Genomic DNA, 56,920 nt, shown 5'->3' with positions numbered 1-56,920 from the left:
CGGTATGTGATCCATGGCTCCCAGGAGGTGGATTTCTCCGATGCCGGCTGTCCGGTGGGAACCACCATCGTGGTGCGGGACGTGTTCTTCAATACCCCGGCCCGGATGAAGTTCCTCAAGAAGGACAGCACCGAGGCGGGCACCATTGCCAATATCGTGGACAAGATCGCCCTGGCAAATCCCCAGATCTCCTTCCGGTTTATCCGGGACGGGCAGGTCAAGCTGAACACTCCCGGCAACGGGGATCTGCTGTCGGTGATCTATGCGGTGTACGGCAAGGAGTTTGCCGCTGATATGATCCCGGTGAACTACACCCATGAGTTTGTGACAGTGAGCGGCTTTATCTGCCGACCCACTGCCAGCCGTTCCACCCGGAGCATGCAGAATTTCTTCATCAACTCCCGGTATGTGCGTTCCCGCACCTGTATGGCAGCGCTGGAGGAGGCCTACAAGTCCTCCATTATGACCGGCAAGTTCCCCGCCTGTGTGCTGAACGTGCAGATCCCTTTCAATACGGTGGATGTGAATGTCCACCCTGCCAAGATCGAGGTGCGCTTCTCCAACGAGCGCCCGGTCTTTGACGCAGTCTACCGGGGCTGCAAGGAGGCGCTGGGTACCGCCGGCGAAGCGGATTTTCTCCCCAAGGAGGAGCCGCCCAAGGCTGCACCCAGTCCCTTTGCGCTCAAGGACTTTGACCACACCGGCATGCAGCAGCGTATGACAGCGGCAGAGTACCGCAGCATGACCTCCGGCTCCCGGGAAAACCGCCCGGCGGCAAAGCCTGCCCCGGAGGCTCAGCGGAATGGCAGCCTTACCCTGCGGTCGCCCGGACTGGGGGAGGCGATGGAGGTCCTGCGGGAGCACCGTGCCGCATCGCCTGCGGGCAGCAGCTTCACTCCCCGGGAGAGTCGTCCGGCCTACACGCCCCAGGTCAAAACCTTCCTGGAGCCGGAAAAGCCGGCGCAGCCCGCCCGGAGTTCCGAGCCGGAGCCTGTCCGCATGCCTTCAAAGCCGGATAAGCCGGCTGAACCGGTGCGCCCGGCGATGGCTCAGGAGAAGGCAGAACCACCGGCACCGGCTGCGGCCCCGACCGTTCTCCTGACCGACGATACCGAGGAACAGGTGACCGACTACCGCATTCTGGGGGAGCTGTTCGGCACCTATATTATGGTGGAGTACAAGGACACTTTTGTGCTGATTGACAAGCATGCGGCACACGAGCGCATTCTCTATAACCGCCTGTGCCGGGAAACCAGCCTGGGCCAGCGGCAGATCCTGCTGGCGCCGGTGCCGGTGACTCTTTCCCGCCAGGAGTACGACGCGGCGCTCCGGGGGCTTCCGGCCTTTGAGCAGATCGGCTTCTTGCTGGAGGACTTCGGCAACGGCACAGTGCTGGTGCGGGAGATTCCCACCATGCTGCCGCTGGACGATGTCACCGGGGCAGTCCAGGAGGCCGCAGCCAAGCTGGCAGACGGACAGCAGCAGATGCTCCCCGAAACGGTGGACGAGCTGCTCCATTCGGTGGCCTGCAAGGCGGCAATCAAGGCCCATGACACCACCACTCTGCCGGAGATGGCACAGCTGGTGGAAGTGATCCGTCAGGATCGGGATGTGCGGTTCTGTCCGCACGGACGCCCGGTGTCGGTGACCATAACCCGGTCGGAACTGGAACGAAAATTCGGAAGGTTGGTTTGATGCAGTTGCAGACAGTACCCAATGAACAGGAAAAAATCCCGCTTCTGGTGATTGCCGGACCCACGGCGTCAGGCAAGACGAAGCTCTCCATTGACCTGGCAAAGCGGTTTGACGGGGAGATTGTTTCGGCGGATTCCATGCAGATCTACAAGAAGATGACCATCGGAACCGCTAAGCCTACTCCGGAGGAGATGGACGGGATTCCCCATCATCTCATCGACTTTGTGGAGCCGGGGGAGAGCTTCTCGGTGGCGGAGTATGTGGAACTGGCCCGGAAGGTGATCGCTGAGATCCATGCCCGGGGCAAGCTTCCCATTGTGGTGGGCGGAACCGGCCTCTATATCTCCTCGCTCATCGACAATGTGGAGTTTGCGGAGACTGGCTCCAGCCTGGAGATCCGGGAGAAATACAAGAAAATGGCGGAAGAAGAGGGCAAGGCTGCTGTTCTGGAAAAGCTGCGTGAGGTGGACCCGGAAACAGCCGCATCCCTCCATGAGAACAACATCGGACGGGTGATCCGGGCACTGGAGCTCTATGAGCTGACCGGAATGCCCATGTCCCGGCACAAGGAGCTCTCCAAGCGCCATCCGTCGCCCTATCGGCTCTGCTGTCTGGCGCTGGATTACCGCAGCCGCCAGACCCTCTACGACCGCATCAACCTGCGGGTGACCAAGATGGTGGAGGAAGGGCTTCTGGAGGAGGCCAGGGAGCTGATGGCGTCCGGGTATTCGGCAACGGCAGCCCAGGCCATCGGCTACAAGGAGCTGATCCCCTGGCTGGATGGCGAAGCCCCTCTGGAGGACTGTCTGGAGCGCATCCGGATGCAGTCCCGGCGCTATGCTAAGCGGCAGCTTACCTGGTTCCGGCGGGACGAGCGCATCCATTGGTTCTTCCCGGACGATTACAGTGATTATGATAATCTCTACAAAAATGTTGTGGATTATATAGAAAAAACTGCTCTGTTATGCTATACTAAAAGTTAATTGCACAGCCTGTTGATCCGGATTTTCCGCTTCTGACAGGAGTCCGGCCCATTCGGCAAAAATCGACCGGACCAGCGCTGTGCGGTATCTTTTCAGTCACGGAGAGTTTCGATGAAAAGTGATCGCTTTATCATTCAGACCATCTCAGTTGTCATCTGTCTGTTCCTGATTGTCTATGTATCATTCCATTCGGTCAATCTGGATTCCCAGCCCTATCAGACCGAGGTGGCACTGACCTATACCATCTCAGACAGCGTGGAGGCCTCGGGCGTGATCATCCGGGAGGAACAGCTCATCAGCGGACAAGCCTCCGGCGGCGTCGTGAGCTATCAGCAGAGCGATGGCACTGTGGTCCGGGAGGGTTCGGTCATTGCAGAGGTTTACAGTTCCTCCAGTGATATTTCGATCCGCCGTCAGATCCGGGCGCTGGAGGAGCAGATCACCGCTCTGCAGAAGGTATCGGATGCCCGCAGCGCGGAATACAGCAGTACCGAAACGGTCAACCGGCAGATCAACTCGGAGATCGATGACTATATCGCCCTGGTACACCAGGGACAGATCAGCAGCATTTCCGAGAACAAGAACGAACTGCTCTACCTGCTCAGCCAGAAGGATGTCATCATGGGGGAGACCGAGAGCTATGAATCCCGGATCACCCAGCTCCAGTCCGAGGTGGACTCGCTCACTTCCCAGCTGTCGGGCAGCCTGGTGCAGTACACCAGCCCGGAGATCGGCTATTTTGCCCGTATGACCGATGGTTATGAAAGCGTCCTCACACCGGACAGCATCGAAACCATGACGGTGGAACAGATCCGGAACTTCTCCCAGGAGAAGGTGGTGTTTGATAACTCCACTCTCGGCAAGATCGTCACCGACCACCACTGGTATTATGCGGCGGTTCTTCCCAAATCCGATTCTGAGAAATTCATCGTTGGGGATACCGTGTACCTCAACTTCAATATGTACAATATCACCCAGATCCCGTTCACGGTGGAGGAAGTCCGCACCGATGACAGCGATCCGGATAACTGTATGGTTCTGATGAGCACCAGCCACATGGTGCCGGAACTGCTGATGGTGCGCAACCCTTCGGTTCAGATCGACTTCACCTCCTATACCGGCCTGCGCATTCCGGCCAAGGCCAAGCGGTACGAAGGACAGCAGGTGGGCGTTTATGTGCTGGACGGCGATGTGGTACGCTTCAAGACCATCAATATCATCTATGAAAACAGTGAGTTCATTCTCTGCGGAGCCAACTCCGATCTGGAGCGGCCCCTGGAGATTTATGATCAAGTGATAGTAGAAGGGACTGACTTAAGCGATGGAAAACCTGTTGGATAGTAAAAAGGAGATCTTTGCGCATCTTGATACGATCTACGCAAACATCGAAAAGGCAGCGGCGGTGTCCGGTCGGAAGAAGGAGGACATTCAGCTGATGGCTGTCACAAAGACTGTGGAGCCGGAACGGGTGAACATGGCGATTGAATATGGTGTCCGGCTGCTGGGCGAGAACCGTGCCCAGGAACTGGTATCCAAGTATGACAGCTACAACAAGGACGGCGTGGACATCCACTTCATCGGTACCCTGCAGACCAATAAGGTCCGTCAGATCATTGACAAGGTATCGCTGATCCAGTCGGTAAACAGTCTGCATCTTGCCAAGGAGATCGACCGTCTGGCTGGCAGCCGTCTGGGTCACCCCATGGATATTCTCATTGAGATCAATATCGGTGATGAGGAATCCAAGTCGGGTATTTCCTATAAGGAAGCGGAGCCGCTCATTCTGGAAGCAGCTGCCATGCCCAATCTGCATGTACGCGGACTGATGTGCATCCCGCCGATCTGTGAGGACCCGGCAGAACTGGAGCGCTATTTTGAAAAAATGCACCGGTTATTTGTTGACATGAAAGAAAAAAACATAGATAATGTCAATATGGACTTTTTGTCTATGGGCATGTCGGGCGATTACGAAGCGGCGATCCGTCAGGGAGCCAACATTGTGCGGATCGGTTCGGCGCTGTTCGGCAAGCGAATCTATAAGGAGAAATAAAGAGTATGGGTGTAATGGATAAGTTCAAGAGTTTCATCGGCGTTCCGGACGATGAATTCTACGATGAGGAAGATGATTTCGATTTCATCGGCAATCGTTCCAACGACCGTGATGATGACTATGATGACCCGAAATCGAGAGGTGCTGGTATGCCGGATCTGGGCGATATTCCTACCAAGAAGAACAAAGTAGTCAATATTGCAGCTACAACACAGCTGCAGGTGGTACTGGTAAAGCCGGAGCGTTTTGAAGATGCCAGCTATATTGCCGACCATCTCAACGACAAGCGTACCGTGGTACTGAATCTGGAGAGTGCCTCCAAGGAAGTATCCCGTCGTCTGATCGACTTCCTCAGCGGTGTAGCTTATGCCAACGAGGGTCAGATCAAGCGTGTGGCTGCCTCCACTTATATCATTACTCCCCGCAATGTGGACTTTATGGGAGATCTGCTGGACGAGCTGGAAAACAATGGCGTATACTTCTGATCTGCCGCTTTCTGCTCTGTCCGGGGAAGAAAAACTGTTTCTGGAACGCATCCGGGATCTGGTGACGCTCTGCGATCAGCGGGGCATCCCCAGATTTTCGGCGTTTCTTGATGAACGCCAGCAGCGGATCGCACTTTCCGCCGGCTCCCTTCCCGGGGTGACCTGTGGATTCTGGGGCGGCTTCCCTGACGCAGAACGGAAGATGTTTTATGCGCTTCCGGACTACTGTTCACCGGAAGATGAATCACTCTATCCCATCCGGATCATCACAGCGGAGTTCCCGCGGCAGTATGCCCTGACGCACCGGGATTTTCTCGGCGCGCTGATGAATCTGGGGCTGCGCCGGGAGGCCATCGGGGATATCCTGGTGGGCGAGGGGAGAGCCGTGCTGTTTCTCTGGGAAACAGTGGCGGATCTGGTCCTTTCCGAGCTTTCCAAAGCCGGTCGGGTGGGCCTCAGGCTCACTGAAGGCCGTCCGGAGGAACTGCCGGCAGCCCATTCCTTCCAGGAGATCGCCGGAACCGTGAGCTCCATGCGGCTGGACTGTGTAGCGGCACTGCTGATCCGGGAGAGCCGGGAAACCACCGCCCGTCTGATCCGCAGCGGCCTGGTAACCGTCAATTCCGCCGTGGAGGAATCGGTGTCATTCCAGATCCATGCCGGGGATAAGATTGCGGTGCGGGGGCATGGCAAGTTCCGGATCAGTGAGATCGGTGCTCCCACCAAAAAGGACAGATTGCACATTACCTGTCAGAAATATATATAACAGGAGGCAAGCAGGACAATGACTTCGAAGGACATTGCATCGAAAAAATTTGAAAAGGCCAAGGGATTTGGCGGCTATAAGATCGATGATGTGGAAGATTTCATGGATCGGGTCGCTGAATATGTCGAGCAGCTGGAAAATGAAAAGCGGGATATGGAAAAGAAGCTCGCCGTGCTTGCCGATAAGCTGGAAGAATACCGTGCAGATGAGGACAGCCTCCGCACTGCACTTCTGGGGGCTCAGAAGCTGGGTGACAGCGTAATCAAGGAGTCCAAGACCAAGGCAGAGATCATTCTCCGGGATGCCAATATCAAGGCGGAGAAGATCATCGGGGACGCTCATCTCAAGGCAGATGAGGAACAGCGCCGGCTGGAGAGCATCAAGCGCTCGGTTTCCGAGTTCAAGAAGGACATCATTGCCCTGTACCGCGGACATCTGGAGACCATCATCAGCACCATTCCGGAAATGGATGTAAAGCCGGAAGCTCCGGAAGCAGAGGCTGCTGATGAGCCCGAGGAGCCCACTGTACAGCTGGACCGTGCGGAAGCCGCACCGGCTCCGGCAGAAGCTGCTGCTCCTTCGGATACCCTGGAATTCACTGTAACCTCGGATGAGGACGAAGAGGAACCGGAAACTGTGCCGGTATCCAGAGAACCCAGCCTCCAGACTGCCGGAACCATCCGGGTTCTGAGCACCGAAGAGGAAGAAGTACGGGAATCCAAGTTCGGCCCGCTGCGTTTCGGCGATAAATTCAGCCTGACACGCACGGATGAACACCCGGCCAAACGCAGACGGTAACGCCTGTTTTTATCATATTATTTCAATAAATCAAAGGGAGAGTTACACAACCATGGCGCAGGATTACAACAAGACCTTGAATCTGCCGCAGACCGACTTTGCAATGCGTGCTTCGCTGCCGCAGCGTGAGCCGGGTATGCTGGCTGAATGGAACGAGGAGAATCTATACCAGAAGATGGTAGACCGCAATGAGGGCAAGCCCACTTATATTCTGCATGACGGCCCTCCGTACGCCAACGGTGATATCCATCTGGGTACCGCTCTGAACAAGGTGCTCAAGGATATGATCGTCCGCTCCAAGAATATGACCGGCTATCAGTCCCCCTATATCCCTGGCTGGGATACCCACGGACTGCCCATTGAGCTCAAGGCTCTGAAGAAGGTCGGCGTTACAGCGGATATTTCTCCTCTGGAACTGCGTCAGCACTGCAAGGATTTTGCTCTTTACTATATGGACAACCAGCGCACCCAGTTCAAGCGTCTGGGTGTTCTGGGCGATTTTGACAACCCGTATCTGACCCTCCGTCCGGAGTTTGAAGCCCGTCAGGTGGAGATCTTCGGCGAGATGGCAAAGAAGGGTTACATCTACAAGGGCCTGAAGCCGGTACATTGGTGCTCGCACTGCGGCACTGCCCTGGCTGAGGCTGAAATTGAGTATGCCGATGATCCCTGCTATTCGGTTTATGTCAAGTTTGAAGTAACCGACGACAAGGGTAAGCTGTTCTCCATGGGCGCTGTGCCTGGCAAGACCTATGTGGTGATCTGGACTACAACCACCTGGACCCTGCCGGCAAACGTTGCCATCTGCCTGGGACCCAACTTTGACTATGCACTGCTCAAGGCAAACCGGGAAGGCGAGACTGAGTACTATGTAGTTGCCAAGGAGCTGGCTGCCAATGTAATGCAGGAAGCCGGCATCGAGGAATATGAGATCATCGGTACTGTCAAGGGCAGCGAGCTGGAGTATGTGGAGTGTGCCCATCCGTTCCTGGACCGCAAGTCCATCCTGATCCTCGGCGATCATGTTACTCTGGACAGCGGTACCGGCTGCGTTCACACCGCTCCCGGACATGGTATGGACGACTTTATGGTCGTAACCCAGCACTATCCTGAGATCCCCTTCACTGTTCCGGTGGATTCCGAAGGCCGTATGACCGAGGAAGCCGGATTCTCTGCCGGCCTGACCACTGACGAGGCCAGCAAGGTGATTGCCAAGCACATCCATGAGAGCGGACATCTGCTGGCTACCAAGAAGCTGCGTCACCAGTATCCGCACTGCTGGCGCTGCAAGGAGCCGATCCTGTTCCGTGCCACAGAACAGTGGTTCTGCTCGGTGGATCACTTCAAGGATGAGGCTGTACAGGCTGTCAAGAATGTCAAGTGGATTCCCGGCTGGGGCGAAGAGCGCATGACCCAGATGGTACAGGAGCGTGCCGACTGGTGTATTTCCCGTCAGCGCAACTGGGGTGTTCCGATCCCGGTATTCTACTGCAAGAAGTGCGGCAAGTACCACATTGACGATGCCAGCATCAAGGCCGTAGCGGATCTGTTCCGCAGAGAGGGCTCGGATGCCTGGTACAAGTATTCCGCTGAGGAGATTCTGCCCAAGGGTACAACCTGTAAGTACTGCGGCGGCACTGAGTTCACCAAGGAAACCGACATCATGGATGTATGGTTTGACTCGGGTGTAACCCATGCGTCGGTACTGATGGACCGTCTGGGCAAGTGGCCCTGCGACCTCTACCTGGAGGGTGCTGACCAGTTCCGCGGCTGGTTCCAGTCTTCGCTGCTGACCGCTGTGGCCTGGAAGGGTCAGGCTCCTTATAAGGCAGTCTGCTCCTGCGGCTGGGTTGTAGATGGTCAGGGCCGCAAGATGAGTAAGTCCCTGGGCAATGGTATTCTGGCTCAGGAAGTTGTGGATGAGTACGGTGCAGATATTCTGCGTCTGTGGGTTGCATCCTCGGATTACCATGCAGATATCCGTATCTCCAAGGAGATCCTCAAGCAGCTCTCGGAAGTATACCGCAAGATCCGCAACACTGCCCGGTATATCCTCGGCAACCTCTTCGACTTCAATCCCGATACCGACAGCGTAGCCTATGAGGACCTGATGGAAGTAGACCGCTGGGCTCTGGCTAAGATGAATGATCTGGTCAAGGTAGCACGGGAAGCCTATGACAGCTTCGAGTTCCATGACATCTATCATGGCGTATACAACTTCTGTATCGTAGATATGTCCAACTTCTATCTGGACATCATCAAGGATCGTCTGTATACTGAGGCTGCACATTCTCTGTCCCGTCGGGCGGCACAGACCACCATTTACCGAATTCTGCGGGATCTGACCCTGGTTCTGGCTCCTGTCCTGGCCTACACTGCGGATGAGATCTGGAAGTCGATGCCGAAGAGCAGCACACTCAACTGCGAGCATCCGGTTCTCAACGATATTCCTGAGTATGATCCCAGCCTGTCTGGTCAGGAATTCATGGCAAAGTGGGATCGCATCCATGCTGTGCGTGACGATGTCAACAAGGCTCTGGAGCTGGCTCGAAATGAGAAGATGATCGGTAAGAGCCTGGAAGCCAAGGTTGTACTGCACTGCTCGGATGAGGTTCTGGCTCTGCTGGAGCCTGTGGCAGAGGATCTGCCGATGGTATTCATCACTTCGCAGGTAGAGCTGCAGAAGGGCGGAGAAGCTGCCTTCACCGGCGAAGTTGCCGGCCTGGGCGTTACTGTAATGCCTGCTGAAGGCGAAAAGTGCGAACGCTGCTGGGCTTACCGCGGTGATATTGGTGCCGATCCGGCCCATCCGACTCTGTGTGCCCGCTGCGCCAAGGCAATCAGCGAATAATCAAGCAATACTGATATTTCAAAACGACAAATACGGCAAGTGATAACAGCTTGCCGTATCTTGTTATTGGAGGACTTATGGCAGGACTTAAATTTGTTGTCTTTATTCTGGTACTGATGGACCAGCTTTTCAAACTCTGGGCTTATAATGTCACCGCAATGACCGATTTCAACATTATCCCTGGCGTGTTCCGGATCAGCTATGTGGAGAACTACGGTGCGGCATTCAATCTGTTCACCGGTTCCCGCTGGCTGCTCATCGGCGTGACTGGCGTGCTGCTGCTGATTATCGGTTATCTGATCTTTGGCAAGAAGATCACCGACGAGACTCTTCTCTCCGGCCTGAGCATGATTCTGGCTGGCGGTCTCAGCAACCTGATCGACCGTATTCTGCGGGGTTATGTGGTTGACTGTCTGGACTTCACCCAGCTGATCAATTTCCCGGTATTCAACTTTGCGGATGTCTGTGTTGTAATGGGCGCAGCCATGCTGATCTATTATGTACTCATTGAGGAGCCGAAGAAGAAAAAGAAGGCTGCCGCCGCAGTTGAGGAGCAGGGAAACTAAGTGGAACAGCTGAGTTTTCCCATTGGAGCAGAGCTGGATCAGAGCCGTGTGGATGCAGCCGCAGCTGAACTGACCGGGCGTACCCGATCCCAGGTTCAGGCGCTGATTGCCGATGGTCTGGTGACCGTGGACGGCAAGCCGGTGCAGAAAAATACCCGGCTGAAAGCAGGGCAGGAGCTGGCAATTTCCATTCCTGACCCGGTGGAGCTGGCAGCAGTTCCGCAGGATATTCCGGTGGACATCGTCTATGAGGACGAGAGCGTCATTGTGGTAAACAAGCCAAAGGGTATGGTGGTGCATCCGGCGCCGGGTAATCCCGATGGCACCTTGGTGAATGCCCTGCTGTGGCATTGCCGGGGAAAGCTCTCCTCCATCAATGGTGTGATCCGCCCTGGAATCGTGCACCGTATTGATCGGGATACCAGCGGTTTGCTGCTGGTGGCAAAGACCGATCAGGCGCATCTCTCCCTGTCGGAGCAGATCAAGGCCCACAGCTGTGACCGGGTGTATCAGGCGGTGGTCTATGGGCGCATGAAGGAGCCGGAGGGCCGGGTGGATGCTCCCATCGGGCGCAATCCACTGGAGCGCAAGGAGATGTGTGTCACAGCCAAGAATTCCAAGGAAGCAGTCACCAATTATCGGGTGCTGCAGGAGTATGAGGGATTTTCCCATCTGGAGCTCCGGCTGGAAACGGGTCGTACCCATCAGATTCGGGTTCACATGGCTTATCTGGGGCATCCGGTAGCCGGAGATCCGGTCTATGGCCCGAAAAAGGTGATCAAGAGCCTGGAAGGGCAGTGCCTCCATGCCAAGAGCATTGCGTTTGATCATCCGGTCACAGGGGAGCGGATGCGCTTCGACAGTGAACTCCCCGCTTATTTTACCGATTTTCTGCGGACCCTGCGTCCGCTGTAAGACAGCATCAACCAGAACCGGAAAGGAGTCGTTATGGGTTACAAACTCTCGGATATTTATCTGTTCAGCGATTTTGATGGAACGCTCCACAGTGCGACAGAGGGGATTCCCCAGCGCAATCTGGACGCATTGCAGCGCTTTGTGCAGAAGGGCGGACATTTTGGTCTGGCAACTGGTCGGGCACCTTTCTCCGCAAAGGAGTTCCTGCATCTGCTGCCGATCAATTCGCCTTGTCTGTGTGTCAATGGCGGTGCTGTGTATGATATGCAGAAGGACGAGTACATCTATACCGACTTCCTGCCGGAACAGGCAAGAGATTACATCGAAAAGATCCTGAGCAGCTATCCCGAGCTGGACACCGCTGTTCTGACCGATCAGGCCTATTATTATGTGGCTGATCCGGAACTGGCAGCTGGTCGGATGAAGCTGCAGAACTATACAGTGAATCCCTATATGCGTCAGCCGATGGAAGGGAACTGGTTCAAGGCAACTTTCAATTGCCGGGGCGATGACGCACGCCGGTATACCGACCTGCTCAATAGCCGGGGCTGGGAGGGAGTACGTTTCACCTGTTCGGACAGCTACTTTATTGAGATGCTCCCGGTGGATACCTCCAAGGGCAACGCCATCCGGAAGATGTGCGAACGCCTGGGCATCAATATCGATCAGACCGTAGCAGTCGGGGACTATTACAACGACATCGAGATGTTTGAGGCCGCCGGCTTCTCTGCCTGTGTGGCTGGAGCGCCGGAGGAGATCAAACAGCTGGTGGATAAAGTTCTGGTGAGCTGTGAGGAAGGTGCTGTGGCCCAGCTGATCGAACTGCTGGAAGCCAAATACGAGGGCTGATAAATCCCTATGAAAAAAGAAGCCGGTAACGGCTTCTTTTTTGTTTTGCATTGGACACAGAGTGTTGCCGAAGCAGGGCAAGGAAATCCTGAGTCCAATAGACACAAGGCGGTCCCATCGGAGAGAGACCCATCACATGCCGCAGGACTATGGACGCAAGATCAGCTCCGGGCGGTCTGCGATTCCGAAATAGACAATCCGATCTTCTGGATTGATCTGCCCGGGGCGTGTCCGACAGAAGGCATAGTGACCTGTCCGCTTTGCATAGAATGCAGGGAGGAGGGGACAGGATGCGTCGGTACTGGCAATACAAACAGAGGTGGCGGCAGATCTCCGGCTTCCGGCGGTGGCTGCTGCCAGGGATTCTGATCGGAGCGCTTCTCTTCCGTGGTGTGGCAATGGCAGAGGAGAGCCGGAAACCGGACTTCAGCTCTCTGCCTGTCCCGGATTATGCGACCATGGCACCGATCACCATCAACTATCCGCTTACCCCTCCGCTCAGCGGGAAAATCACATCGGGGTTCGGGTACCGGCTCCATCCGGTGACTGGTGAACGGGATTTCCATACGGGAATTGACATTGCCGCTGCCGAGGGTACACCGGTTGTGGCGGCATTGCCCGGCACAGTCACAGAAGTCGGCTATGATGGCATCTATGGAAACTATGTGCGGATGAGTCACGGTACCAATATTGAAACCCGGTATTGTCATTGCAGTGAAATTCTGGTGGAGGAGGGGAGCCAGCTCCGGGAAGGGGAGCGTATTGCGCTGTCCGGAAGCACCGGCATGACAACAGGAGCACACCTGCACTTCGAGGTGCTGGCGGATGGGCTGTTGGCTGACCCAGCATCTGTCCTGGAGGTGCATCACGATGCTTGAACTGCACATCGGACGGCTGCGCTTCTGCTTTGGGTTTTCCTTTTTCCTCCTGCTGGCAGTGGTATGCCGTTGGCAGGCTGGTTCCATGCTGCTGCTCTCCTTTTTGGCAATTCTGCTGCATGAGATAGGCCATTTATTGGCTATGCTGCTGACAAAAACAGCTGTAAAGTTTATAAACTTTACAGCTTTTGGCGTCCATATTGTCCGCTCTGCCGTGCAGTTTGTGCCTCCGTTGCGGCTGGTAGTGGTCTATCTGGCTGGGCCGACGGTCAATCTGCTGCTTGCGCTGCTGTTTCTCGGCAGCTCCCGGGAGGGCATGGCAGTGTATTTCGGTGCGGTGAACCTGCTGCTGGGTTTGCTGCACCTGCTGCCCGCCGGCAGTCTGGACGGCGCCTGTGCCCTGCGGGAGGCACTGAGCTTTCTTCTGCCCGGGCGCTGGGTCAAGCCGGTGGCTGGGCTCACTTCCCTGGCTGTACTGCTGGGCCTGGTTCCGGTGATGGGCGGGCTGGCAGGGAAGATCAGCCCCACAGCCATGCTGCTATGGGTCTATCTGCTCGTTGCCACCTTCCGGGAATACTGAATCTGTATTTTGACAAAGAAAAAACGCGGCGGAGATATTCCGTCGCGTTTTTTGGGTTATTCCACAGTGACCGATTTGGCAAGATTCCGGGGTTTATCCACATCACAGCCGCTCTGAACTGCCTTATAGTAGGCAATCAGCTGCATAGCAATGGCAGCGGTGAAGGGCATGAATTCGTCGGCTGCTTCCGGCAGATCGATCCGGAAGTCATAGGCATCCGCATCCACGGTTTCACTCTCCCGACAGATCAGCAGGGTCTTGGCACCACGGGCCTTGACCTCCTTCATGTTGCTGACAGTTTTGGGCAGCACTACCTGCTGGGTAGCCAGAGCAATTACCGGCATGCCATCGGTAATCAGCGAAATCGGGCCGTGCTTGAGTTCACCGGCTGCATAGGCTTCGCTGTGCAGGTAGCTCAGCTCCTTGAGCTTGAGGCTGCCTTCCAGAGCCAGCGCATGATCCAGTCCCCGTCCGATATAGAACAGGCTGGGGCAGTCGATGGCCTTTTCTACAATATCCGGAACAGTCTTGGTCAGCTCCAGAGCCTGCTCCATGGTGTTCCGGCAGTCCAGCAGCTGATCGGTCAGCGACCGGCATTCATCCGGCTGGATCATGCCGTTTTTCAGACCCAGTTCCAGGGCCAGCAGGAACATGACTGCCATCTGCACGGTAAATGCCTTGGTGCTGGCTACGGCAATTTCCGGTCCTGCATGGGTGTAGATCACATGGTCTGCCTCCCGGGCGATGGACGAGCCGATCACATTGATGACGCCCAGAGTGTCGGCACCCTTCTGCTTGGCAAGGCGCAGGGCAGCCAGGGTATCAGCAGTTTCGCCCGACTGGGAAATGACGATCACCAGGTCGCCGGGGCCTACGATGGGGTTATTGTAGCGATATTCCGATGCCACATCCACGCTCACCGGAATCCGTGCAAACCGTTCGATGAGGTTTTTGCCCACGGTACCGGCGTACATGGCTGTACCACAGGCAACAATCTGGATATGGCGGCGGTTCTCAAAGAAGTCCTCAGGGATTTCGTCCCGCTCGAAGTTGGGCAGACCGTCCTTTACATGGGGAACAACGGTTTTACTGAAGGCTTCGGGCTGTTCATAAATCTCCTTGAGCATGAAGTGGTCAAAGCCGCCCTTCTGTGCCTGTTCCACATTCCAGTGGGCGTGGCTCAGCTCCCGGGAAACAGGGGAGAGGCTGCTGTCATAGATATGGATCGCCTCCGGGGAGATCTCCACAATGTCGCCGTCCTCCAGGACATAGTAGTCCTTGGTGTACTTGAGGGTGGCAGAAATATCCGAGAGAATGAAGTTCTCACCCTGGCCCACAGCGGCAATCAGCGGACTGTCCTTCCGGGCGCCATAGACACGGTCCGGATGGTCGTCAAAGAGAATGGCAAAGGCATAGGAACCCTCGATCCGGGCCAGCGCCTTGGAGATTGCCTGGAGCGGATCACCCTCATACAGCGAGGAGATCAGATGGGCAGCTACTTCGGTATCGGTCTGGGATACAAAGTGATAGCCCTTGGCAATGAGTTCTTCCTTGAGTTCCAGATAGTTTTCGATGATGCCGTTATGCAGCAGCGATACATGATCGGAACGGTGGGGATGGGCGTTGATGTCGCTGGGGACGCCATGGGTAGCCCAACGGGTATGGGCAATGCCGCAGGTACCGGTCAGCGGGGAGAAGGCAAGCTTTTCCTCCAGCTTCTGGATGCGGCCCTGGGATTTTACGGTGCGGATGACGCCATCCTCAAAAACAGAGATACCCGCAGAATCATAGCCGCGGTATTCCAGGTTGCGCAGTCCTTCCAGCAGTACTTCGGTGGCCTGTCTGAAGCCACTGTATCCAACTATACCACACATAATCGTATTACTCCTTATTCAGTTTTGAAAGTTCACATATATAAAGCGATTTCAAATTCATTTTTATGCCGGGAAACCGGCTGATATGTGTTCCGTGGACAGGGTTCTGTCGGTTTGGTTTCCCAAAGGTTTTGTCCGCTGTCCTGCGCTCCGGAACCGAGCGGGGAGGCACCCGCCGAATCGTTCGATACTCCTCCCGCCTCGTCAACCATACAGGTTCTGGCGCTTTGATGTTTGTTAGTCTGTCTGTTGATGGTCACCTCCATTGATGAAACTGTCCTTTGCTGTCCGCAGTCACCTCCTTTGATGGATTTTATTCATTATCGCACACTTCGGTGGGAAATGCAAATCAAATCTCCTCTTCCGTACAGTGGAAGTCCGGACGGTCCAGAAGACAGAAACTCAGATGGAGCGCATCAAATACACGCTCTACCGTATCGAGCTTGGGATTGGTGCAGCCGTTTTCCAGATCACAGTAGTGCCGGGTGCTGATCTCACAAAGGTCAGCCATGGCTTCCTGGGAGAGATGGTGTTCCAGGCGGTACCGGCGCAGAATCCGGCCCACCCGATGGGACGCAGTCACAACAGAACACCTCCGGAATCAGGATCAGTCAAAACGACAGTCAGCGCAGCTTTTTGCCGCACTCGGGACAGTACAGATAGTCCGACTGGAGTTCGGCTCCGCAGTAGGGACAGAACCGAGGGGCGTCGGAATCACTGCTGCGCACAGGAATATCGTCCTGACCGGCATACCGGGGGTCCAGAGGGTCCATTTCCTCCCGGGAGTCCACAATATCGAAGCTGGAAAACCGGTCTTTCTGGCTGGCGTTATGGAAGTTGTACCAGGCCTGAACGAGAGCCATGGCAATGAAGATCACGCCGAAGAAAGCGAAAAATCCGCCGCCGCTCTGCAGAACAACGATGATCCAGAACACACCGAACAGAGCGGCGAACAGAGCGGAGATACCGCCCATCATGGAAGGACCGCGGCCGGGCTTGATACTTTTCATATTAAAAACCTCCCCGATATTAAAAGGCAAAAATCATGTTTCAGTAGCCTGTACAAAGGACTGAAGGGCAGACGGCAAATACCGGCCTGCTGAGGCTATTATATCATATTTTCGCTGTACTGTGTTAAAAATTTGTGTATTTTGCAGGAGGGTCTGCACTGGCTTCTCAGCCGATGAGGGAGAGACAGCTGGCAAGAGCATCGTCCCCCTCGGAAACGGTATAATCCGGCTGGGTGCCTGCTGCTTCATTGCCGCTGCCGTCGGCGTTCAGCCCGTAAAATACGCTGAACCGCACCACCAGCCCGCTTTCCGGCAGAGCAAACAGCATGGGGTCAGCGATTCCGCCATCGCCGCCGGTGGGTTCGCCCACCAGCGTTGCAAAGCCGGTATTCTTGCAGAAGGCTGCAAAATTCTCCGAGGCGGAGTAGACACCTTCGTCCACCAGCACCCAGATCTTCCCGGGGTAGGGAGAGGAGGCAGGCTCAAACTCAGTGACGCCGCAGACGCAGTGGGTGAAGCCCTCCGCAGCCGGCTGCAAATTGTCCGGCAGCGCGGAGATTTCCTGGGCAGTCAGGCCGAGGGTGTCAAGGTAGGCCCGGGTCTCCTCGGTGAGGTTCAGCAGGTACCACCGCTCGGAGTGCAGCAGCCGGGCGGCATTGGGGCGCACCAGCAGATCTTCCCAGTACCGGTCACTGCCGCCGCCGTTGCCGCGCAGATCGATGATCAGATTGGATACCTGCCGGATCTCGGCAAAGAAGCTTTCCAGCTCTGTCCGGGCCGCTTCGTAGCCGGTGAGCGCAAAGCTGTCGATCTTCAGGTAGGCGGCATTGCCGTCCGCCAGGATTTCAGAGGTGATGCCGGAGGATTCAGCAGCCGGGACGGAATTTTCCGCTCCGCTCTGATACTCTGCCTTGAGCCCGATGGTACTGCGGAATCCTGTATGGCTCTGATCCAGCAGACTGTATGTGTGCTGTACCTTCGGGGATTCCAGCACCGAGCGGATCATTGCGATGGAGTCCTGCTCCCGGTCCGAGAGCAGGGAACTGCCGCTGTCCAGCGTGTCCAGGTACAGCCGGTACATGCTCCCGTCCAGGACCGAGAGATGCCCCAGCCCCTGGAATTCACCCAGGAACTGCCCGATCTCCTTGAAATAGGCAATATCGGTGTCAGTTCGGGCGATTTCCTCCCGGGCTGACTGGTACAGCTCTGAACGGTTCAGTCCGGCCTGTTCTGCCTCCTTCCAGAAGGGATAGTTCCGGTCGAGCAGGGTGCAGAGCGCATCGAAGTCCTGGAGCTTCTGTTCGGTAGTAAGCCCCAGGATGGTCTGGGTGCGCTGGTTCTGGTAACGCAGGAACCCAAAGGCGGCAGCAGCGGTCAGTCCAAGGACGCACAGACCGGCTGTGAGGAGTTTCAGGGAGCGTTTCATATATGGCCTCCGGCAAAGAAATTCTGATTTTATTGTAGGGATTTTTGCGGAAGAATGCAAGGGAAACCCCGGAAAAGGGCATAAAACGGACATTTTTTGTAAACAGACAGTTGACAATGTGAATGTTCTGTGATAGAATGAACAAACATCAGGTAGAGGCGCGGTTTGTAATGAGTACCGCAGACAGTAAAAGCTGGATCGTCAGCCGTCTGTGGGAAAGGTGTCAGCCGCCGAAATGAAGCAGAGGACGATCCGCTGTTTCGTTGGGCCGTCAGAATAAGATCTGACGGACTGTCACATCTGTGAAGCGCTGCTGACGGGTGAGCCCTTTCAGCGGTGCATCTGTGAAGCGCTACCATTCCTACACTTGTGATGTATCATCTGGCTGTGGATTTTCCGCAGCGGGAGCTTTTGTATTTCACAGGCCATGGAGCGTCTCACGGGACTGCGCCATGGTCTTTTCTTTTTGACTGGACCATGGGGAACCACCAAGTGAGAATGAAAAGGAGAAACTGACATGAGTATTGCAAGAAGACTGTCCGCAGCGGCACTGGCCGCACTGATGACCCTGGGCCTGACCGCTTGCTCCGGCGGGGAAGAGAGCAGCACTGCTGCCAAGAGCGGCCTGGAGGACGGCGTCCTGACCGTTGCCATGGAATGTGCCTACGCCCCTTACAACTGGACTCAGGCCGATGATTCCAATGGCGCTGTGCCGATCAAGGATTCCAATAACTATGCCAACGGCTATGATGTGATCATTGCCAAGAAGCTGGCTGAGGAACTGGGCGTGGAGCTGGAGATTGTCAAGAGCGACTGGGACAGCCTGATCCCGGCTGTACAGTCCGGTACAGTGGACTGTGTTATCGCTGGTCAGTCCATTACCGCAGACCGTATGCAGCAGGTGGACTTCACTGAGCCCTACTTCTATGCTACCATCGTCACTCTGACCAAGTCGGATTCCCAATATGCTTCGGCTGCCAGCGTAGCAGATCTCAGCGGTGCCACTGCCACCAGCCAGATGAACACCATCTGGTACAACAACTGCCTGCCCCAGATCCCGGACGCCAATATCCTGCCGGCTCAGGCAGATGCTCCGGCTATGCTGGTTGCTCTGAACAGCGGCACCTGCGACATCGTGGTAACCGATAAGCCCACTGGTCTGGCAGCCTGCGTTGCTTACTCTGACTTCACCATGCTGGACTTCACCGGCACCGAGGGTGAGTTCGAGGTTTCGGATGAAGATATCAACATCGGTATCTCTCTCAAGAAGGGTAACACTGAGCTCAAGGAGAAACTGGACAGCGTACTCTCCACTATGACAGAAGAGGACTTTACTGAACTGATGGATCAGGCAATCAGCGTTCAGCCGCTGAGCAAGTGATCCGGCGCAATTTAGATTAGGAGGGAAAATCCTATGGCACTCCCTGAGGCGAATGACTTTTTCGGCTGGGTGGCATATATTCTGAATGAATACGGCTCCATGCTCCTTTCGGGTGCGTGGAAAACCATGGTGATCGCAGTGATCTCCACAGCCATCGGCTGTGTGATCGGCTTTGCGGTGGGCATTGTGCAGACAATCCCCACCAACCGCCAGGAGAATCCGGTGCACTGGGCAGTGGTAGGCTTCTTCAAGGCTCTGCTCAATGCCTATGTAGAGATCTTCCGCGGTACTCCCATGATGGTACAGGCTGCTTTCATTTACTATGGCGCAGCCATGCTGTTTGACATCCACATGGGCACCTGGACTGCGGCCCTGTTCATTGTATCCATCAATACCGGCGCCTATATGGCGGAAACAGTCCGGGGCGGTATTCTTTCCATCGATCCCGGTCAGACCGAAGGCGCCATGGCCATCGGCATGAATCACATGCAGATCATGACCAATGTCATTCTGCCTCAGGCACTGCGCAATATCATGCCCCAGATCGGCAACAACCTGATCATCAACATCAAGGATACCTGCGTTCTGTCGATCATCAGCGTTGTAGAGCTGTTCTACAATGTCAAGAGCATCGTCGGTGCCACCTATGCGTTCTTCCCGGCCTATTCCATTGCCATGGTGATCTACTTTATCCTCACCTTCACCTGCTCGAGAATCCTGCGGGTGATCGAGGACCGTATGGCTGGCCCGGACAGCTATGACCTTGCCATGAACGATACTCTCATGGGTGAGGGCATGACCAAGTACCGTCCCCGCCCGGTGGAGACCAATGCCGACTACCGTGCCCGTCAGGAGCAGCCCGAAACCAGCGAAGGAGGTATGTGAAATGTCGGAAACCATCATTGAAGTACGCCATCTTCAGAAGACATTCGGAAACCATACCGTTCTTCGGGATATGGACTTTACTGTCCGGGAAGGCGATGTCACCAGTATCATCGGCGCATCCGGCAGCGGTAAATCCACCCTGCTGCGGTGCATCAATCTGCTGGAGCGTCCTTCTGCCGGTGAGATCCTGTTCCACGGCAAGCCCATCTCCGCAAAGGGGAATGACGCCTGTGCCTACCGTGCCAAGGTGGGAATGGTATTCCAGAGTTTCAATCTGTTCAACAATATGACTGTGCTGGAAAACTGCATGGTCGGCCCCATCAAGGTGCTGGGCAAGAAGCCGGAGGAGGCCCGGGCCACTGCCATGCGCTTCCTGGAGAAGGTGGGAATGGCTCCCTATGTAAATGCCCGTCCCCGGCAGCTCTCGGGCGGTATGAAGCAGCGTGTCGCCATTGCGCGTGCCCTTGCCATGGAGCCGGAGGTGCTGCTCTTTGATGAGCCCACCTCGGCACTGGACCCCCAGATGGTAGGGGAGGTGCTCTCGGTTATGCGCCAGCTGGCAGAGGAAGGCCTTACCATGATCGTGGTAACCCATGAGATGGCCTTTGCCCGGGATGTGTCCAGCCATGTGGTGTTCATGGCGGATGGCGTGATCTGTGAGGAGGGCACTTCGGAAGAGGTGTTCGGCAATCCGCAGAACCCCCGCACCCAGGAGTTCCTGTCCCGCTTCACCAATCGCTGATAATCTATAAGGAAAAGCCCTCGGAGGATTCCTCCGGGGGTTCTTTTTTTTGCGTGCCGTGCCAGGGGAGAAAATGACGCTCTTATGCGGTGAAATGCAATTTTATAAAAGTTATCCGTCATATTGAAAGCAAAATGACGAAAATCCTGCGTAAAAATCCTGCAAAAAGTGTTGATTTTACTTCGCATATCGAGTATGATAGAAACGACTTGAAATTTCATGGCTGTTATAGATTCAAAATGCGTATCGGATTTGACGCAGACAGCCGAAAGGAGATTCATTGACATGGCATTTGATTATGAATATTCCCCGTCCCGGGACCGAGGCAGCTGCAGCACTATTATTGTCGGCAAGGATGCCTCTGCCACAGGATATGTACTGGTAGCTCATAACGAAGATGACTACGACTGTGTGATCCAGGTCCACAAGGTTCCCCGTATCCGTCATAAGCCCGGTGAGACCATCCGCTTTGCGGATGCCAAGGGTGTGATCCCCCAGGTGGAGGAGACCTATGCCTATCAGTGGTCGGACTTCCGCTGTGAGGGCGGCATCTCCTTTGCGGACTGTTTTGTAAATGAATGGGGTGTGGCAGTGGTTTCCAACGCCTGCCGTCCCAGCAGGATCGGCGAGGAAAAGCCCGAGGATATGGGAATCGGCTATGGTCTGCGCCGTCTGGTGGCAGAGCGTGCCCGTTCCGCCCGGGAGGCCGTGGAGATTGCCGGCGCCCTGATTGAGGAGTTCGGTTATACCAGCGGACGCAGCTATCAGTTCTGCGATAAGAACGAGGCCTGGGTGTTCCAGATTCCCACAGGCCGCCGGTATGTTGCCAAGCGTATCCCGGACGACCATGTCTACATGATCCCCAATAACTACACCATCCATGAGGTGGATTTCGCAGACGCTGAGCACAAGAACTGCTACTTCTCCAAGGATCTGGTGGAGTATGCTATGAAGAATGGTTGGTATCAGCCTGCTGTTCCCGGTGATTACAGCGACTTTGACTTTGCGAGAGCCTATCAGGACGGCCCGGACAAGGTACATAACCTGATCCGTGCCCGTCAGACCTGGCCCATGCTGCTGGGAGAGCGCCCTGAGGAGTGGCGTCCCTTCTCCCGCAAGGCACCCCGGAAGTACACCGTAGCAGAGCTGCGCCGTCTGCTGTCCAGCCACTTTGAGGGCACCGAGGACGATTACAACAACGGTTATGAGCGCAATCCGCACATTGACCGTGATCCTTGTCCGCTCTGCAACGCCATGACAGCGGAATCCTCGGTGATCGAGTTTGCGGAAGAGCCGGCAATGACCTGTATCTGGCGCGCGGCTCCCAAGCCGTGCATCAGCCCCTATGTGCCGTGGTACCTGGGCGCCAAGCGGGCTCCGAAGGGCTATCAGTGGCTGCCGGTGACTGTCAGCCAGGATACCCACTTCGCACCGGGTGAGGAGGAGCTGCATATTGATGTGTCCAAGGCATTCTGGGCATTCCGTGTTCTGCAGTACTTCACCGAGTTTGACTACAAGGGCACCCATGAGACTATCCGCAAGTCGGCAGACGAGCTGGAAGCTGCCTGGGACGCAGAACAGCCTGCCTTCCGTGAAAAGTGCCGCAGCCTGCTGAAGGAGGCTCCGGAGCTGGCGGAGGAACTGCTCTCGGCCTATACCGAAGCACAGGCACAGAAGGCCTGGGATTGGGCCTGGAAGATGGTAGAGCAGCTGGGCGAGGAGCGCATTCTCAAGAACAGCTCCACCCGGTACCTGCCTCCGGAAAATGTCTGAGTTTTCCACAGATCGAAGAACAGCGCACTGTCCCTGATCTCCGGACAGACCGCATAAAATCCGAAAAGCCGGTATGTCCGCTGGGATATACCGGCTTTTTTTGGATGAAACAGGGCTTTTCAGGGGCTGCGGCACTGTGTTAGAATAAAATCAGAGGAGTATGCTCCACAGGAACCTTACTGCGCAGACTTTTGACAGGAGGGATCACGATGAAGAAACTCAGTTTGGCTCTGGCGCTGGCGACAGCCCTGGCGTCGCTGCAGATTGCGTACGGCAATATGGCGGCTCCGTCAGAACCGGATATGGGGGCAGCTGTCACGCTGGAGGAGAATGAGAGCCTTGCGGTGCGCTCGGAGGTGCTGGACATTGTCATTGACGGTGAGACGGCCCGGATCACAGCGACCTATCAGATGGAGAACACCACCGATGAGCCGGTGGCTACCCAGTCGATGTTCCTGTCGCCGAATATGGAGTATGCCGGCGTACAGGTGACCGTAGACGGGCAGGAGGTTCCCTATGAAGCCGAGAGCTTTGCCTTGCACTATGACACCAGAATTCAGACCGAGGACTGGCGCTATGCAGTCCTGACCCGTGGGGAAACCGCCGCCTGGGACAGGGATAAGACGGTGGACACTGTCACATTCCAAATGGACTTTGAGCCCGGGGAAACCTGTGATGTGGTGGTTTCCTATACCTATGCGCTGGGCGGGTATCCGGGGTATGACTTCAATGAGAAGCGGGGAGAGCTGCGCTATTATCTCACTCCGGCTGCCCTGTGGAATGGCTTCGAGGACCTGACCATCAATCTGACCCTGGGAGAGGATATGCCGGTGCTCAAGGGCAGCAGCCTGGAATTTGAAAAGGTGGGGGAGAGAAGCTACCGCTACCATTCCGCTGCGCTCCCCGGGGAGGATCTCTGGATCACTGTGGACGAAAACTGGTACCAGAACATCTTCAGTACCCTGCGCAGCCCCTATCTGATGATGACGCTCACCATGATGGCACCGTTTCTTCTGATCGCCGCCGCTGTGGTGATTCTGCTCATCTGGCTCTTTGTACGCAGACGGCGCCGGAACCGGCACTGACAGTCCCGCAGAAAGAAAAACCCGGAAGGAAAGCAGCTGCTTTCCTTCCGGGTTTTCTGCTGTGCGTGGGTCACATGGGGATCAGTGCAGGATCATGTTCACATAGGCGCCGGGACGCATATTGGCGTGATAAGGACCGCTCTTCGAAGTCACCAGACCATAGATGGTCAGGCGGCCGGAATCCAGGATCTCATCCGCGAAGATGCTGCCGGTGATCTCTGCGGTGGCAGAGCCGGAAACAAAGAGATTGCCGCGCATGATGCCGTTGAGCTGGAAATGGCTGTTGTCCTTGACATCCACATTGCCGTACAATGTGCCCTTCAGGGTGACATTGGCGCCGGAAGTGACGATCAGATCGTCATAACAGATGTTGTCAATGACGGTGTCCTCCGTGATAGTGCGTACGCTCATGGGAAATACCTCCATTCAAGCGGCTTCGTCAGCTGAACGGAGCCAGGTTTTATAGGGAATTTAATAAAAAAACAGGCTTAGGGTTCCATGGTAATGCGTTCCTTGACCGTGCTGGGAACAACAATCATATTTTCCTGGCAGTGACAGTGCTTCTTGGAAGGATCGATGGCAGCGATGGCCTTTACGGTGATCCGACCGAACTTGTCAGCGCAGTCCCGGTAGCAGTCGAAGATGTTTTCACCCTGCCAGCTGGTATCCACAACGCCCTCGGCGAAGTTGCTGACGATGTAGGCACCGGCATAGCAGGCGCCGATGGCACGGGACAGATAGGCCTCCACTGCGATGGTGTGGGCAGTGAGGTCAGCACCCATGGTGCGGAGCATCCGGACTTCCGAAGGAGTCTCGAACCGGGGCGGTTCGGTGTTGCCATAGACGCCGCGGCTGAAGATGCGGTTGTTCTGACCGGCATAGACTTCCCGTGCAGCCTGAACCAGCAGATTACGCAGGTCAGGGCAGAGGGGGTCGTTCATGCGGGGGATATTGTTGGTGAAGTGATGGATGTTGCTGGGGCGCTTGGTCATATCGATGAAATCATGGGGCACCACAACATCACCGGGATCGAGCAGGGGATTGATGCCGCCGGCACTGCCCTCAGCCACAATATATTCCACACCGGCCTGCTGGAATACCCAGAACACCTGCTCCGAAGGGGTGTTCCAGGGGGCCAGGCCGTGGAAGCCATGGAAGGGCACAGTCAGCACCTGACGGGGCTGACCATCAGCGGTGAGGGAGCCATCCAGCTCAAACAGCTTCATGGGCACAGTGGTGCCAAAGGGGGTTTCAAACTCCATATCCCGCTGCAGGATGCGGATGCCTTCAATGCCGGTGTTTTCCGGATATTCGCCGGCCCAGGTGCCGGAGCCGCCGATGACAGCATAGCGGACCTTGGGGATTTCCTTCATAATCATGATGATTTCTCCTTTATCAGCAGTAATGCGCTTTGATCAGACATTGAAGCGGAACAGAACAATGTCGCCGTCCTTCATGACATAGTCCTTGCCTTCGCTTCCCACCAGACCTTTTTCCTTGGCAGCAGCCATACTGCCGCAGGCCATGAGGTTATCATAGGAAACCACTTCGGCACGGATAAAGCCTCGCTCAAAGTCGGAGTGGATCTTACCGGCAGCCTGGGGAGCCTTGGTGCCCTTGGTAATGGTCCAGGCACGCACTTCCTGTTTTCCGGCGGTGAGGTAGGAGATCAGACCCAGCAGGGCATAGCTCGCCTTGATCAGACGGTCCAGACCGGATTCATGCAGACCCAGTTCCTCCAGGAACATGAGCTTTTCCTCCTTGGTCATGTCGGTGATCTCCTCTTCCAGACGGGCGCAGATCGGCACAACTTCAGCGCCTTCCGCAGCGGCGATCTCCTGAACCTGGGCCAGGTAGGGGTTGCCTTCGATGCCCTCAGTGAACTCCGCTTCGCTCATGTTGGCGGCATAGATGACCGGCTTGGCGGAGAGCAGGGGAATGTCAGCAAAGATCTCCCGCTCCGCATCGCTTTCGCATTCGAAGCCGCGGGCCGAGGCGCCGGTTTCCAGATAGGCCTTGAGCCGCTGGAGCATATCCACTTCGGTCTGGTACTTCTTGTCGCCCTTGAGCGCCTTTACAGCCCGGTCGATCCGGCGGTCGAGAATGTCGATATCCGAGAGGATCAGTTCGTAGTTAATGGTTTCAATATCCCGCTTGGGGTTGATGGAACCGTCCACATGGACGATCTCGCCATCCTCAAAGCAGCGTACCACATGGATGATGGCATCCACTTCCCGGATATGGGAGAGGAACTTGTTTCCAAGGCCTTCGCCATTGGCAGCGCCCCGCACCAGACCTGCAATGTCTACAAATTCGATGGTGGCAGGGGTAACCTTATCCGGATCATACATTTCAGCCAGCTTATCCAGACGCTCATCCGGAACTGCAACCACACCCACATTGGGTTCGATGGTGCAGAAGGGATAGTTGGCAGCCTGCGCACCGGCATTGGTGATCGCATTGAACAGTGTGCTTTTGCCCACATTGGGCAGACCCACGATTCCAAGTTTCATGTCTTGTCCTCCAAAACTGCGGCACCGCTTCCGAGGCGGAATCAGCTGTGCCGGATATTCCACCCCTTATTATAACGGGATTTTTCCTTTTTCACAAGTATCGTTTACGGGCAAGTTGGAAAAGATTCAAGAATTATTCAACTATTTTCTGGCAAATATCGGTATAATAATGAGTAGTTCTTGCAATCCCCGTCAATTTGAAGGATAATGAAACGGGATAGTATTTTTATATGACGGCATTATAAATGTAAAAAGTCAGATCCAAAGGGTAACTTCGGGTCTTAAGGGAGGAATCAAATATGGCACTTGGAAAAATTCTGGTTGCTGATGATGACCGCAACATCGCGGAACTGCTCCGGCTCTATCTGGAAAAGGAAGGCTATACCACCGAGCTGGCTGCGGACGGAGAGGAAGCCGTTGCCAAATTCAACGCGGACACTCCGGATCTGGTGCTGCTGGACATTATGATGCCCAAGCTGGATGGCTGGCAGGTATGCCGGGAGATCCGCAAAAAGTCCAACTGCCCGATCATTATGATCACCGCCAAGGGTGAGACCTTTGATAAGGTGCTCGGTCTGGAACTGGGTGCGGATGACTATGTAGTCAAGCCCTTTGATGCCAAGGAAATCGTAGCCCGGATCAAGGCGGTCACCCGCCGTACCGGCAAGCCGGCTGTGGAGAATGATGTCAAGGAAGTATCCTATGACAAGCTCACTGTCAACATGACCCGGTATGAGCTCAAGGTGGATGGCAAGGTTGTGGAAACTCCGCCCAAGGAGCTGGAACTGCTCTACCATCTGGCAAGCAATCCGAACCGTGTATATACCCGTGACCAGCTTCTGGATGAGGTCTGGGGCTTTGAATATTATGGCGATAGCCGTACCGTGGATGTACATATCAAGCGTCTGCGTGAAAAGCTGGAAGGCGTATCGGATCAGTGGTCGCTCAAGACTGTCTGGGGTGTAGGCTACAAGTTTGAAGTAAAGGAATAAAGGCGGGCGTTTTTATGCAGAAAAGCCTGTTTTCAAAATACTATTCCATCTGTGTCATGATGATCCTGGTATCCATTGCACTGATCGGTTCGGTATTTCTGATCCTCACATCCAACTATTTTGAGCAGGAGAAGTATGACCTTCTTTCCCGGAATGTCAAACAGGCGGTATCCATTACCATGGAGGATCTGTCGGTCAATGACTATGACTATGTGTCCGCCTCCCGGGTGCTGAATGTCTATACCATCCTGGGAGATGCCATTGACGCCGATATTTTCCTGGTGGATGTCAACGGCAAAACTCTGCTCTGCACCGAAACCAGCGGCTGCAACCATTCGCTCTATTCGGTGGATGAGGATGTCATGTCCCAGGTGATCCGGGGTGAATACCACAATGTCGGGCATCTGGGCGCCATCTATTCCACGCCGCATTATATCGTGGGTGTTCCGCTCACAACGCCCAATGGCAGCGTGGTGGGAGCTGTATTCGCGGCCTCCAGTGCGGAGAGCCTGACCCAGTTTGTCACCGATACCCTGCAGATGTTCGCCCTGTCCGCTCTCGCGGCTCTGATCGTGGTGTTCATCTGTGTCTACTACATCACCGGACGGATGGTTCGTCCCATCCGGCAGATGGTTGCTGCCACCGAGAGCTTCTCCAAGGGAGATTTCTCGGCACGTGTTCCGGTGGGGGATTTCGATGAGCTGGGTAAGCTGGCGATGGCGTTCAACAACATGGCCTCGTCCATGACCACCATGGAGAGCACCCGGCGCAGCTTTATTGCCAATGTGTCCCATGAGCTGAAAACACCCATGACCACCATCGGTGGCTTTATTGACGGCATTCTGGACGGGACCATCCCGCCGGACCGGGAGCGGCACTATCTGGAGATCGTATCTGCGGAGGTCAAGCGTCTGTCCCGGCTGGTGCGTTCCATGCTGGATGTCGCCAAGATCGAGGCGGGCGAGATGAAGATCGAGCTGGCCCCGGTGGACATTAACGATGTGATCCTGCGTACCGTGTTCACCTTCGAGCAGCGCATTGAGGACAAGCATCTGGACATCCGTGGTCTGGAAGCGGACCGTGTCATGGTGCTGGCGGATGTGGACCTGATCCATCAGGTGGTCTATAACCTCATCGACAATGCGGTCAAGTTTGTCAATGACGGCGGCTATATCGAGTTCAGCTATGATGTACAGGATGATCTGACCTATATCGGGGTCAAGAATTCCGGTGCGGGCCTGAGCAAGGAAGAGGTAGCCCATGTCTTTGACCGTTTCTACAAGACCGATAAGTCCCGCAGCATGGACAAGACGGGAGTAGGCCTGGGCCTGAGCATTGTGCGGACGGTGATCAACATGCATTCGGGTGAGATCATTGTGCGCAGTGTAGAAGGGGAGTACTGTGAGTTCCAGTTCACACTGAAAACCGCAAACGCACGCAATTCCCAGAATCTCCTGAAAAACGAAAAGGAAAAGAACCGTCCGCAGGGTGAATAACCGGCGGAAGGGGCATGGCTGAAGCAAAAATCCAAGGCTGCTTCAGCCATTTTTTTCGGGCAGATGAAAAAATGTAAAAGGATAAAAAGAATCGGCATCCAAATTGCAAACTGGGTGCATTTTGACAGGAAAACAGGGCATGGATAATGAAAAAATCCCTTGAACATGCGGTTTTTGGCATCTGGAAAAAACTCCAAAAAATTTAATGGGCGTTCAAAAACTATTCAATAAGCTTTGGTAATCTAATACTTGTAAAAAGATTAAAGCAGCCTGATGGCTGTAAGGGATATGTGGGGGGTGGCCTTATGAACGACAACAGAGAATATCCGAATGGGGAACCAATGGATGAAACCAGACGGAATACAAACGGCAATACCGAGCAGGGCAACGGAGAGATCCATTCCGATGACCGGATCTATCCGCCGAGAAACGGTTCAGCCGATCAGGAACGGATGAGCGGATACGCCTCCACCGGCTATGGCGGCGTACACTCCGGCCCGGATCACAACAGCGGCAATACCGGCAATCCGAACCAAGGGGAAGAGCGCCGGGATTACGGCGTAGATCCGTTCTCTGCCGGACAGAACCGGCGGTCGGACCGTCCTTATGGCATGACCGGGACCTATGAGTGGAACTTTGCGGACTACGATCAGCAGAGCAGCGCACCGGCCCGGGATCAGGCTGCCCGCAAGAAGCGCGGTCGCATGGCTGCGATCCTGGTAGGATGCCTGGTTGGTGTCTTTGCACTGGCGTTCTGCGGTTACAGCATTTACAGTGCCATTGATTCCAGCCGTGTTGAGCAGGATAACAGCAGTTCGGAGGTTTCCGCTCTGCCGGGGCTCAACATCCAGGACACCCCGTCGGACAGCGACACAACTGTCTCCTCGGACGGCAAGCTCTCGGACAAGGAAATCATCAAGAAGGTCAGCCCGGCAGTAGTGGGAATTGAGTGCTACGCCTTCGGCAACAGCTTCACCCCGTCCAGCTCCGGTTCCGGTATTATCATGACAGCTGATGGTTATATCGTCACCAATGCCCATGTGGTTGAGGATGCGGCTGGCATTACAGTAGTCCTGGAAAACGGCGATGCCTATGCGGCAGAGCTGATCGGCGCGGACTCGGATACCGACCTGGCAGTGCTGAAGATCGAAGCCAGCAACCTGACCTATGCGGAGTTCGGCAACTCGGACGAACTGGAGCGGGGTGACCGGGTCATCGCCATCGGCAACCCGGGTGGTACCGTTCTGGCAGGCTCCACAACCGGTGGTATGGTTTCGGGCCTGAACCGGAATATCAATTCCAGTTCTCCGTACAGCACCAGCTATATCCAGGTGGATGCAGCCATCAACCCCGGTAACTCCGGCGGTGCCCTGGTCAATGAATATGGACAGGTTGTAGGCATCAACTCGGCAAAGATCGCTGAAACCGACTATGAGGGCATCGGCTTTGCCATCCCGATCAACGAGGCTCTGCCGATTATCCAGGAGCTCATGCAGTACGGCCATGTAACCGGTCGTGCGGCACTGGGCATCCAGGGCTATATGATCAATGAGGCTGTGGCAGCCATGCGTCGGATGCCGGTTGGCTTCGGCATTGAAGCGGTTGATCCCTCCTCGGATCTGGCAAGCAAGAATGTAGTGGCTGGCGACATTATCACCTATATCAACGACAAGCAGGTTACTTCCTATGATGTGCTTGCCAATGAACTGGCTGAATTCAAGCCCGGTGACACAGTCAAGCTCACCATTTACCGCTCCAGTTCATCGGGCGGTGCCGGACGCAGCTTTGAGGTCAATGTAGTCCTGATCGAAAGCGCCGGCGAATAATTCTCCAAAAGCAAAATTTTCTTCATTTTCTCCTTCTTTCCTATAAACCGACTGTCTGCGGACAGTCGGTTTTTTATTGTACCGCAAAGCCATACAGAAACAGACCGTACTCACCGTGAATACAGACCAAGAGAAAATTTGCGCATCTGACGCAATAATATTGTCGAAATTTGTCACATAAATTATAATATATCTGTAATTTGAAACTCTCCCGATGAAAGGTCTGTATACGATGAAACGAATTTTCGCTTTCTGCTTGGTCGTTGTGATTTCTGTATCAATATCCTTGGGTGCAGAACTATATACAGAGCCTTTCCTTTCCGCCAGCCGGGCACACCTGGACAACATCACAACAGTGAACAGCATGTCTGCCATCCTTCCCACGGTGGGAGAGGATATTCCCGGCTTTGGCCTTCTGAACTCCAATGCCCGCTCCGGTGAGATCCACTATCAGGTGCAGGGCGCCGAAAAGGTCACCATCGGATTTTATTCTCATGATTCCGCTTATGCTTGCTGGAATGGAACTGTATGGACAAATGGTGTATTCTCCATCAGAGACCATGTGGAAAAAACACAGCCGGTCTACATGGATTCAACAGGTGCACTGTATATGCAGGACGATGCCATTTGGTATCAGCTTCAGACATCGTTGGATTATAACTCTACTACATTCCGTCCGGTGGAGAAAGCGCCCGATTTTGTCAAACCCCTTAATCTTGAGGTTTATGCGCTGGACTCTAAGGGAGGTAAACATAGCTTAATAGGGACTTCAAACGAAATCCGTCTTATGGCTCCCAATTCAACACGCCACTATTACGAGGAACGCACCTATGAGGTCCCAAAGGGAACGCAGGAGCTGATCATTGCCCTCAACTTTCCCTGGGAACTTCGGGATACTTCCGGAAATCCAATGGCACGACCACCGTGGGGTCTGACCAACTATCCTGTGGTTGTCAACGAGATCCGCATTGAAGGCACAGACCTGATTTTCGACCAGGCGCCGGTTGACCCGGACGAGCCCTCCAGTCCCGGGGACGGTGATGGCAGTAGCAGCGGCAGTGGATCGGGCGGCGGAGGCGGCGGTGGAGATGACTCCGATGATGAGATCATACTGCCCGGCAATGAGGACGAGGACACCTGGATGGACCGGACCGAGATGCCGGTCTCCTCGGAGGAATCCAGCCTGATACTGTCCAGCAGTGAGCTGGAGTCATCCAGCGGCAAGACCTCCTCCGGCGGGAACAAGTCCGGCTCAGGCAAGGACGGGGAAGCGGATGAGGAGGCTGACCGTTCCTCCTCCGAGCCGGAAAGCGAAACGCTGATCTACCAGTCAGACCGGGAAACCATCCGGGACAAGCTGTTTTCCGCCATGCTGGCAGGCTATGGCGTGATCGGACTGGGTGTTGCATGGCAGATCTATCTGCACACCATCCGCAAGAAATAAAACTTTCACTTTTGACGGCAAAAATCCCCTCCGGAACATCCGGATGGGGATTTGGTTGCTTTTTGGGGGTTCTTCCGGGGCAGCGACAGAATGGGCAGGTGGCAGAGTATCCCATCCCGCATAGGATAGCAGTGAGCAGAGTCCTGCCTGTTCGTGTCTGCTGCGGGGAAGTGGCAGTTATCTGCCCTGGAAGCGCTGACCCGCATTCGGCGGCACTTTCCATATAAAAAGCCCTCCGGAGGTGATTCGGAGGGCTTTTGCGGTTGGATACGGAAAACTGCGGTTTATTTTGTCAGACAGGCTTCCGAAATCTCCCGGTGGGCTGTTTCCAGCATGTCGGGGATCTGGATGTGCTGCGGACAGGCCTTCATGCACTTGCCGCACTTTTTGCAGGAGTCGGCCCGGAACCCGTCTTTCAGACGCTCAAAGTAAGCAGCCCGGGTCATATCCGCATTGCGGAACAGCTTGAAGTTGTTGTAGGCCTTGAATACCTCGGGAATATCCACGCCGAAGGGACAGGGCATACAGTACTCACAGCCGGTGCAGGGCACAGTGTGGACATCCAGGATCTTGCGGACTACGGTATCCACCACCTGCTCCTCAGCCGGTGTCATGGTGAGGTCGCCTTCAAAGGTGCGGATGTTGTCGATCATCTGTTCCATGCTGCTCATGCCGGACAGGGTCACCTTGACATTGGAATGGGAAGCTACCCACTTCAGGGCCCAGGAGGCAGGAGAGCGATCGGGGTCATACTCCCGGAAGATGGCATTGAACTCCTCCGGCAATGTGGACAGGAAGCCGCCCCGTACCGGTTCCATGACTACGCAGGGGATTCCACGGCTCTCCAGGGTCTGGTAGAGCTGATCGGCGCCCAACAGATGGGGGTCGATGTAGTTGTACTGGATCTGGGCAAAATCCCAGGGATAGCGGTCCACAATAGCCGGGAACCGTTCGGCGGGATCGTGGTAGGAGAAGCCGATATACCGGATCTTGCCCTCCTGCTGCTTCTTGCGGCAGAGGTCATAGAGGCCCTGTTCCAGCACCTTGTCGAACCGTGCCTTGCTCAGGGCATGGAGCAGATAGAAATCGATGTGGTCGGTTTTCAGACGCACCAGCTGTTCCTCGAAGATCCGCTCGAAATCCGCTTCAGATTCCACCAGCCAGACCGGCATTTTGGAGGCCAGGAAGAAGCTGTCCCGGGGATACCGGCTCAGAGCTTCGCCTACAAACGGCTCGGAAGTACCGCCGAGATAGGGCCAGGCGGTATCATAGTAGTTGACGCCATGCTGATAGGCATAATCAAACATGGCAAGTGCCTGTTCCCGGTCGATGGCATCGCCTTTCATCGGCAGACGCATACAGCCGAATCCCAGCTTGGACACTTCAATACCCAGACGGTCCAATTTGGACATTTTCATGCACAGTCATTCCTTTCTGAACTTTGGATAACTTCAGCATAGCACAAATTCTGCCATAAAACAATCACAGGTCCGGGTGTGTAAAAATTTACAGAATTGCGGAGGATTGTTTGTTGACCTTTCCGGAGGATTGCGATAAAATTAAAAACTGTATCAGTATGTCCAAAGAGAGAATTTCAGCTTTGTATGACAGAAAGGGAGGACTTTTGAAATGATCCGTATTGCACCGTCGATTTTGTCCTGTGATTTTGCCCGTTTGGGAGAGGAAGCCGCAGCTGTCCGGGAGGCGGGAGCAGACTGGCTCCATGTCGATGTGATGGACGGACATTTTGTGCCGAATCTTTCGCTGGGTGTGCCGGTAGTCCAGAGCCTGCGCAAGGCAACGGATCTGTTCCTGGACACCCATCTGATGATCACCGATCCGCTCAATTATGTGGAGCCGTTTGTCAAGGCCGGAGCAGACCTCATCACCTTCCATCTGGAGAGCAACAGCGATCCCGAAGCAGTGATTGAAAAGCTGCGGGAACTGGGCTGCAAGGTGGGTCTTGCCATCAATCCCGATACTCCGGTGGAGAAGGCCTATCCGCTGCTGGACCGGGTGGACATGCTGCTGGTGATGACCATCTATCCCGGCTTCGGCGGACAGAAGTTCATGCCTGAAACAGCGGACAAGGTGGCCCAGGCTGCGGCATACCGCCAGGAAAAGGGACTGGACTTCCTCATTGAAGTGGATGGCGGCATCAATCCCGAAACCGCCGGCGTTGCAGCCGGACATGGTGCTGAAGTGCTGGTGGCAGGTTCGGCTGTCTATGGCAAGAGCGACTACGCGGCAGCAATCCGGTCCATCCGGGAAGCAGCCGCAGCCGGGAAGTAACCATTACTGCGGCGTACACAGACGCTCCAGAGCGTTTTCCTCGATGAGGGCCGGACAGTGTTCCTGGATCACAGCGGCAGCCAGCTCGCCCCGGGCAGCCAGAGTGCCGTATTCCGCCAGCAGCATGACGCTTTCCTGGCTGGTCTGGTCCAGCGGACGGATCAGCAGCAGGCAGCCGCCGGCGCATTGGTAAAGGGAACTGCGGAAGATCCGGTGGGAATAGAGCTGGAACAGCTGCCGGGCGCCCGCGAGGAGATCTTCGGCGTGTTCGAACCGGAAGATCACCGGGGTGCAGATGCTCTCCAGCGTATCGGAGGCATGGGCCTTGGAGAGGATCAGCACACAGCCGTTTTCGGTGGGGAGGGCTTCGATATAGATCTGTCCCTCATCCGGACGGAAGCCGGCGGTTTGCCAGGCGCTGTCCAGGAGCTGCAGCAGCAGTTCCCGGGTGGGTTCGTCATCGGGGCCAAGATGGTCCCAGTCGATCTCATAGGCTGCCAGTTCCTCATGGCTCAGGGTGATGCGTACTTTATCCGGGGAGAGTTTCTTGATCGTCATACTATCAGCCGCTTTCAGTTGAGAATTTTAGTGAATGCAAGGGAGAGAATAAATGCCTGATTTTTCCAACCGACTGCTTGCACGGTTTGCAGGACAGCGGTTTTCATACCGATGGTACAGCGATATTCAGCTGGCCCGTCAGGGAATCGTATTGGAGCAGAATAAGGAACCGGCGCTTTCCGGCGGCATCCAGCGGATCTGCTCCAGAACACTGGATCATGTGCCGATTGATGATCTCCAGGAGGGAGATGACATCGTCACCATTGCCCGGAAAGCGGGGATTATTGATGAGAATACCGGACGCCCGCTCTATCTGCTGCTGGATCGTGCCAGAAATTCCGGCTGCCGGATCATCATTGCGGATGCGCTGGACGATGAGCCGTATATTTCGAGCCAGCTTGCTCCGGCCCTGGAGATGACCGATCAGCTGGTGCGCGGCATCGAGCTTGCCAAGGAGGCAGTGGGGGCAGAGAGTGCCCGGATCGAGATCTACAAGGAGCTGGGGGATTCGCCGGTGACCATCGGGGAGAACCTGGGCGGTGTGCCGGTGGACCGTGTAGGCGCCGGTTATCCCGCTGATAACTCGCTGATCCAGAAGCACCGGGAGGAGAAGGCCTCAGTATTCGGAGCCTGCGCGCTGATCCATCTGGCTCGGGCTGTGGATGAGAAGATCGCCCAGACCACTGTGTTTGTGACGGTGGCTGGAGACGGCGTGACTACCTCTGCCAATCTGGAGGTCTCCATCGACAAGACAGCGGGAGAACTGCTGCGGCAGTTCGGTCTGTCGGACGAAACGTCCCGGGTCGTGATCGGAGGCTCCATGCGCGGCGTGACCATCACCGACCTGGACAGCACCCGTGTCACCGCCCAGACCCGTGGAATCCTGGCAATGCGGGAAGTGTTCAAGGACTACAACTATACCTGCATTGGCTGTGGGAAATGCGATGATGTCTGTCCGGTAGGGCTTTCGCCTTACTATCTCTATAAGTTTGTGCAGGCAGGACGGTATTCTATGCTTGAGGATTTCGATATTGACCTCTGCATCGGATGCGGTACCTGCAGCTATGTGTGTCCTGCCAAGCTCAAAATCGCTTCGGAGATCACCCGGGGCAAAATGGAGCTGGTTCAGTATATGAACGCAAAGAAGGAAAAAGAGCAGAATGAGGAGGTGCGTGCATGAATCTGATCCACAGCCGACCGCCCCATGTGCGCAGCCATGAGTCCAATTTCAGCGTGATGGGGGATATGGTGATTTCCCTGGTCCCGCTCTATCTGATGGCATATTTCTTCTATGGGAGCCGCACCCTTGTGCTGGGAGCCGTTTCGGTGATCACCTACACTGTGCTGGACTTCCTCTGCACCTTCCTTTCCAGCCGCCGGGTGGGAATCCTGGATCTCTCGCCGGTGGTGACCGGTCTGCTGATCCCGCTGATGTTGCCTGCCAGCATCGGCTTTACCCCGGTAATCGCCGCTGACCTCTTTGCCATCGGCGTCATCAAGCAGCCCTTCGGCGGACTGGGACAGAACATCTTCAATCCCGCTGCCGGCGGTGTGGCGTTTGCTGTTCTCACCTGGTCGGATTCGGTGTTCCGCTATCCGGTGCCCATCGAGTCCCTGGGCAATGCGGCAGCCCGGCTGGTTTCTTCTCCGGCTGCTTCGCTGCGGCTGGGCGCAACCCCGAACTATCCCTTTACCGATATTTTCCTGGGCATCTATCCCGGACCGATGGGCGGGACCGGCGTACTGATCCTGCTGGCCTGCTTCGGCTATCTGGTGATCCGCAAGACCATCAGCTGGCGGCCCACCGCTGCTTTTCTGGGGACTGCGGCACTTGCGGCTTTCTGCTTCCCCCGGATCACCACCGGACGCTTCCAGTCGGTGCTTTATGAGCTCACCAGCGGCCTGCTGCTGTTCGGAGCGATCTTCCTCATCAACGATCCTGCCACTTCGCCCAAGTCCCAGACGACACGGACCATCTATGCGGCGATTGCCGGTGTTGTAGCGATGATCTTCCGGTACCTGGGTGCCTATGAAGAGGGGCTTGTCTTTGCGATCCTGCTGATGAATGCCTTCTCACTGTTTATTGATATGCGTTATGAAAAAATCCGTCACCGGGAAAGGAGGGCGCTTTATGCAGAGCAGCAGACTGAAACGGTATAGACATCTGGTCGGACGGTTTGACGGCCTGCTGACCCGCACTCCGGTCATCACCTACGGACTGGCGATTCCCTTTGCCGTTATGGGGACAGTGGATGCCCGTGCCGCCTTCGCGCTGAGCGTCGGCATGATGGCAATCAGCCTGCTGTCCACCGCTGTGGGCTGGGTCCTGAAGCGGATGGGACAGGGGAGAGAGGTCTACATGCTGGTGACCGCTGTGCTCTCCTCGCTGACCCTGGCTGGCCTGAGCCGTCTGCCGCTGGGCGGGTTCCAGATGCCGGTGGGCATGCTGGGTATCTATTTCCCGCTGCTGGCGGTCAATACCCTCACCTTCTTCCTGGTAACCCGCTGCGATGAACAGAAATCGCTGCCGGCAAACCTGGCACAGGCGGCCCGGTCGGTGCTTTCCTTTGCGTTCTTTGTCATGGCGGTGTCCCTGTTCCGGGAACTGCTCGGCAAGGGAAGCATCTTCGGAGTCAAGGTTCTGAGCAGCCTGCAGATTTCCACTGTACTGATGCCGTTCTTTGGTTTTATCCTGGTGGGCATGCTTTCGGCATTCTGCCGCCAGGTGAACCGGTCGATCCGGGCCTGGTGCCTGATCAAGGACCGGGAAGAGGCCATGGACGCCAAGACAGAGGAGGTGAAGGCATAAGATGGCTGGTTTTGTAAAGCTGCTGATGATTGCGTTCACTGCCGCTATGGTGGAAAATGCGATTTTCAGCCGTGCTCTGGTGACCCGCAAGATGCTCTTCCTGAAGAACAGGGAGGAGATCCTCACCTTTTCGGCTGTTATTACCCTGATGACTGTGATCTCCGGTGTGATCTGCTATGCGGCAGATTCGCTGCTGCTCTATCCCCGGGGAGTCAGCATCTACATCCGTTCCGCACTCTATGTCCTGATTATGGCGGCAGTCCATACTGCCATGATTGTGGCAGCCTCCCGCAAAGTCGGGGAATGGTATGCCCGTGCGAAAAATGTGCTGCTGATGGCTGGCTACAATGTGGCAGTGCTGGGTACTATCCTGCTCTGTTCCTTCAACCGGTATAACCTCTGGGAGCGGCTGTTCTATTTTGTGGGCACTGGTGTAGGCGTTACACTGGCACTGGTCCTGCTGGATGTAGCCAATCAGAATATCGCCATGTCCCGTGTGCCCCGGATCTTCCGGGGACTGCCCATTCTGCTGCTGTATATCGGAATACTCAGTCTGGCATTTTATGGGCTGATCGGCCATCCGATCACCTTCTGATTCCCCTTCGCAAGGAGTGAGCAAGATGTTTAGGAAACAGCGTAAAGTAAAACGCTATCACAATATTTACCGGGGCAGTGTGACCTCTTCTCCGTTTTTCAAGCTGGGAGCTTCCGCTGCGGCACTGGCTGTGCTGATTGCGGCAGGCTGGTTCCTGTATGAGCCGGTCTATCAGTTTGTCATGGGGATCGGTCAGGAAAAGGAACCGGTATCCACAGCGGAACAGCCGTCTGAACCCGAGTCGGAATCGGATGGATTCCTCTCAGGGCTGTTCGGCGGCGGGGAGGAGAGCGAAACCGAATCCTCCCAGTCCCAGCCGGAAGCGGTGGAAGCCGTTCAGCTGCATGGGGTGTATATGCCCGAATCCATTCTGCTGGACAGCACCCAGCGCAGTCAGTTTATCCAGGCCTGTGCTTCCAATGGGATCAATGCCATCTTCTTTGATCTCAAGAACGACAAGGGTTACCTGACCTATCAGAGCTCGCTGTCGCAGGCTGCGGAGCTGGGTTCCCAGTCCGCCTCGGCGGTGGATCTCAGCCAGGTGACTGCGGAGATGGAAGCCGCCGGGATCACCCCCATCGGCAGGATCTATGCCTTCAAGGACCCGTTGGCAGCTTCGGCAAAACTGGAGGCAGCGGTGCACTATCAGGGCACAGAATGGGCCTGGCTGGATAACTCGGCTGCCATGGGCGGTAAAGCCTGGCTCAACCCGGTGAATGAGTATGCCCAGAGCTATATCTCGGACCTTGCGGCAGAAGCCGTGGGCAAGGGGGTAAAGCAGGTGATTCTGGACTGCGTGCAGTTCCCGTCCGGCTATTCGCTGGAGATGGCGGATTACGGGCAGGAGCTCACCGAGGAGAATAAATCCGCTGTGCTGGGGGACTTCATCGAGAGCGTGGATACCCGTGTCCGGGAGGCAGGCGGTGAGACTGCTGTGTATCTGTCGGCGCCGACCCTGCTGAGCTCTTCCAGTGGGCAGTATGGCTCAGATCCGTTCCAGCTCACCCGATGCGGCGTGGTGCTGGGCGTGATGCCGGCTTCCTTCGGCAATGCGTACAGCTCCGGGGAGCTGGTGCTGGAAGCCCCGGCACTGGACCCCTATGCCACCGTACAGGCGGCACTGGCAGCCTGCAAGGATAAGCTGCTTTCGGACGAAGTGACCGTGCTGCTGCAGAGCTATACTTCCGGCACACTGAGTTCGCTGAAAAACAAGACCTATACCGGGGAAGATGTGGATTCCCAGATCCGGGCAGCGCAGGAGAGCGGCTATGAGAGCTACCTGCTGTACAGCCCTGACGGCAATTACAGCATCGTCTTTGGTGAATAAAACCGCACAGAAGCCGTCTGGAACAGCCAGGCGGCTTTTTTGTATGCTGTTTTCTGTGGAAAAAAGAGCATCTCTGTGGTACAATGAAAGTACAATACAGACACTGACAGGAGGTATTTTTATGCCAACACCACATAATGCCGCTCAGATGGGCGATATCGCGAAAACCGTTCTCATGCCCGGAGATCCCCTGCGGGCCAAATATATTGCGGAGCACTATCTCACCGATGTGACCTGCTACAACACAGTCCGCAATATGCTGGGCTTTACCGGTTATTACAAGGGCAAGCGCGTGTCGGTGCAGGGCAGCGGCATGGGCATCCCGTCCATCGGAATCTATTCCCATGAGCTCTACACCCTGTACGGCGTGGAAAATATCATCCGCATCGGTTCCGCCGGAGCCATCGCTGAAGATGTCCATATCCGGGATATTGTCATCGGTATGGGCGCCTGCACCAACTCCAATTATGCCATGCAGTACCGCCTGCCCGGCACCTTTGCGCCCATTGCAAGCTATGGTCTGCTGGAAAAGGCAGTCAATGCCGCCAAGGCCGCAGGGGTAAGCTATAAGGTGGGCAATGTCTTCTCCAGCGATACCTTCTATGATGACGCCGGTTCCCTGGGCGACTGGCGCAAGATGGGCGTCCTTGCTGTGGAGATGGAGTCGGCAGCCCTGTATATGAATGCCGCCCGTACTGGTAAGAATGCCCTCTGCCTGCTGACGATCTCGGATAATCCCTTCACCGGGGAGGAGACCACGGCGGAGGAGCGTCAGAATTCCTTTACCCAGATGATGGAAATCGCTCTGGAGATTGCGGAATAAGGAGGGAAGCACATGGAGGATAACAGAAGACTGTTTCTGATTGTACTGGACAGCGTCGGCATCGGGGAAGCCCCGGATGCCGCCCAGTTCGGCGATGAAGGGAGCAATACCGTCCGTGCCGCTGTGGAGGCCGGAGCGAATCTGCCCAACCTGCGCCGCCTGGGACTGTTCAACATTGACGGCATGGACTGGACCGAGCCGGAAGCCGCGCCCATCGGCGCCTTCGGACGGATGCGGGAAGCCAGCATGGGCAAGGATACCACCATCGGTCACTGGGAGATCGCCGGTGTTGTATCGCCGAAGCCGCTGCCCACCTTCCCGGACGGCTTCCCGCCGGAGATCATCCGGAACTTCGAGAAGCTCACCGGGCGGAAGGTAATCTGCAATAAGCCCTATTCGGGCACCCAGCTGCTGCTGGACTATGGCCGGGAGCATGTGGAAACCGGTGCGCTGATGGTTTACACCTCGGCGGACAGTGTGTTCCAGGTGGCAGCCCATGAGGATATTGTCCCCATTGAGGAGCTCTACCATGATTGCGAACTGGCCCGGGAAATGCTCACTGGCGACTATGCGGTGGGCCGGGTGATTGCCCGTCCGTTTGTGGGCGAGTACCCGAACTACACCCGTACTGCCCGCCGGCATGACTACTCGCTGCAGCCGCCCCGTGCCACCATGCTCAACAACCTGGAAGACGCCGGATATGAGTGCATCGGTGTCGGCAAGATCTCGGACATCTTTGCCGGCAGCGGCATCACCCAGCAGATCCGCACCCAGAACAACACCGACGGCATCGCCAAGACCCTTGACCTCATGGAGAATGACTTTGAGGGCATCTGCTTTGTGAATCTGGTGGACTTTGATATGGTCTATGGGCATCGCAATGACGCACCGGGTTATGCCCGTGCGCTGATGGAGTTTGACCAGGCTCTGCCGAAGTTTATGGAGCAGATGGGGGAGGATGACCTGCTCATCATCACAGCGGATCATGGCTGTGACCCGAGCACCCCCAGCACCGACCACTCCCGGGAGTACACTCCCATGCTGGCCTGGAGCAAAAAGATCCGTCCCGGCGCCAATCTTGGCACCCGCACCACCTTTGCGGATATTGGCGCTACGGTTCTGGAGTATTTTGGCCTGGAAAACCGGACCGATGGTCAGAGCTTCCTGAAGGAGATCTGCACCGAGAAATAATGAAGCAGACAGGGTCGGTTCACCGGCCCTGCTGTTTTTGCCCGGCACAGGACAGCCGGAACCAATCTGAAGGAGGAAACCGATATGGATTATCCCAAGCTCATTGAGGAGGCGCTGAAGGCCCGGGAATTTGCCTATGCGCCCTATTCACGGTTCCTGGTGGGAGCGGCACTGCTCGGCAAAAGCGGGACCATCTACCGCGGCTGCAATGTGGAGAGCTGTTCCTATGGCCCGACCAACTGCGCGGAGCGCACAGCGGTATTCAAGGCGATTTCGGAGGGGGAGCGGGAGTTTGCCGCCATCGCCATCGCCGGAGGCCCCGAAGGGGAGCAGAGCCCGCTGGCACATACTGCGTTCCCCTGCGGTGTCTGCCGTCAGGTGCTTGCAGAATTCTGTCCCATGGACTTCCCGGTCATTGTGGCCCGCAGCCCGGAGGATTATGAGGTGTATACCCTGGGAGACCTGCTGCCCCAGGCATTTACTCCGTTATCTCTTTAACGAAGCTGCTTTGAAGTTTCTTTCATCTTGTTGAAAGTACTGTATCCCTGTGGAAGGTATTAAAACAAATTGCCGATTTTGTATTCAAAAATCCGGAAAATGTAAACTTTCTGTTGCAGGAAAGCGTCGTATGTTTTATACTGGAGTTGCAAATATGTTACCAGCTGCCTTTCCCAAAAGGCGGCGTGTAAGAAGAAAAGGGGAAGTCTTAAAATGAAAAAGTTTTTAAGCACAGTACTTGCAATGTCCCTGATGCTGTCTCTGGCAGCCTGCTCCGGCAGTTCTGACAACAGCAGCACAGCGGACAACAGCGGTTCCAGCGAGGATCTCTACTCCATCGCCATGGTAACCGATGTCGGCGGTGTCAACGACCAGTCCTTCAACCAGTCCGCCTGGGAAGGCATCACTGAGATGGTTGAGGCCGGCAAGGTTCAGGCTCAGTACCTGGAATCCACGGACGAGTCTGATTACACTCCCAATCTGGATCGCTTCTCGGATGATGAGAACATCAAGCTGATCTGGGGTATCGGTTACATGATGGCAGACGCTATCGAAGATGCTGCCAAGAAGAACCCCGACAAGATCTATGCCATTGTTGACTCCAACTATCCTGAGAACCCCCAGCCCAACACCATCGGTGTACTGTTCAAGGCTCAGGAGCCTTCCTTCGAGGTAGGTTACATTGCCGGTCTGATGACTGAGACCAACAATGTCGGCTTCGTAGGCGGTCAGAAGAGCCCCACCATTGACCAGTTCGACTATGGCTACCGTGCAGGTGTTGCCTATGCTGCCAAGGAGCTGGGCAAGGAGATCAATGTTGACGTTCAGTATGCCAACAGCTTCTCGGATGCCGCTATCGGTAAGGCAATCGCTCTGAAGATGTACGACAGCTGCGACATCGTATTCCATGCTGCTGGTAATGTTGGTAACGGCGTTATTGCTGCTGCCGGCGAGAAGGACAAGTGGGTAATCGGTGTTGACCGTGACCAGTATGATCTGGACCCCGATCATGTTCTGACCTCTGCTGTTAAGCGTGTAGGCAAGGCTATCCAGATCGTAACCGAGAAGGTTATGAATGGTGAGAACCTGGGCGGCACTACTCAGGAGTTCACCACTGCTGATGGCTGTGTAGGTATTGCTCCTACTTCGGACAAGAATGTTCCGGCTGATATCCTGGAAAAGACTGCTGCAATCGAAGAGAAGATCATCAGCGGCGAGATCGTAGTTCCTTACGATGAGGAAACCTACAATGCCTTCATCGCTGAGCTGAACGCATAAGATATCCCCTTCGCATCCAAAAATCCCTCCCAGATTACTGGGAGGGATTTTTTATGCAGTAAGCAGGTTCCCGGTTGTGAGAAAGGGGAGAAGAAGAGTGATCAAGGCGGTTCTCTTTGATTTTGATGGGGTACTGACCATCGAGAAAACAGGTTCCGCAGCCATCACGAAATATATCGCGAAGCGGTGCGGACTTCCGGCAGAACAGGTAAGAATCTGTTACCGGAGATACAATCAGGCGCTGCTGCTGGGTGAAATGACCCATGCGGAGATCTGGCCTGCCTTCTGCGAGGCACTGGGGCAGAGTCTGGACTATCAGCTCCTGACGGATTCTTTCCGGGCCACCGAGCTGGATGCGGATATGCTCTGCCTGCTCAGACAGCTCCGGACAGAATACCGGATCGCCCTGGTGACTGACAACAAAAGCGACCGCATCCGGACAATCCTGGAATGCAATAACCTGGATGATCTCTTTGATGCTGTGGCGGTGTCTGCTGAGCTGGGGTCCGGCAAGACAGACCGGCGGATCTTTGACTATGTCCTGGAGCGGCTGGACCTCCGGCCTGAGGAGTGCGTTTTTATTGACAACGCCGGGAAAAATCTGATTGTTCCGGAACAGATGGGTATCAGGACTCTGCTTTTTGATGATGAGGCCAGAGATTTTCCCCGGTTCCAGGCACAGCTGGAAGCGGCGCTTGCCAGGTGACTTCCAGACTATCCGGAAATTTGGCTGCAAAAAAAGACCGACAGCTTTGCTGCCGGTCTTTTCTGTTAGTCTTCGTCTTCTGCCGCAACATGTCCGGGAGCTTCCCAGAGGTTGGTGAAGTAGCCGTTGGGGTCATCCTTGAGGTAGGTGAGCAGTTCGTCGTAATCGCCGCGCTGCTCATATTCCACCTGGAAGAGCATCTCCTCCAGTTCGCCCTCATGGCTGACCACCGGCTTGGCAGATACCAGATAGGTGCCGCCTTCGGTCATGGGGAAGGAGATGTCGCCATTCTCAGCAACGACCACATCCTTCTTGACGGCGGAGAATACATTGGTCTGGGTGCCCTGATCCCAGGTACTGCTGTCCAGGCGGTAAATGTATACAGTGGAACCCGGCATGAAGTTGCTTTCCCGGATGGCCATTTCAAAGGGAACCTTGAAGGATTCCGCCTCGGTTTTGAATACATATTTGGGGGTATCCCGGCCCACGGCCTTGTCATAGATGGAGAGGCGGTCCTTGATGCGCTCCATATGCAGATTGACAGAAGAGCGGTCGTCCAGTTCTTCCGGCACATCTTCACTGCGGAAGGTGAAGGCATAATCCTCAGTCTGCCAGGTGGCGGTTTCACCGGGGTAACTGGCCAGCAGGTTCAGAAACCGGCCGGATACAGCTTCCTTCTCTTCGAAGTTATACTGATTGAGCTCAATGGCATCATCAATCGCCTCATTGGCAAAGGCTGTGGAGGCACAGCCAAGGGTCAGTGCAGCTGCAAGAACAGCTGCCGTCAGCTTTTTCATCAGGGACACTCCCGTTTCCATACAGAATATTGATATGGCTATTGTAACATTTTTTCGGGGAAAAGAGTATACGCAAGAAAAATGTTTACAAATGAAGCACGAAACATTTACATAGCATCCGATTCGGATTCGGTTTCCCGCAGGAAGTGCTGGATCTGACGCAGCAGCATCTGCAGAGCCACAGCATTGAGTCCGCCCTCAGGAATGATGATGTCCACATTCTTCTTGCTGGGCTCCACAAACTGCTCATGCATGGGCTTTACAGTATTCATATACTGGCTGACCACCGAATCCAGGGTACGGCCCCGCTCCTTGACATCCCGGAGCAGCCGGCGGATCAGGCGGATATCCGCATCGGTATCCACGAATACCTTAATATCCATTTCGTCCCGGAGCTGCTGGTTTTCGAAGATCAGGATGCCTTCCACGATCACGACCCGGGCCGGATCAACCCGGACACGCTGGGGAAGACGGGTATGTTCTGTAAAGGAGTAGATGGGGTGGAGGATGCTTTCCCCGCGCTTGAGGGCACGGATATCCTCGATCAGCAGGTCGGTATCGAATGCATCCGGATGGTCGAAATTGAGCTTCTGCCGTTCCTCAAACGGCATATCATCATGGGCTTTGTAGTAAAAGTCGTGGCAGAGCAGGACAATGTCATCGCCCAGGGCGTCTTTCAGCTTGTGGGCCAGAGTGGTTTTACCCGATCCGGAACCGCCGGCGATTCCGATGACAATAGTTTTCATAGCAATGAACCTCCATGAAGGAAAATTTCGATCCTGATCGGCAAAAATCGCCGATTTCCAACTAAAAATTATAACACAGATCGAATCGGGAGGACAAGCCGGTAACCACAGAAAATTCCCAGACTGGGATTAGAAATATGAACAACATATTAACAAAAACTTCTGGGAAAATGACCAAAATATACAAGAAAAAATGCACTCTGTGCAATTACGGCAAAACTTGATTGACAATAAAGACACAATTGTTTAATATATGAATGTTAGATTCTGCAGTGGGGTGGATTCTGTCCTGCAGCAGGAAAGTAAACATAAGTAAGGAGCGTAAAAAATGTTCGATTTGATGATTCTGGCCCCGATCGGTGCCGTGGCTGCGCTCGCTTATGCGTTCATTCTCTCCCGGAGAGTAATGGCTCAGAGCGAGGGTACAGATCTGATGAAGAAGATCGCAGCTTCGATCCGCAGCGGTGCCAACGCTTACCTGAAGAGACAGTACAAGGGTGTATCTGTCTTCTTCGTAATCATGGGCGTGGTTCTGGTTGCCCTGGTCTTTGCCGGTCTGGTCAACGTATTCGTGCCTGTGGCCTTTGTAGTAGGCGGCTTCTTCTCCGGTCTTTCCGGATTCCTGGGCATGCGCATTGCCACCAATGCCAATGCCAGAACTGCCAATGCTGCTCAGCATAGCCTGAACTCCGGCCTGAAGGTAGCCTTCTCTGCCGGTGCTGTAATGGGCTTTACTGTAGTAGGTCTGGGTATGCTGGAAACCTCTCTGTGGTACTACTTCCTGCGGTTCTACTACTCGGCTCTGCCGGTTGACCAGCAGGCTCAGATGATCGCTTCCGCTATGGTTACCTTCGGTATGGGGGCTTCCGCTATGGCTCTGTTTGCCCGTGTTGGCGGCGGTATCTTCACCAAGGCTGCCGACGTCGGCGCTGACCTGGTTGGTAAGGTAGAGGCTGGCATTCCGGAAGATGACCCGCGTAACCCCGCTGTTATCGCTGATAACGTTGGTGATAACGTCGGCGACGTTGCCGGTATGGGTGCTGACCTGTACGAGTCCTACTCGGGCGCTCGTCTGTCTGCTGCTGCTCTGGCTGTATCTGCCGGCTTCGGCTTCACCGGTATGGCTCTGCCCATGGCTCTGGCTGCCATCGGTATCTTCGCTTCCATCATCGGTTCCTTCTTCGTTAAGACCAATGAGGACGCTTCCCAGAAGCAGCTGCTCAGCGCTCTGAGAAGAGGTACCTACATCGCTGGCGCTCTGGTTGCCATCGGTGCTTTTGCTCTGATCTACTTCACCCTGGGCATGGATTACATCGGCCTGTACGGTGCAATCATCAGCGGTCTGGTTGCTGGTATCCTGATCGGTTACTTCACCGAGTACTACACTTCGGATACCTACAAGCCCACCCAGAAGCTGGCTGGCACTTCTGTAACCGGTCCCGCAACCGTTATTATCAGCGGTCTGTCTCTGGGTATGATTTCTACCTTTATCCCTGTTATCATCGTCAGCGTTTCCGTAATCATCAGCTTCTATGTATCTGGTGGTGCAGCTGACTACAATGCCGGTCTGTTCGGTATTGCTCTGTCTGCTGTTGGTATGCTGTCCACTCTGGGTATCACTCTGGCTACTGATGCTTACGGCCCTGTTGCCGATAACGCTGGCGGTATTGCCGAGATGGCTGGCCTGGGTGAGGAAGTTCGTGACCGTACCGATGCTCTGGACTCCCTGGGCAACACCACTGCTGCTACCGGTAAGGGCTTTGCCATCGGTTCCGCAGCTCTGACTGCTCTGGCTCTGATCGCTTCCTACATCGATCAGGTCAAGCTGATTTCTCCCGATTACAACTTCGATCTGAGCATCATGAACCCGCCTGTACTGATTGGTACTTTCATCGGCGGTATGCTGCCCTTCGTATTTGCTGCCTTCACCATGGAGTCGGTAGGTACTGCTGCACAGAGCGTTGTTAAGGAAGTACGCCGTCAGTTCAAGGAGATCCCTGGCCTGATGGAAGGTACTGCTGAGCCTGACTACGCAAGCTGCGTAGACCTCTGCACCAAGTCTGCTCAGAAGGAAATGGTTCCTCCGGCAATCCTGGCTGTAGTAGCTCCTCTGGTAGTTGGTCTGATCCTGGGCGTCAAGGGTGTAACCGGTATGCTGGCTGGTTCTACTGTAACTGGTTTTGCTCTGGCTGTTATGATGTCCAACGCCGGTGGTGCTTGGGATAACGCCAAGAAGCACATCGAGGCTGGCAACCTGGGCGGCAAGGGCAGCGAGAACCACAAGGCTGCTGTTGTAGGCGATACCGTTGGTGACCCCTTCAAGGATACTTCCGGTCCGGCTATCAACATTCTGATCAAGCTGCTGTCCATCGTTTCCATCGTACTTGCTGCTGTTGTAGTAAACTTCGGCCTGATCAAGTAAATTGCTCTGAAAGAAACCTCCGGTTTTCCCGGGGGTTTCTTTTTTATATCCGGACTTCCAATTTCATTATGGACGAAAGCAGTAAATTACCGTATAATAGGGATATATGAAGAAAGAACGGCAGGTGATCGCTTGGATTATGTAAAAATGTTGGCTTTTGCTTTTATTGCTGCATTGCTGATTATGTTGATTAAGGCGTTCCGGAACTGGACACGCCAGACCAGCGCAATATTGCAGGCGATGAAGATCGGGGAGGCAGCCCGGGAGATGCGCAAGGAAACGCCTTGCTCTGTCTGCGGCATGACCCGTCTGATCCTGCCGCAGATCGCGGAGGACTTCCCGGAGTTTTCCTATTCGGAATTCAAGGCCAGAGCGGAAACCCTGCTTCTTTCCTATTTTACGGCGATCACACAGAAACAGCCGGAGCGGCTCAGCGAACGGTCCCCGGCACTGCTGGAACAGGTGCGCCAGGAGATCACCCACCAGCGGGCGGATGGCACACCGCATGCCTATTCGGAGGTCCGGCTGCATCAGACCGAGCTGGCTGACTACCGGAAGCAGGATGGGGAGTGCAGAGTTGTGTTCCAGAGCGCGGTAGGATATATGCTGCGGATCGGCGATGGGGAAGCGGAGCAAAAGCAGACCCGGTACAATGTTGAACTGCTCTATGTGCAGGATGCTGGAGCGGCACAGGAGCATCAGCTGGATGCGGCATTCAGCATGACCTGCCCCAACTGCGGAGCCCCCATCCGCTCACTGGGGAGCAAGGTCTGCGAGTTCTGCGGAACCGCAGTACAGGAAGTCAATCACTATGCCTGGTCTTTTGACAAGATCTATGAATTTGATAAATAGAAAGGAATGACAGTATATGGGAATCATTCGTGCGGTAACAGACGCAGTAAGCGGCGCACTGGCGGATCAGTGGCTGGAAGTGATCGAACCGGATCAGATGAGTGACCGTACAGTATTTACTGCCGGTGTGCAGATGCGCCAGGGAGAGCGCAACTCCAACACCAAGCGGACCTCTGCCGTTGTATCCAACGGTTCGGTGATCCATGTATATCCCAATCAGTTCATGCTGCTGGTAGATGGCGGCAAAATCGTTGATTATACCGCCGAGGAGGGTTACTACACCGTCAACAATTCCTCAGAGCCATCGCTCTTCAATGGCGATCTGGGGGATTCGGTCAAGGAATCCTTTAACCGTGTGCGCTTTGGCGGCACAACTCCCTATGCCCAGAAGGTCTTTTATGTCAATCTGCAGGAGATCAAGGGCATCAAGTTCGGCACCACCAATCCGGTCAACTACTTTGACTCCTTCTACAATTCGGAACTGTTCCTGCGGGCATTCGGCACCTATTCCATCAAGGTAGTGGACCCCATCAAGTTCTATACCGAAGCCATTCCCAAGAACGCGGAGCATGTGGACATCTCCGACATCAATGAGCAGTATCTGTCGGAATTCCTGGGTGCGCTCCAGGCAGCCATCAACCAGATGTCGGCTGACGGCGTGCGGATCTCTCATGTGACTTCCAAGAACATGGAGCTCTCCCGTTACATGGCTGATATTCTGGACGATGACTGGAAGGATCTGCGCGGTATGGAAGTGGTATCGGTGGGTCTGGCTGGCCTGTCTTACTCGGAGGAGAGCCAGAAGCTCATCAATATGCGCAACCAGGGTGCTATGCTCAGCGATCCCAATGTCCGGGAAGGCTATGTCCAGGGCTCGGTTGCCCGTGGTCTGGAGGCTGCTGGTTCCAACTCTGCCGGCAGTATGGCAGGCTTTATGGGCATGGGCCTTGGAATGAATGCCGGCGGCAGCTTTGTCGGCGCTGCTTCCCAGGCCAACCAGGCTCAGCGGGAGGCCGCGGCCCGTCCAGCTGCTCCTGCTGAACCGGCTGATGCCCCCAAGCAGGAGGCCCCGGCTGCATCGGCAGAGGACTGGACCTGTGAGTGCGGCTCCAAGAACCATGGCGGCAAGTTCTGTCCGAATTGCGGCAAGGGCCGTCCCACAGCACGGTTCTGCACAAACTGCGGCGAAAAGCTGTCCCCCAATGCTAAATTCTGCCCGAACTGCGGTACCAAAGTGGAATAAAGGAGGCCGTATATGGCAGTTGTAGCCTATAAATGTCCAAACTGCGGCGCTCCGTTGGAATTTTCACCGGAGAGCCAGAAGTTTGAGTGCTCTTTCTGCGGTTCTTCCTTCTCGGAGGAGGAGCTGCAGAAGTATGAACCGGCCCAGAGCAGCGAGCAGACGATCGTGCAGGAGCCGGCGGAGGAAGAGGGGAAAGAGGAGACAGCAGTTCTCTACACCTGCCCGAGCTGCGGCGCTCAGATCGTCACTACTGAAACAACAGCGGCGACCAGCTGCCTGTACTGTCACAGTCCGGTGGTGCTGGAGGGCCGCCTGCAGGGAGAGTTCCATCCTGACCGTGTGATCCCCTTTGCATTCACCCGGGAAGAGGCAGAGCGCCGGTTCTATGAATGGGTGGCGAAAAAGCGCTATGTGCCCAAAGGATACTTCGACACCGGCAAGACCGAGTACTTCATGGGGGTTTACTATCCCTACTGGGTGCTGGACTGCGATACATCGGCAAACTACACAGCCAATGCCAATCGGGTCCGTGTCTGGCGGGACAGCCGCAATGAGTACACCGAAACCTCTGTTTACCGCATCCATCGCCAGGGCGATCTGCATTTTGAGGATCTGACCCACTGTGCACTGGACAGTGAGGGCCGGGAACTGGCGGATGGCGTTATGCCTTACCGGGTTCTGGAGGCAATTCCGTTCAAGATGCCCTATCTTTCCGGCTTCCGGGCGGAGATCCGGAATTTGGAGACCGATGCGCTGGAGCCGGTTTTCCAGGACGACATCCATAAATATACCGAAAATCTTCTGCGGGACACAGTGACAGGATATGATTCGGTCTACAATTCCTCGCTGGATTCGGATGTCAAGCGCAAGGACTATCAGTATGCGCTGTTTCCGGTCTGGGCTTTTGTCTATACAGGAGCTGACCAGAAAAAGTACTACTATTCCATGAATGGACAGACCGGCAAGGTGGCAGGTATTCTGCCCCTTGACCGGAAAAAACTGCTTCGCGATGCAGTGCTGGCTGGCCTGGGTATTGCAGCTGTTCTTCTGATGATCGGAGGGCTGTTGATATGAAGCGTCTGATTTCGGCCTTTGCGGCAGTGTTTGTGATGACCCTCTGTCTGACTCCGGCCTGGGGCGCAGAGCCGGAACAGCATGTTTTCGATAACGCTGACATCTTCACCGATGCGGAGGAAGCAGAGCTGGAGAAGCGCATCGAACAGTTCCAGGCGGATGTACAGGCGGATGCAGTCATTCTCACCGAACAGGACGGCAGCGTCAATGACCCGGAGCTCCGGGCCCAGGACTTCTATGATGCCAACGGCTTTGGCCTTGGCAGCAACCGCAGCGGTGTGATTCTGTATATCAATATGGAGACCCGGGACGTTGTTGCCTGCGCTTCGGGTGAAACCAAGTATGTGCTGCTGAATACCGACCTGGATACGGTAATCGATGCGGGCTATGATGAGCTGGCTGACGGCGAGTATGCCGACAGTATGCATGCCATGCTGGGGAAGGCCACCAGTGTCATCAAGCGCCATGAGGTAAGCGGGGAATACGAGAACGGACAGTACACCGGTGCCCACACAGCGCCGGACGACCAGCCGCTTGGAGGCTATCCCGTTGTCTTTCTTGTGGCGGCAGTGGTTGCGGGAAGCGCCTGTACTATCCTGGTCTATGTATTCGTGGCAAAGCGGTACGGCACCCCTGTCCGGGACGCGGTTTACAACGTCCGGAACAATACTACCGTGGATCTGAGTGTCCGCCAGGATGTCTTTGTCAACAAGAGCGTTTCGGTGCGGCATATTCCCAAAAATCCACCCAGCCGGTCGTCTGGTTCCTCGGGATTCAGAACCTCCTCTTCGGGACGCAGCTTCAGCAGTTCCAGAAGAAAGTTCTGATTTCATGCGGATTTAACCTGTAAACCATTTGGCCTTTACATAGTTATATTATACTAAAAACTGCAGCGGACACAGCGATCCGACTGCAGTTTTTCCTTGTCAGGCAAGTTTCGCAGAGCAATCGCTCCGGAACCATGCTGCTGTTCGCCGGAATGGATAGCACAGAGAGATGGTTTCGGACGGGTTCTGACAGCAACCGCCTGACCAGCCGGCCCTCGTCAGGTCTGATGGCGGCACGGCTTAGAACAGGCGCGGGAACAAGGAGTTTCTGTGTCTTTTTCGCATATAAAAAGCACAGCCCGGTGGACTGTGCTTTCTGTTTTATATATCGATATTCCGGAGCCGCCGGTGGTACTCCTGTTCCCTGGCAAAGAGGAGCCGTGCTTTTTCCTCCAGGGATTGGGTCTGGATGCCCCGGCGCTGCTGTTCCCGGACCGAGAGCAGCTCAATGGTGTCCGGGCTCTGACCCTCCAGGGCGCAGGCAATCTCATAACGGAGGCTTTCCAGGCGCACCGCTGCCATCTGGTCACTGACCCCGAACCGGTCAGCCAGCCGCAGCCGGAGCCGGATCAGGCTCTCCCGGCTGTCGGGATCGGGCGGGCATTCCAGCACCAGCTCCACCACCTGACGCCATGGCATCAGGATCTCGGCTGCGCCCTCGTTGGCCTGCCATTCCAGGAAGCTGTCCTGCTGGGGGAAGCGGTATTCCCCGCACAGGAAGGGGGATTTGCTGGCGTCCCGATGCCAGCACAGGTGGAGCCACTCATGGACGGCATAAAATCCACGCTCCCGACCGGTAAGGCGGCTGGACAGCAGGATAATGTCCTCCTGCCCTGGCTTGCCAGGGGAGCACATTCCTCGCAGGGCCGGGGACTGGAAGGGGAGGAATGCGATCTGAATCCCGGGCTGGGACTGGATACGGTCAAATACCGCTCCGGAAGTGCAGCGCTCTGGCAGGCAGAGCTGTCGGCGGAGCGCTGCCGCAGCCTGATAGAGTTCTGCTTTATTTCTGATTTGGCTCATGCTTTATTCCATCCTGCTTTCTTAGCTGCAGAATTGTATTGACAGCCAGCTCAAGATCCCGGGGATCAATGCCCTGGCTCTGGGCCCGCCGCAGGCAGCTCAGATAGAGATTGTCCAGAGTTTCCTGCTGTTCCCGTCCGGTGAGGTAATCCACGCTGACCCCGAAGTAGTCTGCCACCTTTCCCAGGCGTTCCACAGTGGGGGAGGCGGTGCTCCATCGACCGATGGTGCCATTGCCGAAGTTAAGCTGCCGTTCCAGGGCAGCGATGCTGATGTCATTCCGGGCGCAAAGCTGGCGAATGCGTTCTACAATATCCATAGTATAATTCTCCTTCTGTGGCTGGCATCTCTGCACACTTTCATTTTACAATAGATTATTTTCTAATTCAAGAGCAAAATAAAGATTACTGATGTTTTCCGCTGTTCATCCGCTCCCGGAACCGGGCAGCCGAGCGGTTGAGGTGATCGGTGAGCGCATGTTCGTAACGGATGCCCAGCAGTCCCACCGCGCTGGTGATTCCAAGCACAATCACCGAGGCCAGCAGATTGCCCTCAGCGAAGTTGGCTCCGGCGAAGGTGGAGGATATTACCGAGGGAATGCGTGCAAAGGTGGACAGCACCAGGAACCGCACCGGACTGATGGAAGTGAGAGGACAGAGGTAGTTGAGGGTATCCTTCGGGGTGCCGGGGATCAGGAACATCAGGAAAATCAGGGTGTCCAGCTTGCGGGCATCGGTGAGGAAGGCATATTTCTGAATGGACTCCTCATCCACCAGACGCTGCACCAGAGGACGCCCGAACCGGCGCACAACGGCAAAGATCATGGAGGAGCCGAGCAGAATGCCGGTCAGGCAGATCAGCAGGCCACCCCAGGTGCCATACAGAAGTCCGGCTGCCAGTTCCACCGGCTCACCGGGGATAAAGGCGATCACCACCTGGAGGATCTGGATTACCAGGAAGATCACAGCGCCCCAGGGACCGAGGGCGTCGATTTTCTGCCAGACCAGGCTGCGGTTTTCCGGGATGCTGAGCCATTGCGCCACCGGAATGGCACATACAGTCAGCAGGGCTCCAAGCAGGACTGCCAGGAGGACCAGCATATATTTTTTGATATTTTTCTGCATAATACCCGCCTTCCTGACTGTATTATTTGCTATAATTCTGCTACTATTTTATAGTTAAAACATAAATTCTTCAAGTTCGTTTTGTAAACGAAGAATAAATACTTTTCATTTGTCAGAATATGTTGTATGATAGAATGGAAAGGGAGGAGGGAATGCCGTGGACAGAAACGCATTTACGGCTGATGTCCGCCCAGGCGGTCTTACGGAAGGGCTGGAGATCAAGATCCTGATCTGTTATCTGCTGCACCATATCCATCGGGGTATGAGTTTTGCGGAGATCAATGAGGTTTTCCGTTCCAAGGGTATCGCCAATTATTTTGAATACTCTCAGGAGATCAGCCGGCTGCTGCATTCCGGACATATTGTTTCCAAAAAGGAAATTGACGGAGTGGAGCGTTTTTATATTACCGATCTGGGCATCAAGACTTCGACCATGTTCGAAAAGGATGTGCCGGCAGCCATCCGGGAAACAACCCTGAAGGCTGCGCAGGATTATTATCTCCGGCAGCGGATCGAACGGGACAATGAAGTCAGGGTGGAACAGGTCAGTGATGGATACAATATCACACTGCGGATCACTGATATTGGCAGTGATTTGATGAGTCTGACGCTGTTTGTTCCCAAAGAGAGTGACTGCGATCAGATCCGGGAACATTTTTACAATGACCCGGCATTTCTTTATAGAGGAATCATTGCCATGCTCACCGGTGATGAGGATACGGTACGGGATATTCTGGATCATACCCGTTCCTGACAGCATTTGCTTTGTGAGCGCTTAATATCTGCATTGAAGGGTGTGGTCTTTGGCCGCACTCTTTCATTTGAAAAAATTTTTTATTGTTGAGGGAGAACTATGCAAGAGAAAAACATTAGTATTATCGGGCGACAGGAGTCGCCGGTAAAAACAGTGCTAAGGCTTTCGCTTCCGGCGATCCTTGAACAGATCATGTTCACCGCTGTAACCTATGTGGATACGGCGATGGTAGGTGTACTGGGTGCGTCGGCAACAGCGGCAGTGGGAATCAACTCCTCCTGTGTCTGGCTGATCGGCGGTATACTCAGCGCTATGGGCGTAGGCTTTTCGGTCCAGATTGCCCAGCGAGCCGGCGCCAATGACATCGAAGGAGCCCGGAATGTAGTGCGGACAGCGGTATTCACCTGTATTTCCGTGGGAATCGTGGCAGGAATCCTGCTGCAGATGATCGCTCCGTTCATTCCGATCTGGATGGGCGGCGCCCCCGAAGTGATTCCGCTGGCACAGGATTATGTGCGCATCTATCTGATGGGTGTGCCCTTCTCCATCCTGGCGATGGTATTTTCGCCCACGATGCGAAGTCTTGGCAATATGAAAACGCCCATGATTCTGAATATCTCCGGCAACCTCATCAACTGCGTTCTGAATTTCCTCTTTATCTATGATACCCGGACCCTGTCCCTGTTTGGGCATGAATTCACCATGTGGGGCGCAGGTTGGGGCGTTTCCGGTGCGGCTTTCGGTACTGCTGTGTCCAACACATTCGTGGGACTGTTCATGTTCAGTGCCGTTATGATCCGGGAGAATCCGCTCAAGGTGCCGCTGCACACCTGCCTGCACCCGCAGAAGAACATCATCCTGCGCATGATCGGTATCGGTACCCCGGTTGCGTTTGAGCGTGCAATTGTGGCCTCCGGTCAGGTGGTTTCCACCCGTCTGGTTACCGGACTGGGCACTCTGCCGCTGGCAGCGCACCACCTCGCCAATACCGCTGAGTCCATCTCCTATCTGCCGGGCGAAGGCATTGCCTATGCTGCCACCACCCTGGTCGGACAGTCGGTGGGCGCCGGTGACATCCATAAGGCGCAGATGTACGGCAAGACCTGTATCAAGGTCGCCATTGCCATTGCGCTGTTCGGCGGGCTGGTGCTGTTCCTGTTCCCCAAGCAGCTGATGGGCATTTTCTCCAGCGATATGGAAGTGATTGCGCTGGGAGCCAGCGTCCTGATGATCGAGGCCTTTGCCCAGCCCATGCTGGCTACATCCACTGTGTCCTCGGGTTCGTTCCGTGGCGCCGGCGATTCCAAGTGGGCATTCTATATGGCTGCCGGCTGCATGTGGGGCATCCGCATTCCGCTGTCCTATATCCTCTCTGTGGTAATGGGTATGGGGCTGACCGGCATCTGGATTGCCATGTGCCTGGATCTCAATTTCCGTGGCCTGATCTGTCTGCTGCGGTTCCGCCGCGGCAAGTGGGCCGGCAAGGCTGTGGAGCGTCTGAAGGCGCAGAGCAGCCGGTTTGACCCTGTCAACCAGACTCCCGCAGAGCAGGAATAAAAAAACAAAAGCTGTGTCATCTCTGACACAGCTTTTTTATTTGCGTCAAATGGGGTTACTTCTGGTTCTCTTCAACGAACTCCTTGGCTTCGATCACCTGATCCAGGGGAATACTGCCATCCGGGGCAGTGCGCCCGTCCTTGTGGTTGGGTGTGATGGCCTGGAACTCATAGGCGCCATGGAGCTGGGAGGCAGTTCCGGGACGGGTGAGATTCCCTTCACAATGTTCGGGCTGGGGAGAGGGTTTGGAATGCTTTTTCATGGATTTGACCTCCTTTATAGCGGTAAAAGGGATTTGTTCATAGCTTATTTTCCGCGATATGAAGCCATTTATGCAGGTTTTTGAAAAAAGTGCGAAATAAATTCAAAAAAGGTGTTGACAGGGAGGGGATAAGCTGATATAATAATCAATGTCGCCGAGAGCGAGAGACAAAAAAGCTCGAAGCGATGCGCAAAAGATGGGGGTATAGCTCAGCTGGGAGAGCATCTGCCTTACAAGCAGAGGGTCTCGGGTTCGATCCCTGATGCCCCCACCAAATATGGCCCGGTAGTTCAGTTGGT

At 55.2% G+C, this 56,920-nt stretch carries 56 protein-coding genes, 1 tRNA gene and 1 riboswitch (1 of these 58 cut by a window edge); of the genes, 41 read left to right on the top strand and 16 right to left on the bottom strand.

The window, feature by feature from the left end; translation table 11 throughout:
• From mutL to H9X81_RS04865, 13 genes are all read left to right on the top strand, one after another.
• Window positions 1–1,695: the 3' portion of a DNA mismatch repair endonuclease MutL gene (gene mutL, locus H9X81_RS04925; protein ID WP_204720293.1), read on the top strand. Its footprint begins 369 nt before the window's first position; the window shows 1,695 of its 2,064 coding nt (coding positions 370–2,064); its start codon lies beyond the left edge, outside the window; it ends in the stop codon at window positions 1,693–1,695.
• On the top strand, window positions 1,695–2,678 hold the full coding sequence (gene miaA / locus H9X81_RS04920) for a tRNA (adenosine(37)-N6)-dimethylallyltransferase MiaA (protein ID WP_204720291.1): 984 nt from the start codon (window positions 1,695–1,697) through the stop codon (window positions 2,676–2,678). Before mutL ends, miaA begins: the two co-directional genes overlap by 1 nt.
• Window positions 2,679–2,789: 111 nt before the next feature.
• The gene (locus tag H9X81_RS04915; RefSeq protein WP_204720289.1) at window positions 2,790–4,019 is read left to right on the top strand and encodes an HlyD family efflux transporter periplasmic adaptor subunit; all 1,230 of its coding nucleotides are present in this window, start codon (window positions 2,790–2,792) and stop codon (window positions 4,017–4,019) included.
• Window positions 4,000–4,728 (top strand): YggS family pyridoxal phosphate-dependent enzyme, encoded by a 729-nt coding sequence (locus H9X81_RS04910; protein ID WP_177502416.1) that lies wholly within the window; start codon window positions 4,000–4,002, stop codon window positions 4,726–4,728. Before H9X81_RS04915 ends, H9X81_RS04910 begins: the two co-directional genes overlap by 20 nt.
• 5 nt (window positions 4,729–4,733) lie before the next feature.
• Window positions 4,734–5,213: a cell division protein SepF gene (locus H9X81_RS04905; protein ID WP_177502417.1), complete on the top strand. Its 480-nt coding sequence runs from the start codon at window positions 4,734–4,736 to the stop codon at window positions 5,211–5,213.
• Window positions 5,197–5,979 carry an RNA-binding protein gene (locus H9X81_RS04900; protein WP_204720287.1) on the top strand — a complete coding sequence of 261 codons (783 nt, stop codon included), beginning with the start codon at window positions 5,197–5,199 and terminating at the stop codon, window positions 5,977–5,979. Before H9X81_RS04905 ends, H9X81_RS04900 begins: the two co-directional genes overlap by 17 nt.
• 18 nt (window positions 5,980–5,997) lie before the next feature.
• The gene (locus H9X81_RS04895; protein ID WP_204720285.1) at window positions 5,998–6,777 is read left to right on the top strand and encodes a DivIVA domain-containing protein; all 780 of its coding nucleotides are present in this window, start codon (window positions 5,998–6,000) and stop codon (window positions 6,775–6,777) included.
• Between the two features lie 52 nt (window positions 6,778–6,829).
• Window positions 6,830–9,628 (top strand): isoleucine--tRNA ligase, encoded by a 2,799-nt coding sequence (ileS, locus tag H9X81_RS04890; protein WP_204720283.1) that lies wholly within the window; start codon window positions 6,830–6,832, stop codon window positions 9,626–9,628.
• 77 nt (window positions 9,629–9,705) lie between these two features.
• Window positions 9,706–10,194 carry a signal peptidase II gene (lspA, locus tag H9X81_RS04885; RefSeq protein WP_177502421.1) on the top strand — a complete coding sequence of 163 codons (489 nt, stop codon included), beginning with the start codon at window positions 9,706–9,708 and terminating at the stop codon, window positions 10,192–10,194.
• Window positions 10,195–11,109 carry an RluA family pseudouridine synthase gene (locus tag H9X81_RS04880; RefSeq protein ID WP_204720281.1) on the top strand — a complete coding sequence of 305 codons (915 nt, stop codon included), beginning with the start codon at window positions 10,195–10,197 and terminating at the stop codon, window positions 11,107–11,109.
• A gap of 33 nt (window positions 11,110–11,142) precedes the next feature.
• Entirely contained in the window at window positions 11,143–11,958 is an 816-nt protein-coding gene (locus H9X81_RS04875) for an HAD family hydrolase (RefSeq protein WP_177502423.1), read from the top strand.
• Between the two features lie 290 nt (window positions 11,959–12,248).
• Entirely contained in the window at window positions 12,249–12,836 is a 588-nt protein-coding gene (locus H9X81_RS04870) for a M23 family metallopeptidase (RefSeq protein WP_204720279.1), read from the top strand.
• On the top strand, window positions 12,829–13,416 hold the full coding sequence (locus H9X81_RS04865; protein WP_204720277.1) for a hypothetical protein: 588 nt from the start codon (window positions 12,829–12,831) through the stop codon (window positions 13,414–13,416). The genes H9X81_RS04870 and H9X81_RS04865 overlap by 8 nt, the downstream gene beginning before the upstream one ends.
• 56 nt (window positions 13,417–13,472) lie before the next feature.
• Here H9X81_RS04865 and glmS read toward each other — a convergent pair whose 3' ends face one another.
• From glmS to H9X81_RS04845, 4 genes are all read right to left on the bottom strand, one after another.
• Window positions 13,473–15,290, bottom strand: coding sequence for a glutamine--fructose-6-phosphate transaminase (isomerizing) (gene glmS / locus H9X81_RS04860; protein WP_204720274.1), 1,818 nt, complete (start codon window positions 15,288–15,290; stop codon window positions 13,473–13,475).
• Between the two features lie 349 nt (window positions 15,291–15,639).
• A complete protein-coding gene (locus tag H9X81_RS04855; protein ID WP_204720272.1) occupies window positions 15,640–15,873 on the bottom strand; it encodes a helix-turn-helix domain-containing protein in 234 nt (77 codons plus the stop codon).
• 40 nt (window positions 15,874–15,913) lie between these two features.
• Entirely contained in the window at window positions 15,914–16,300 is a 387-nt protein-coding gene (locus tag H9X81_RS04850; protein WP_177502428.1) for a zinc ribbon domain-containing protein, read from the bottom strand.
• A gap of 166 nt (window positions 16,301–16,466) precedes the next feature.
• Window positions 16,467–17,726, bottom strand: a complete 1,260-nt coding sequence (locus H9X81_RS04845; protein ID WP_204720270.1) for a S41 family peptidase — start codon at window positions 17,724–17,726, stop codon at window positions 16,467–16,469.
• A gap of 145 nt (window positions 17,727–17,871) precedes the next feature.
• Window positions 17,872–18,047: riboswitch (Lysine riboswitch) on the top strand.
• 196 nt (window positions 18,048–18,243) lie between these two features.
• Here H9X81_RS04845 and H9X81_RS04840 point away from each other — a divergent pair.
• From H9X81_RS04840 to H9X81_RS04820, 5 genes are all read left to right on the top strand, one after another.
• Window positions 18,244–19,107 carry a transporter substrate-binding domain-containing protein gene (locus tag H9X81_RS04840; protein ID WP_191391990.1) on the top strand — a complete coding sequence of 288 codons (864 nt, stop codon included), beginning with the start codon at window positions 18,244–18,246 and terminating at the stop codon, window positions 19,105–19,107.
• Window positions 19,108–19,140: 33 nt separating this feature from the next.
• Window positions 19,141–19,992, top strand: coding sequence for an amino acid ABC transporter permease (locus H9X81_RS04835; RefSeq protein WP_204720268.1), 852 nt, complete (start codon window positions 19,141–19,143; stop codon window positions 19,990–19,992).
• 1 nt (window position 19,993) lies between these two features.
• Window positions 19,994–20,734: an amino acid ABC transporter ATP-binding protein gene (locus tag H9X81_RS04830; RefSeq protein ID WP_207751024.1), complete on the top strand. Its 741-nt coding sequence runs from the start codon at window positions 19,994–19,996 to the stop codon at window positions 20,732–20,734.
• Window positions 20,735–21,019: 285 nt separating this feature from the next.
• Window positions 21,020–22,507, top strand: coding sequence for a C69 family dipeptidase (locus tag H9X81_RS04825; protein WP_204720266.1), 1,488 nt, complete (start codon window positions 21,020–21,022; stop codon window positions 22,505–22,507).
• A gap of 209 nt (window positions 22,508–22,716) precedes the next feature.
• Window positions 22,717–23,592 (top strand): hypothetical protein, encoded by an 876-nt coding sequence (locus H9X81_RS04820; RefSeq protein WP_204720263.1) that lies wholly within the window; start codon window positions 22,717–22,719, stop codon window positions 23,590–23,592.
• Window positions 23,593–23,673: 81 nt separating this feature from the next.
• Here H9X81_RS04820 and H9X81_RS04815 read toward each other — a convergent pair whose 3' ends face one another.
• From H9X81_RS04815 to ychF, 3 genes are all read right to left on the bottom strand, one after another.
• Window positions 23,674–24,003, bottom strand: a complete 330-nt coding sequence (locus H9X81_RS04815) for a hypothetical protein (protein ID WP_177502473.1) — start codon at window positions 24,001–24,003, stop codon at window positions 23,674–23,676.
• A 77-nt stretch (window positions 24,004–24,080) separates the two neighbouring features.
• On the bottom strand, window positions 24,081–24,971 hold the full coding sequence (locus tag H9X81_RS04810) for an MTAP family purine nucleoside phosphorylase (RefSeq protein WP_177502474.1): 891 nt from the start codon (window positions 24,969–24,971) through the stop codon (window positions 24,081–24,083).
• Window positions 24,972–25,007: 36 nt separating this feature from the next.
• Window positions 25,008–26,105, bottom strand: coding sequence for a redox-regulated ATPase YchF (gene ychF / locus H9X81_RS04805; RefSeq protein WP_191391986.1), 1,098 nt, complete (start codon window positions 26,103–26,105; stop codon window positions 25,008–25,010).
• 299 nt (window positions 26,106–26,404) lie between these two features.
• Between ychF and H9X81_RS04800 the strand changes: the two genes are divergently transcribed.
• From H9X81_RS04800 to H9X81_RS04790, 3 genes are all read left to right on the top strand, one after another.
• Complete coding sequence (locus tag H9X81_RS04800) at window positions 26,405–27,097, top strand: response regulator transcription factor (protein WP_191391985.1); 693 nt, start codon at window positions 26,405–26,407, stop codon at window positions 27,095–27,097.
• Between the two features lie 14 nt (window positions 27,098–27,111).
• Window positions 27,112–28,593: a HAMP domain-containing sensor histidine kinase gene (locus H9X81_RS04795; protein ID WP_204720261.1), complete on the top strand. Its 1,482-nt coding sequence runs from the start codon at window positions 27,112–27,114 to the stop codon at window positions 28,591–28,593.
• A 341-nt stretch (window positions 28,594–28,934) separates the two neighbouring features.
• Window positions 28,935–30,419 carry a S1C family serine protease gene (locus H9X81_RS04790; RefSeq protein ID WP_204720259.1) on the top strand — a complete coding sequence of 495 codons (1,485 nt, stop codon included), beginning with the start codon at window positions 28,935–28,937 and terminating at the stop codon, window positions 30,417–30,419.
• Here H9X81_RS04790 and H9X81_RS04785 read toward each other — a convergent pair.
• Window positions 30,354–30,794: a hypothetical protein gene (locus H9X81_RS04785; RefSeq protein WP_204720257.1), complete on the bottom strand. Its 441-nt coding sequence runs from the start codon at window positions 30,792–30,794 to the stop codon at window positions 30,354–30,356. The two genes, H9X81_RS04790 and H9X81_RS04785, sit on opposite strands and share 66 nt — an antisense overlap.
• A gap of 412 nt (window positions 30,795–31,206) precedes the next feature.
• On the opposite strand from H9X81_RS04785, the gene H9X81_RS04780 reads away from it, so the two are divergent.
• Window positions 31,207–31,863 (top strand): hypothetical protein, encoded by a 657-nt coding sequence (locus H9X81_RS04780; protein ID WP_204720255.1) that lies wholly within the window; start codon window positions 31,207–31,209, stop codon window positions 31,861–31,863.
• Window positions 31,864–32,147: 284 nt separating this feature from the next.
• Here H9X81_RS04780 and H9X81_RS04775 read toward each other — a convergent pair whose 3' ends face one another.
• Window positions 32,148–33,275 carry an aldo/keto reductase gene (locus tag H9X81_RS04775; protein ID WP_243424019.1) on the bottom strand — a complete coding sequence of 376 codons (1,128 nt, stop codon included), beginning with the start codon at window positions 33,273–33,275 and terminating at the stop codon, window positions 32,148–32,150.
• A gap of 217 nt (window positions 33,276–33,492) precedes the next feature.
• On the opposite strand from H9X81_RS04775, the gene rpe reads away from it, so the two are divergent.
• Window positions 33,493–34,155 (top strand): ribulose-phosphate 3-epimerase, encoded by a 663-nt coding sequence (gene rpe / locus H9X81_RS04770; protein ID WP_191391980.1) that lies wholly within the window; start codon window positions 33,493–33,495, stop codon window positions 34,153–34,155.
• 3 nt (window positions 34,156–34,158) lie between these two features.
• Here the strand turns inward: rpe and H9X81_RS04765 are convergent, their stop codons facing one another.
• Complete coding sequence (locus H9X81_RS04765) at window positions 34,159–34,713, bottom strand: adaptor protein MecA (RefSeq protein WP_177502314.1); 555 nt, start codon at window positions 34,711–34,713, stop codon at window positions 34,159–34,161.
• A gap of 52 nt (window positions 34,714–34,765) precedes the next feature.
• Between H9X81_RS04765 and H9X81_RS04760 the strand changes: the two genes are divergently transcribed.
• The 10 genes from H9X81_RS04760 (at window position 34,766) to H9X81_RS04715 (ending at window position 43,940) form a co-directional block, all read left to right on the top strand.
• Window positions 34,766–35,893, top strand: coding sequence for a 4Fe-4S dicluster domain-containing protein (locus H9X81_RS04760; protein WP_204720253.1), 1,128 nt, complete (start codon window positions 34,766–34,768; stop codon window positions 35,891–35,893).
• Entirely contained in the window at window positions 35,890–36,873 is a 984-nt protein-coding gene (locus H9X81_RS04755) for an RnfABCDGE type electron transport complex subunit D (RefSeq protein WP_204720250.1), read from the top strand. Before H9X81_RS04760 ends, H9X81_RS04755 begins: the two co-directional genes overlap by 4 nt.
• Entirely contained in the window at window positions 36,845–37,522 is a 678-nt protein-coding gene (locus H9X81_RS04750) for an Rnf-Nqr domain containing protein (RefSeq protein ID WP_204720248.1), read from the top strand. The genes H9X81_RS04755 and H9X81_RS04750 overlap by 29 nt, the downstream gene beginning before the upstream one ends.
• A gap of 1 nt (window position 37,523) precedes the next feature.
• Window positions 37,524–38,117 carry an Rnf-Nqr domain containing protein gene (locus H9X81_RS04745; protein WP_204720246.1) on the top strand — a complete coding sequence of 198 codons (594 nt, stop codon included), beginning with the start codon at window positions 37,524–37,526 and terminating at the stop codon, window positions 38,115–38,117.
• 25 nt (window positions 38,118–38,142) lie between these two features.
• Complete coding sequence (locus H9X81_RS04740) at window positions 38,143–39,444, top strand: putative glycoside hydrolase (protein WP_204720244.1); 1,302 nt, start codon at window positions 38,143–38,145, stop codon at window positions 39,442–39,444.
• 121 nt (window positions 39,445–39,565) lie between these two features.
• Window positions 39,566–40,267, top strand: coding sequence for a purine-nucleoside phosphorylase (gene deoD, locus H9X81_RS04735; protein ID WP_177502512.1), 702 nt, complete (start codon window positions 39,566–39,568; stop codon window positions 40,265–40,267).
• Window positions 40,268–40,279: 12 nt separating this feature from the next.
• Complete coding sequence (locus tag H9X81_RS04730) at window positions 40,280–41,458, top strand: phosphopentomutase (protein WP_204720242.1); 1,179 nt, start codon at window positions 40,280–40,282, stop codon at window positions 41,456–41,458.
• An 84-nt stretch (window positions 41,459–41,542) separates the two neighbouring features.
• Window positions 41,543–41,956 carry a cytidine deaminase gene (locus H9X81_RS04725; RefSeq protein ID WP_191391972.1) on the top strand — a complete coding sequence of 138 codons (414 nt, stop codon included), beginning with the start codon at window positions 41,543–41,545 and terminating at the stop codon, window positions 41,954–41,956.
• 243 nt (window positions 41,957–42,199) lie between these two features.
• On the top strand, window positions 42,200–43,234 hold the full coding sequence (locus H9X81_RS04720) for a BMP family lipoprotein (RefSeq protein WP_345941524.1): 1,035 nt from the start codon (window positions 42,200–42,202) through the stop codon (window positions 43,232–43,234).
• Between the two features lie 97 nt (window positions 43,235–43,331).
• Window positions 43,332–43,940: an HAD-IA family hydrolase gene (locus H9X81_RS04715; RefSeq protein WP_204720240.1), complete on the top strand. Its 609-nt coding sequence runs from the start codon at window positions 43,332–43,334 to the stop codon at window positions 43,938–43,940.
• A gap of 65 nt (window positions 43,941–44,005) precedes the next feature.
• Here H9X81_RS04715 and H9X81_RS04710 read toward each other — a convergent pair whose 3' ends face one another.
• Entirely contained in the window at window positions 44,006–44,737 is a 732-nt protein-coding gene (locus tag H9X81_RS04710; protein WP_204720238.1) for a hypothetical protein, read from the bottom strand.
• 107 nt (window positions 44,738–44,844) lie between these two features.
• Window positions 44,845–45,483 carry a uridine kinase gene (gene udk / locus H9X81_RS04705; protein WP_177502172.1) on the bottom strand — a complete coding sequence of 213 codons (639 nt, stop codon included), beginning with the start codon at window positions 45,481–45,483 and terminating at the stop codon, window positions 44,845–44,847.
• 328 nt (window positions 45,484–45,811) lie between these two features.
• Between udk and H9X81_RS04700 the strand changes: the two genes are divergently transcribed.
• The 5 genes from H9X81_RS04700 to H9X81_RS04680 all read left to right on the top strand — a co-directional run bounded on the left by H9X81_RS04700 (window position 45,812) and on the right by H9X81_RS04680 (window position 51,901).
• Window positions 45,812–47,905, top strand: coding sequence for a sodium-translocating pyrophosphatase (locus tag H9X81_RS04700; protein ID WP_177502171.1), 2,094 nt, complete (start codon window positions 45,812–45,814; stop codon window positions 47,903–47,905).
• A gap of 183 nt (window positions 47,906–48,088) precedes the next feature.
• On the top strand, window positions 48,089–48,757 hold the full coding sequence (locus H9X81_RS04695; protein ID WP_204720236.1) for a zinc ribbon domain-containing protein: 669 nt from the start codon (window positions 48,089–48,091) through the stop codon (window positions 48,755–48,757).
• A gap of 16 nt (window positions 48,758–48,773) precedes the next feature.
• Entirely contained in the window at window positions 48,774–50,000 is a 1,227-nt protein-coding gene (locus H9X81_RS04690) for an SPFH domain-containing protein (RefSeq protein WP_204720234.1), read from the top strand.
• A gap of 12 nt (window positions 50,001–50,012) precedes the next feature.
• The gene (locus tag H9X81_RS04685; protein ID WP_204720232.1) at window positions 50,013–51,074 is read left to right on the top strand and encodes a zinc ribbon domain-containing protein; all 1,062 of its coding nucleotides are present in this window, start codon (window positions 50,013–50,015) and stop codon (window positions 51,072–51,074) included.
• On the top strand, window positions 51,071–51,901 hold the full coding sequence (locus H9X81_RS04680) for a TPM domain-containing protein (RefSeq protein WP_204720230.1): 831 nt from the start codon (window positions 51,071–51,073) through the stop codon (window positions 51,899–51,901). The genes H9X81_RS04685 and H9X81_RS04680 overlap by 4 nt, the downstream gene beginning before the upstream one ends.
• A gap of 321 nt (window positions 51,902–52,222) precedes the next feature.
• Here the strand turns inward: H9X81_RS04680 and H9X81_RS04675 are convergent, their stop codons facing one another.
• The 3 genes from H9X81_RS04675 to H9X81_RS04665 form a co-directional block, all read right to left on the bottom strand.
• A complete protein-coding gene (locus H9X81_RS04675) occupies window positions 52,223–52,924 on the bottom strand; it encodes an ImmA/IrrE family metallo-endopeptidase (protein ID WP_204720227.1) in 702 nt (233 codons plus the stop codon).
• Window positions 52,905–53,243 carry a helix-turn-helix domain-containing protein gene (locus tag H9X81_RS04670; protein ID WP_177502165.1) on the bottom strand — a complete coding sequence of 113 codons (339 nt, stop codon included), beginning with the start codon at window positions 53,241–53,243 and terminating at the stop codon, window positions 52,905–52,907. The genes H9X81_RS04675 and H9X81_RS04670 overlap by 20 nt, the downstream gene beginning before the upstream one ends.
• An 85-nt stretch (window positions 53,244–53,328) precedes the next feature.
• Window positions 53,329–54,048, bottom strand: a complete 720-nt coding sequence (locus tag H9X81_RS04665) for a TVP38/TMEM64 family protein (protein WP_204720225.1) — start codon at window positions 54,046–54,048, stop codon at window positions 53,329–53,331.
• A gap of 157 nt (window positions 54,049–54,205) precedes the next feature.
• On the opposite strand from H9X81_RS04665, the gene H9X81_RS04660 reads away from it, so the two are divergent.
• Complete coding sequence (locus H9X81_RS04660) at window positions 54,206–54,802, top strand: DUF4364 family protein (protein ID WP_191391963.1); 597 nt, start codon at window positions 54,206–54,208, stop codon at window positions 54,800–54,802.
• Between the two features lie 99 nt (window positions 54,803–54,901).
• Window positions 54,902–56,359, top strand: a complete 1,458-nt coding sequence (locus H9X81_RS04655) for an MATE family efflux transporter (protein ID WP_177502162.1) — start codon at window positions 54,902–54,904, stop codon at window positions 56,357–56,359.
• Between the two features lie 55 nt (window positions 56,360–56,414).
• On the opposite strand, the gene H9X81_RS04650 is transcribed toward H9X81_RS04655, so the two are convergent.
• Window positions 56,415–56,621: a hypothetical protein gene (locus H9X81_RS04650; RefSeq protein ID WP_177502161.1), complete on the bottom strand. Its 207-nt coding sequence runs from the start codon at window positions 56,619–56,621 to the stop codon at window positions 56,415–56,417.
• A 198-nt stretch (window positions 56,622–56,819) separates the two neighbouring features.
• Between H9X81_RS04650 and H9X81_RS04645 the strand changes: the two genes are divergently transcribed.
• Window positions 56,820–56,895 (top strand) — tRNA-Val (locus H9X81_RS04645).
• Window positions 56,896–56,920 lie beyond the last annotated feature (25 nt).

The organism is Hydrogenoanaerobacterium saccharovorans, assembly GCF_016901815.1.
Lineage (GTDB): Bacteria > Bacillota > Clostridia > Oscillospirales > Ruminococcaceae > Avimicrobium > Avimicrobium caecorum.
Note: the sequence above shows the minus strand (reverse complement) of the source record. Positions and strands in the feature narration are given on the sequence as shown.

Bases quoted from the DNA above. Each gene is read 5' to 3' on its own strand.
- miaA (WP_204720291.1), top strand. From the start codon at position 1,695: ATGCAGTTGCAGACAGTACCCAATGAACAGGAAAAAATCCCGCTTCTG.
- H9X81_RS04915 (WP_204720289.1), top strand. From the start codon at position 2,790: ATGAAAAGTGATCGCTTTATCATTCAGACCATCTCAGTTGTCATCTGT.
- H9X81_RS04910 (WP_177502416.1), top strand. From the start codon at position 4,000: ATGGAAAACCTGTTGGATAGTAAAAAGGAGATCTTTGCGCATCTTGAT.
- H9X81_RS04905 (WP_177502417.1), top strand. From the start codon at position 4,734: ATGGGTGTAATGGATAAGTTCAAGAGTTTCATCGGCGTTCCGGACGAT.
- H9X81_RS04900 (WP_204720287.1), top strand. From the start codon at position 5,197: ATGGCGTATACTTCTGATCTGCCGCTTTCTGCTCTGTCCGGGGAAGAA.
- H9X81_RS04895 (WP_204720285.1), top strand. From the start codon at position 5,998: ATGACTTCGAAGGACATTGCATCGAAAAAATTTGAAAAGGCCAAGGGA.
- ileS (WP_204720283.1), top strand. From the start codon at position 6,830: ATGGCGCAGGATTACAACAAGACCTTGAATCTGCCGCAGACCGACTTT.
- lspA (WP_177502421.1), top strand. From the start codon at position 9,706: ATGGCAGGACTTAAATTTGTTGTCTTTATTCTGGTACTGATGGACCAG.
- H9X81_RS04875 (WP_177502423.1), top strand. From the start codon at position 11,143: ATGGGTTACAAACTCTCGGATATTTATCTGTTCAGCGATTTTGATGGA.
- H9X81_RS04870 (WP_204720279.1), top strand. From the start codon at position 12,249: ATGCGTCGGTACTGGCAATACAAACAGAGGTGGCGGCAGATCTCCGGC.
- H9X81_RS04865 (WP_204720277.1), top strand. From the start codon at position 12,829: ATGCTTGAACTGCACATCGGACGGCTGCGCTTCTGCTTTGGGTTTTCC.
- glmS (WP_204720274.1), bottom strand. From the start codon at position 15,290: ATGTGTGGTATAGTTGGATACAGTGGCTTCAGACAGGCCACCGAAGTA.
- H9X81_RS04850 (WP_177502428.1), bottom strand. From the start codon at position 16,300: ATGAAAAGTATCAAGCCCGGCCGCGGTCCTTCCATGATGGGCGGTATC.
- H9X81_RS04845 (WP_204720270.1), bottom strand. From the start codon at position 17,726: ATGAAACGCTCCCTGAAACTCCTCACAGCCGGTCTGTGCGTCCTTGGA.
- H9X81_RS04840 (WP_191391990.1), top strand. From the start codon at position 18,244: ATGAGTATTGCAAGAAGACTGTCCGCAGCGGCACTGGCCGCACTGATG.
- H9X81_RS04835 (WP_204720268.1), top strand. From the start codon at position 19,141: ATGGCACTCCCTGAGGCGAATGACTTTTTCGGCTGGGTGGCATATATT.
- H9X81_RS04830 (WP_207751024.1), top strand. From the start codon at position 19,994: ATGTCGGAAACCATCATTGAAGTACGCCATCTTCAGAAGACATTCGGA.
- H9X81_RS04825 (WP_204720266.1), top strand. From the start codon at position 21,020: ATGGCATTTGATTATGAATATTCCCCGTCCCGGGACCGAGGCAGCTGC.
- H9X81_RS04820 (WP_204720263.1), top strand. From the start codon at position 22,717: ATGAAGAAACTCAGTTTGGCTCTGGCGCTGGCGACAGCCCTGGCGTCG.
- H9X81_RS04815 (WP_177502473.1), bottom strand. From the start codon at position 24,003: ATGAGCGTACGCACTATCACGGAGGACACCGTCATTGACAACATCTGT.
- H9X81_RS04810 (WP_177502474.1), bottom strand. From the start codon at position 24,971: ATGATTATGAAGGAAATCCCCAAGGTCCGCTATGCTGTCATCGGCGGC.
- ychF (WP_191391986.1), bottom strand. From the start codon at position 26,105: ATGAAACTTGGAATCGTGGGTCTGCCCAATGTGGGCAAAAGCACACTG.
- H9X81_RS04800 (WP_191391985.1), top strand. From the start codon at position 26,405: ATGGCACTTGGAAAAATTCTGGTTGCTGATGATGACCGCAACATCGCG.
- H9X81_RS04795 (WP_204720261.1), top strand. From the start codon at position 27,112: ATGCAGAAAAGCCTGTTTTCAAAATACTATTCCATCTGTGTCATGATG.
- H9X81_RS04790 (WP_204720259.1), top strand. From the start codon at position 28,935: ATGGATGAAACCAGACGGAATACAAACGGCAATACCGAGCAGGGCAAC.
- H9X81_RS04785 (WP_204720257.1), bottom strand. From the start codon at position 30,794: ATGGCAGACATGCTGTTCACTGTTGTGATGTTGTCCAGGTGTGCCCGG.
- H9X81_RS04780 (WP_204720255.1), top strand. From the start codon at position 31,207: ATGGCTCCCAATTCAACACGCCACTATTACGAGGAACGCACCTATGAG.
- H9X81_RS04775 (WP_243424019.1), bottom strand. From the start codon at position 33,275: ATGTCCAAATTGGACCGTCTGGGTATTGAAGTGTCCAAGCTGGGATTC.
- rpe (WP_191391980.1), top strand. From the start codon at position 33,493: ATGATCCGTATTGCACCGTCGATTTTGTCCTGTGATTTTGCCCGTTTG.
- H9X81_RS04765 (WP_177502314.1), bottom strand. From the start codon at position 34,713: ATGACGATCAAGAAACTCTCCCCGGATAAAGTACGCATCACCCTGAGC.
- H9X81_RS04760 (WP_204720253.1), top strand. From the start codon at position 34,766: ATGCCTGATTTTTCCAACCGACTGCTTGCACGGTTTGCAGGACAGCGG.
- H9X81_RS04755 (WP_204720250.1), top strand. From the start codon at position 35,890: ATGAATCTGATCCACAGCCGACCGCCCCATGTGCGCAGCCATGAGTCC.
- H9X81_RS04750 (WP_204720248.1), top strand. From the start codon at position 36,845: ATGCAGAGCAGCAGACTGAAACGGTATAGACATCTGGTCGGACGGTTT.
- H9X81_RS04745 (WP_204720246.1), top strand. From the start codon at position 37,524: ATGGCTGGTTTTGTAAAGCTGCTGATGATTGCGTTCACTGCCGCTATG.
- H9X81_RS04740 (WP_204720244.1), top strand. From the start codon at position 38,143: ATGTTTAGGAAACAGCGTAAAGTAAAACGCTATCACAATATTTACCGG.
- deoD (WP_177502512.1), top strand. From the start codon at position 39,566: ATGCCAACACCACATAATGCCGCTCAGATGGGCGATATCGCGAAAACC.
- H9X81_RS04730 (WP_204720242.1), top strand. From the start codon at position 40,280: ATGGAGGATAACAGAAGACTGTTTCTGATTGTACTGGACAGCGTCGGC.
- H9X81_RS04725 (WP_191391972.1), top strand. From the start codon at position 41,543: ATGGATTATCCCAAGCTCATTGAGGAGGCGCTGAAGGCCCGGGAATTT.
- H9X81_RS04720 (WP_345941524.1), top strand. From the start codon at position 42,200: ATGTCCCTGATGCTGTCTCTGGCAGCCTGCTCCGGCAGTTCTGACAAC.
- H9X81_RS04710 (WP_204720238.1), bottom strand. From the start codon at position 44,737: ATGAAAAAGCTGACGGCAGCTGTTCTTGCAGCTGCACTGACCCTTGGC.
- udk (WP_177502172.1), bottom strand. From the start codon at position 45,483: ATGAAAACTATTGTCATCGGAATCGCCGGCGGTTCCGGATCGGGTAAA.
- H9X81_RS04700 (WP_177502171.1), top strand. From the start codon at position 45,812: ATGTTCGATTTGATGATTCTGGCCCCGATCGGTGCCGTGGCTGCGCTC.
- H9X81_RS04695 (WP_204720236.1), top strand. From the start codon at position 48,089: ATGTTGATTAAGGCGTTCCGGAACTGGACACGCCAGACCAGCGCAATA.
- H9X81_RS04690 (WP_204720234.1), top strand. From the start codon at position 48,774: ATGGGAATCATTCGTGCGGTAACAGACGCAGTAAGCGGCGCACTGGCG.
- H9X81_RS04685 (WP_204720232.1), top strand. From the start codon at position 50,013: ATGGCAGTTGTAGCCTATAAATGTCCAAACTGCGGCGCTCCGTTGGAA.
- H9X81_RS04680 (WP_204720230.1), top strand. From the start codon at position 51,071: ATGAAGCGTCTGATTTCGGCCTTTGCGGCAGTGTTTGTGATGACCCTC.
- H9X81_RS04675 (WP_204720227.1), bottom strand. From the start codon at position 52,924: ATGAGCCAAATCAGAAATAAAGCAGAACTCTATCAGGCTGCGGCAGCG.
- H9X81_RS04670 (WP_177502165.1), bottom strand. From the start codon at position 53,243: ATGGATATTGTAGAACGCATTCGCCAGCTTTGCGCCCGGAATGACATC.
- H9X81_RS04665 (WP_204720225.1), bottom strand. From the start codon at position 54,048: ATGCAGAAAAATATCAAAAAATATATGCTGGTCCTCCTGGCAGTCCTG.
- H9X81_RS04655 (WP_177502162.1), top strand. From the start codon at position 54,902: ATGCAAGAGAAAAACATTAGTATTATCGGGCGACAGGAGTCGCCGGTA.
- H9X81_RS04650 (WP_177502161.1), bottom strand. From the start codon at position 56,621: ATGAAAAAGCATTCCAAACCCTCTCCCCAGCCCGAACATTGTGAAGGG.